This window comes from Neorhizobium sp. T25_13, assembly GCF_002968675.1.
GTDB lineage: Bacteria > Pseudomonadota > Alphaproteobacteria > Rhizobiales > Rhizobiaceae > Neorhizobium > Neorhizobium tomejilense.
Genome location: NZ_PVBI01000018.1, coordinates 1 through 56,476, shown reverse-complemented (window position 1 = coordinate 56,476; position 56,476 = coordinate 1). Strand labels below are relative to the sequence as shown.

The following is a 56,476-nucleotide window of genomic DNA, read 5'->3' as shown; positions in this document are numbered from 1 at the left end:
TTCGGAGAACTGCACGCAGACGCGCGGGTTGGCGCTATCGGCATCGACCGTGTTGCCGGTCATGCGGAAACCCTTGCGTTCGCGCAGGTCGTTATAGGCGGCCTGCACGGTGCGGGCGTTCACCAGCGCAAGACTTGCCTTGTAAGCATTGAGCGCCGCGCGATAATTCTGCTGCTTGGCAAGCGCTGCGGCCAGAACCGCCAGCGCATCCGCCCGGGTCTGCGTCGTGCGCGAAAGCTGGTAGCCGTTGACGGCGGCAAGCGTGCCTTCGCCATCGGCGCTGCTGTTGTTCTTGGCGGTGCCGGCGGCGCGCGCAAGCTCGATCCACAGCGCGCCGTCATCGGGAATGATCGAGAGCGCGCCTTTGAAATTGTAGATCGCCGTATCGACATTGCCGGCGAGCAGCTGGCCCTGGGCGATCGTCTTGAGGCTTTCGACGCCGTAACCCTGCTGGTTGTCGCCGAGCGTCAGGCCATCCTTCTGATCACGCGCCTGCTGGAGAACCTCTTCCGAGAGGAAGGACAGTTTCGCCGGGGCGCCGATATCCGGTTCGATTGCCGTTACGACGATCTTGCCGGCTGTTGCGCCCTGGAACAGGTTGAGCTGGCTGTAATCCGACTTGAGGAAGCACCACTTGGCCTTCTCGTTATAGGTGAAAGCCCTGCAGGCATTGTCGCCGATGCAGGCCGCCTCGCATTGGGGCTGGCTGACATTCTTCACGGTTCTGAGATCGAAGCCGAGATAATCGCTGTTCGGAGTGCTTTCGATCCGCCGATCTGCCGCCGTCAGCGGCGAGGCGAAAGCGAATGCGGAAACGATGAGAGCGAGAAAGCCGAATAACGCGCGCCTAGACATGGAAGTCCCCCCGTGGCTGCCGTCGGAAGCTGGCAGTTTTCTAATCTATCCCGTGACTTGTCAACGAGCGTCGATGCGTCGGCCCGCCTATTTTCATGAAGAGATTGTCATATGACGAACGTCGTGCCGGAACGGATCAGGCCATCAGCCCGGCAGCCGTAAATCCGCCGTCGACGGCGAGGATCTGGCCGGTCACATAGGAGGACTGGCGTTCGTCGACGAGAAAGGCAATCGCCGTGGCGATCTCCTCCGGCCGGCCGTAGCGGCGCATCGGCACGGTGCGTTTCCACTCCTCGCGCGTCGCGGCGGTGTGGTTTTCCTTGACCATCGGCGTCTCGATCGGACCCGGCGCAATGGCATTGACGCGGATCAGGTCGTCGGCGAGTTCGACCGCCATGATCTTGGTGAGCGTCACCAGCGCCCCCTTTGAAGCGCCATAGGCGGAACGCCCGAGATTGCCCTTGATGCCGGAGACCGAGGCGATGTGGACGATCGACCCGCCGCCGTTTTCCCGCATGATCGGCGCCAGCGCCTGCGACAGCGCAAACGCGCCGACGACATTGACCTCGTAAATGCGCCGCAACTGGTCGGTCGTGGTATCGGCGAAACGGACGTTCGAACCGATGCCCGCGCTGTTGACCAGTGCCTGCAGCGGGCTTTGAAGAGCCTGGCAGCGTTCCGCGAGACCCGCGATCGCCTTTTCGTCGGTGATATCGAGGAGGACGGTGGTGAGGAGACCAGACCGATTTCCGAGCCGTTCCGTCAGCCGTTCGAGTGCCGCGACGTCGCGGTCTGCAGCGAGCACATGCCAGCCGGCTTCGATGAGAAGCTCCGTCGTCGAAAGGCCGATACCCGATCCCGCACCCGTGACGACGACGCTGCGCATGTTCAGCTCTCCCGATTTTCGATGATGACCAGTTCGAAGGTGACGCCGACGGGATTGTCGCCCCGCGCCAGCCGGCCGTGATAGATCACGCCATCCGTGTCGACGACCGCGGCGTCGATGGAGGCCCGAAGCCCAGCCGGCGTCATTTCGAGCACGCCGTTCTCGATGGCGATCTCGGTCGCGAGGCAGACCACCCGGCGCCCATCCTCGAACACGGGCTCGTTGATGCTGCCTATGCCGTAGATGCGGGCGCTCTCGATGCCATGCTCCCGGCAGACGTCTTCGATCTCCATCCCGACATCCTCGTTCGGACGCACCCGCAGCAAGATGCCGTTGCCCTCGCCGCTTTCGCCCCTGGCGGAAAACAGGGTGAAATTCGTTTCCGGATCGGGAATCGACGAGAAGGTCGCGGTGGCGCTGCCATAACCTTTGACCGCGATCGGACGGCTGACAATGCTGTCGAAGGGCAGCACATGCCCCATGCGCAAAGCCCCTTCGCCGGTGTCCCAGATGCCGTGGCAATGCAGGAACGGCGCCCCGTCCCGCTCGCCGACCATGGCGGTCGCCGCCAAAAACCTGCCGCCCGCCTCCGGCGCGAAGGTCGCGCTATACCAGGCAGCATGGTCCTCGTCCGGCGAGAAGGCCGGCAGGACATAACGGAACGGATCGCAGGCCCCACCTTCGATATTGAGGAAGCCGCCCTTGCAGCCCGCCTCCGCGAAGATGCGCGCCACCTCGGCCATGAAGACTTCGCCGGGCCGCAGCACACCCTCGACCGGCTTCAGGACGGTCCGTACCGCCTCCCGCCTGATCGGCGCGATGGGGCCCGGATGCCTGAGCTGGCGCAGTCCCGGCAGGTCATTAGCCGGCTTACTGTCAAACTCGCCACGCGCGTGCAGCTCTTCGCGGATCATCTTCTTGGTGATCTTACCATAGGCGGATTTCGGCAGCGCATCCCAGAAGATGAAGCGCTTCGGCATCTTGTACCGGGACATCCTGCCGTCGATGAAGGCGAACAGGTCCTTCTCGGTCACCGCCGAACCCGGCTTGGCGACGCAGACGGCGATACCGACTTCGCCCCAGAGCGGATCGGGCACGCCGAGCACGGCCACCTCGCTGATTGCCGGGTGGGTGAGGAGTTTCTCCTCGATCTCGCGCGGATAGACGTTCGAGCCGCCGGAAATGTACATGTCCGAGGCACGGCCGGTGATGTAGAGGAAACCCTCCGCGTCCATATGGCCGAGATCGCCGGTGCGGAACCAGCCGTTGCGGAACGCCTTCTCGTTGGCCTCCGGATTGTCGTAATAGCCCGCGAAGACCGCCGGACCGATACAGCAGATCTCGCCGGTCTCGTAAGGCCCGACCTCGTCGCCCGCATCGTTCTGGATCGACACCTGCATGCCGGTGCGTTCCATGCCGCAGGTCCCGATCCTGGCGGCTTCGCCGTCCTCGACCGAATGTAGCGCCGGCGGCAGGACGGTGATCGCCCCCGTCACCTCGCCGAGCCCGAAATATTGCACGATCACCGGCCCAAGGCTTTTCAGCGCCCGCTTCTGGTCCTCGCGATACATCGGCGCGCCGGCATAGATGACGTAGCGCAGCGAGGAATGGTCGTATTTCTCGGCAGCCGGATGCTCGACCAGCAGCTTCAGGATGGTCGGCACGGTGAACATCGTCGACACGCGCCACTTTTCGATCAGCGCCCAGGCTGCGTCGATATCGAATTTTTCGGTTGGCAGCAGGATGGTCTTCACCCCATGCGCCACCTGGGTGAGCTGATGCACGCCCGCGCCATGCGACAAGGGAGCAACGACCAGCGCGGCATCAGCGGAGGTGACGCCGGGCATCAGGTCGCAGAGATGGTTGTTGATCACGAAGGCCATCTGGCCATGGGTCAGCACCGCCGCCTTCGGCCGTCCGGTCGTGCCCGACGTGAAGAAGAACCAGCAGGGATCATCCCGTTCGACTCCCGCTTCGGCTGGTTTTCTGCCACCGAACTCCTCAACGAGAGCGTCATAGGAGGGCCCGAAATCCGCTTCCCCTATGGCAAGGACGAAACCGATCTCCGGATTGCTTTCGCACACCACCCGAGCGTGATCCGGAAATGAGGCGTTGCAGATCAGGCCGGTCGCGCCGCTCGCCTTGGCGAGATAGGCGACCTCTTCCGGCGTCTGCCGAAAATTGGTCGGCACCCAGACGGCGCCGATCCGGAAACAGGCGAACATGCTCTCGAACATCTGGTTGCAGTTCTGCGACTGGACCAGGATGCGGTCGCCCTTGGCCACCCCGAAACGCTGCTGCAGCGCCGCCGCCATCGCGTCGATGCGCGCCTCGAACTCCTCCCAGGTCCAGGTCTTTTCGGCCCAGACCAGGGCGACGCCCTGCGGCTCTCGGCGCATCGCCTGCGTCACGAAGCGGGCGAGGTTCATCACCCGCGTCGAGCGGGGGCTGAGCCCACCCTTCGGTTCGGCGCGATCGCCGGCGGCAACCCCGGCAGTTGCCGAACTGACCGCGTTCATTTCGTCCGCTCCAGGATCGACACGTAGTTGGCGACTGCGGCGCCGCCCATGTTGAAGACACCGGCCATCGTCGCCTTCGGCAGCTGCATCTCGCCTGCCTCGCCGCAGAGCTGCATCGCCGCCATGACATGCATCGAAACGCCGGTCGCACCGATCGGATGGCCTTTGGATTTCAGGCCCCCGGACGGATTGACCGGCAGACGACCATCCTTGCGGGTAATGCCCTCACGGATGACGCGATACCCCTGGCCGGGTTCGGCAAGCCCCATCGCCTCGTATTCGATGAGCTCGGCAATAGTGAAGCAGTCATGCGTCTCGACGAAATTCAGGTCGTCCAGCGACACGCCCGCCTCGGCCAGTGATTTCTGCCAGGCCATGCGCGCGCCGTCGAAGGCGATCGGGTCGCGCCGCGACATTGCGAGGATGTCGTTGACATGGTTATGCGCCTTGAAGGCGACGGCGCGCTTCATGCCGGCCGCGACTTCTGGCGCCGCGATCACCAGGGCGGCCGCACCGTCGGACACCAGCGAGCAGTCGGTGCGGCGTAGAGGCGCTGCGACATAGGGGTTCTTGTCGGACACCGTGTTGCAGAAATCGAAGCCGAAATCCTTCTGCATATGCGCATAGGGGTTCTTCATGCCGTTCGCGTGGTTTTTGGCGGCGATCATCGCCAGTTCTTCCGATCGGTCGCCATAACGCTGGAAATAATGGCTGGCGATGCGGCCGAAGAGGCCGGCAAAGCCGCCTTCGACATCCGCTTCCTCCTCGCGGTAGGAGGCGGACAGCAGGATGTCGCCCGTCTCCTTCGTGGGCAGAGCGGTCATCTTCTCGGCGCCGACGACCAGCGCGATCTTGCCGCGGCCGGCAGCGATGAAGTCCAGCGCTGTATAGAGCGCCGCCGAACCGGTGGCGCAGGCATTCTCCATCCGCACCGCCGGCACATGGTCGAACCCGTCGGCCGCCATCGCCACCAGGGCGCCTTGAAAATCCTGCTTGGAAAAGCCGTTGTTGAACACGCCGACGAAAATGCCGTCGACATCCTTGGCCGTGATGCCGGCATGTTCGAGGGCCGGATTGATCACCTCGGCCATCAATTCCCGCGTCGAACCCGCTTCGGACTTGCCGAACTTCGAATGCGCCCAACCGACGATCTGTGCTCCTGCCATGACCTTCTCCTTCGTTTCAAACCCGTTCCGGTGTTCTCGGCCGTGCCGCTTGCGGCGCCTTTCGAAGCGCCGGTTTCTCCGAACCGAACAGCGATTTCAGCTTGCCCTGCACCCGCTCGACCTCATGAGCCAGCAGCCCGACAAGTTCCTTCTGACGCGCCTCACCCATGCGACTGTCGATCGCGGCAATCGACAAGGCTCCTGCAAGCCGTCCGTCGGGCAGCAGGATTGCCATGCCGATCCCCCAGGAATTGGCGATGACCCGTCCCGGATTGAGCGCGTAACCGAGTTCGCGTGAGCGGGCGACATCCTCGCGGATGATGTCCGGCGAATAGCCCGGATACTGCGCGGCAATGACGCCTTCAATGCGGCCGAGGACCGCCTCGACTTCCGCGTCCGGCAATGCCGCCAGCATGGCAAGTGATCCGGCCCCGACACCGAGCGGGTTCTGGTCACCGGTGAGCAGCGCGTGGGTGCGCACCGGATGCGTGCCCTCCTCGCGATGCAGGCAGACGGCGTAATCGTCACGCCGCATCGAGACGAAACTCGTATCGGCCGACTTGCCGGACAGCCGCTTCAGGCTTTCGCCCGCCATTTCCAGAAGGCCGTGCCGGCGAGAGGCCAGCATGCCGAGTACGTAAAGCTCCCCGCCGAGATAATATCGGCGGGTAAGCTCGTCCTGCTCGACAAGGCGAGACCGCATCAACGCCATCAGCAACCGCCGGGCTGTAGGTTTGTTGAGGCCGCTATCGGCGACCACATCGGCGAGCGCCACGCCCTTTTCCGCGCCGCGACCGACGATGGAGAGAAGCTGCAGCGCCCGCTCCACCGCCTGCGAGCCGGAAACGACACCTTCCCGAAGACCCGACGGGATCTCGATCACCTGTTGCATATGCCGTTTCCCATCAGATGCATGGCCGCTATCGATCAGCTCAATGACTTGCCGATAGCCTTTTCGAGGATCGCCCAGGCTTCGTCGCCGTATTTCGACTTCCAGTCCTTGTAGAAATTGGCAGCGCGCAGCTTTTCCTGGAAAAGCGCGCCGTCCGGCTTGTTGAACTTCATGCCCTTGCCTTCGAGTTCGGCCTGGACGGTCGCGTTGAGGCCCATGACGTCCTTGCGCTGCAGCTCGGCGGCGGCGTTGAAGTGCTTCGAGACGATCCCCTGCAGATCTGCCGGCAGCGCCTGCCAGGAGCGGCGGTTGAGGAGGATCCAGAAACCGTCCCACATGTGGTTCGTCATCGAGACGTATTTCTGCACCTCGAACAGCTTCGCCGTCGTCAGGATGGCGAGCGGATTTTCCTGTCCGTCGACGATGCCGGTCTGCAACGCGGTATAGGTTTCGGCAAAGTTGATGCTGGCCGGGGCCGAACCGAAGGCGGTGAACATCGAGGTCCAGAGCGGGCTCACCGGCACGCGGATCTTGAAGCCCTCGAGGTCCTTAGGCGTCGTAATCGGCCCCTTGGAGGAAGTGATCTGCCGGAAACCGTTGTCCCAGATCTTTTCGAACGTCAGCAGGCCCTTTTTCTCGATCTCGCCGCGAACATATTTGCCGAGTTCGCCGTCCATTGCCGGCCAGACCTTGTCGTAGCTCGGGAAGGCGAAGCCGACGCCGTTCAGCGAGGCGTTTGGCACCAGGGTCGACAGGATGATCGGCGACAGGCTGAACATCTCGACGCCACCCGAACGCACCTGATTCAGCATGTCGGTGTCGGCACCGAGCTGGCTCGACGGGAAGATGTTGATGGCCATGCGGCCGCCGCTCTCCTCCTGGATCTTGGCGACGGCCTCCTTGGCGCGGACGTTCATCGGGTGCGTCAGCGCCTGGTTGTTGGCGAACTTGTAGGTGAACTCGGCGGCATTGGCCGGCCGCGTGCGGATTGAAAAGGTCGTGGCGATGCCGGTCGTGGCCGCGCCCAAAAGAAGCGTTCTGCGGTTGACGTTCATGAAATCCTCCTCCGATTTCGTTCCCAGTTTTTGCCTCAGAGCCTTTAGAGAAAGGCCGTCGAGAAGTAGGGCACCGCTGCGATCACCAGAAGGCCGATCATCAGCGCGCCGATATAGGGCCAGATGGCCTTCATGGCTTCGTCCGGCGAGACATTGCCGATCTTGCAGGCGATGTAGAAGCCGATACCGATCGGCGGCGTCATCAGGCCGATATTCATCGCCGTCACCACCACCATGGAATAGTGGATGTCGTTGATGCCGAGCGAGCGGGCGACCGGAAACATGATCGGCGCCATCAGCACGATCGCCGGCAGGCCTTCCAGCACGCAGCCGAGCACCATGAAGATCAGGATGGTGACGCCCATGAAGGTCATCCAGCCACCCGGCAGGCCCTGCACGGCCTCGACGAGCTGCGCCGCGAAGCCGGTCTGGGTCAGCGCCCAGGCCATGGCGGAGGCCGCACCCAGGATCATCAGGATCGCGCCGGACAGTGCTGCCGTCTCTACCAGCATGGAATAGAGCTTCTTCAGGCTGATGCCGCCGTAGAGCGTCGCCCCGATGATCATCGCGTAGAGGACGGCGATCGTCGAAACTTCCGTCGCGGTGGCAATGCCTTCGCCGACTGCGGTGCGGATCAGGAAGGGCAAGAGCAGTGCGGGCGCGGCGACCAGCAGCGCCTTCTTGATCACCGAAAGCGGCGCGCGGCGAACACCGGCCATGGATTCATGCCGCGCCTTCCAACGCGCCAGGATCGCGAGAACCAGAAGCAGAACCATGGCGATCGCGAAACCGGACGTGAACAGCCCGGCGATCGAGACGCCGGCGGCAGATCCAAGCACGATCAGCACGATCGACGGCGGCACGGTTTCCGCCATCGCCGCCCCGGTTGCCAGAAGCGCGATCATCTCCGGCGGCTTGTGGCCGCGGCGCTTCATTTCCGGAAACAGCGCCGGCGCGACGGTCGCCATATCGGAGACCTTGGAGCCCGAAATGCCGGAAACCAAAAACATCGAGCCGAGCAGCACATAAGACATGCCAGCCCGGACATGGCCTAGCAGCGAGGCCAGCACCTCGACGATCGCCCTGCCCATACCGGTCGCATCGAGCACGCAGCCGAGCAGCACGAAGATCGGCACCGACAGCAGGATGATGCTCGACATGCCCTCGTCCATGCGCCCGATCATCACGAACACGGGCACGGAAGTGGTAAACGTCAGGAAAGCCAGCGTCCCGAGGCCGAAACAGAAGGCGATCGGCACGCCGAGAACCAGGAACAGCGCCACGAAACCGACGAGGAAAATCGGGATGTTCCAGTTGCCGATCTGCTTCAGGCCCGGCCCGACGAGCCAGAGCAGCGCCGTCACAGCGGCGATGACCACAACGGACATCGCTACCTGCCTGAAGGTCGATCCCTTCAGCGCGTTGACGACCGCGAGGATCAGCATCAACCCGATGCCGACCGGCAGGGCCGCGGCGCGGAAACTCATCGGAATGTTGAGCGCTGCCGAGGTAATGTAGGATTCTTCGATCGCATATTCGTAGGCCGGCCGCAGCATCACGCCGAGGAAGAGCGCCATCAGCAGCAGCGCGAGTGTATTCGCCAGGCCGTGCAGCTTTTCCGGCAGCATGCCGACGAAGAGCGTCAGCCGCAGGTGTTCGCTGCGATCGACGGCCATGGCCGAACCGAGCATGGCAAGCCAGAGGAAGGAGATCGATGCCACCTCGTCGATCCAGACGACCGGCAGCGAAAAGACATAACGGGAAATCACTCCGGCCAATAGAAGCGCGATGATGCCGACGAGAAGCGCCGCGGCGATCGCCTCCACTGGTCGCATCCAGACGGAACCGCTCTGCTGCGGCGCCACGCCCTCAAGCCCGGCGAGCAAAGAAGCCTCATCCATGGGCTCGATCGTATTATGGGCTGCCGTCACGCGTCATCCTCCTCAGTGCCGCGAAGGGGACAAACGAAAAGAAAACACTCCGGATCGATCGCGGCCGAGCCGCAAATCCAGGCGACTACGCCCCTCTCCGGCGCAACCGCTTTTCCTCCCGACGTCCGGCTCCTCCAGCCATCCGCAGTGGTCCATTATCTGGATCTTTTCTCTTCAAGTTGGCGGAGTTTGCTGAAAAGAGACCGATTAGACAAGTCTAAATTTGCCGTCAGAGCAGAAAACTTTAAAACCGATCCACATCATGGATCTCTCTCCAGCGTAGCTGTAATTGTCTCAGCTCAAGCTCCCGGACACCGTCACATGCAGCCCGCCGTCGATGGGAAGCTCGACTCCGGTAATGTATTTCGCCTCGTCGGAGGCAAGGAAAACCGAGGCCCAGGCAATATCCCAGCCGTCTCCCTGGCGCTTCATCGGCGAAAGGGCGTGTCTTTTGGCCTTCATCTCCTCGGCGGAACCGTAATAGCCGCTGATCTGTTTCTGGATATGCGGCGTGTCCATCACCCCCGGCAGGATCGCGTTGGCGCGGATGCCTTTGGCCGCATATTCGATCGCAATCGCCCGCGTGAAGTGATTGAGCGCGGCCTTCGATGCATAATATGAAACGTAGGGGTAGCCGGTCCACCGGATGGAGGCGAGCGACGAGATATTGATGATCGCCCCGCCGCCCTGCTTTTCCATGATCGGCAGAACCGCCTTGCAGGTGAGGAAGGCGCTGGTCAGGTTCACGTCCATCACCTTGCGCCAACTCTCCTCGGTTGCCTCCGCCGCACCGCCCGGCAGGTTGATGCCGACATTGTTGTGCAGCACGTCGATACGGCCGAAGCGTTCCATGGTCCTTTCGACGACGACCGTAATGTCGGAGGATTTGGTGACGTCGGCGGCGAGCGCCAGGCCCGTGCCGCCTTCGGATTCGATGACGTCGACCGTGTTCCTCGCTGCATCGAGATCGACGTCGACGCAGACGACGCTGCCGCCCTCGCGCGCATAGGCGACAGCCGCGGCCTTGCCGTTCCCGAAACCAGGGCCGACCGAACCGGCACCAAAGACGAGAACGACCTTATTCTTCATGCGATCCATAACTGCTCCTCCGAGCCACCCTCCCCGGCGGCGCGAAGCAACTTACGGTGCGGTTTTCATCCGGTCCATGTTCAATCGCGGACAGAACATGTTCAAAAAGTACCTGACCGCCTGGAATCGCCCGCTATTGGCGGCGACTACCGGAAATATCGGACTTATTTTTCTTCGGCAGAGCCGGCGCCGAATGCGGCCCGGGCGAGATACCGGGCATGGTCCCGGACATCCTTCGGCCAGCTCTCCGTCAGCTCCTTGAAGCGATCTTCCTGCCCCGCATAAAGCGCCCGTGCCGCGTCCTCATATCCCGGCTGATCCCCGCCGAGCGCCCGCATGAAACGATCGGCGGTCTCCTGAGCCCGGCGCCTATCATCTCCCGAACTGCTGGCTGCGCGCGCTGCATCGACGAGCTTGCGCAGAGCCACCGAGGCGCCGCCCGGCTGCTGGCCGAGCCACTCCCAATGCCGCGGCAGCAGTGTCACCTCGCGTGGCACTACACCGAGCTTCGGCCGCCCGGGCCGCCGTTCCACCGGCTCGACAGGCTGCACATTATCCGTGGGAAGGCGACCGAGACAGTCTTTGAGTGTGCCGCGGAGATCGAGATCGACCGGCTTTCCCGTCGCATCGTCGAAGACCAGAACGCTTTCATGGCCACCGGCCTTGATCGCCGTGACGACCTCGGCCGGCGATCCGCCCGCAATACGGGTTTCACCCCGAAAAGCTGTCCAATGAAAATCCGCCATCTGCTTCCTCTGTCTTGAAAGGAAGATTTATCCGGGTAAAATGAACCCGTCAATCAGGATCAGGCGGTCCGCTGTCTGAGGCGCCCCAAACCGTCGCGAAGATGGCCAGCGGCGCGGATGATCGCCCGCCGCGCCGGCGGTTCGATAGTCCTTGCGATTATCCAAGCGACGAAGAGCAGGGCAGCAACCAGCACGAGGGCTACGAGCCAGCGGTTCTGATCCGTGCCGAAACGGGCAAACACCGCGTAACCGATATTCTGGTGCAGCAGGTAGAGCGGATAGGTGAGGCCGCCGAGCCCGATCGCCAGTGCCGGAGAAATGCGCATCGACGGCGCCGTGGCGCAGACCGCGACCGCTGCCAGCGCCAGCGGCCCGATGAGCGCGAGCCCGACGGCGCTGCGGCTCAGCCCGTATGTTGCGATGAAATCCGGTTCAGTCAGGAAGGGCGTGGCGATTGCCCAGCAGACGGTGGCTGCGAGCACGCAGAGGCTCGAAGGGGAAACATACTGCCTCACCTTGTAGAGCGCCAGGCCGAAGGCGAAATAGCCGGAATATTCGGTGATCAGCAGTTTCTGGATCGCGCCGCTGCCGATGAAGGCCTCGTTGACGACCGAAATCGCCAGCCATGCCAGCACGACAACGCGCCAGCCTCGCTCAAAAAGGCCGGTGGCGATCAGCAGGAAAACCCAGCCGTAGAAGATGATCTCGTAGGCGATTGTCCAATAGGCACCGTCGAGAAATGGCTGGCCGAGGCCGCGCGAGATGATGACGACATGCGCCAGCCATTGCCTGACCGTCGGCGGATCGAGGGTCGGTACGTGCCAGACGGCAAGCACGACGGCGGTGATCGTCGCGCAGACGATGAAGGTCGGCCAGAGCCGCGCGAAGCGTCCGGCGGCAAAGTCATAGGCCGTGCGGCCTTCTGCCGACATGGTGATGACATAACCGGAAATCGCAAAGAAGATCAGCAGGCCGGTATCGAACCACATGGCAAAGGGTGCGAGCTCCGGAAAGCCGACGCCACCGCCCTCGCCGGAAATCCGCATGCGGAAACCGTAGTGGAACGTCAGCACCATCAGCGCCGAGACGAGGCGCAGGATATCCAGGTTCAGCAGCCTTGGCGTCTTCGGGGCCGTCATCCGATCCTCTGGGGTAAAATAGCTTAAGGCCGGACCCTATCGCACCTGCCTTTGGAAAAGGTGAATCCTTCCCCGAGAATACGAGCGGTCCGGCTGGCCAGTCTCAGGTAACGCCAAGGACTTCACTTTCCTTGACGAATATCGTTTCCTGCCAAATTCAAGACGGGACCCATGGACAGTCCCGAGGGAGGTTTCGATGTCGGTTTTTCTCTGCGGCGCCTGCGGCACTTCCTTTCAGGAAGCCGAGGAAGCGCCGGAAGCGTGCCCCATCTGCACAGACGAGCGCCAATATATACCGCCTTCGGGCCAAGCCTGGACGACGACGGAAAAGCTCGCACGGACGCACCGAAATTCTTGGGTGCAGCTCGAGCCGGAGCTGTTTGCGATCCAGACCGCCCCCGCCTTCGCCATCAACCAGAGGGCCCTGCTCCTTCGCACGCCGGCGGGAAACATCCTTTGGGATTGCATCGCGCTCCTCGACGATGCGACCAAGGCGATCATCCAGTCGCTGGGCGGCCTCAGCGCCATCGCGATCTCCCATCCGCACTATTACACGACCATGCAGGATTGGGCCGCCGCCTTCGATGCGCCGATCTATCTGCATGCCGCGGACAAGGAGTGGATCTGCCGTCCGTCGGATCACGTCCGGCTGTGGGACGAGGATGCGCTGGTGCTTTCCTCGTCCGTCACGCTGGTTCATGGCGGCGGACATTTTGCCGGCGGCACTGTCCTGCATTGGACGGGCGAAGACGACAAGGGCGTGCTGCTGGCCGGAGATATCGTCCAGGTCACGCCGGGCGCCGACCACGTCTCCTTCATGTGGAGCTATCCCAACATGCTGCCGCTCAGCGCCGCCGAAGTTGCCGATGTCGCGGAGCGGCTGGCGCTTTGGCCTTTCGAGCGGATCTACGGCGCCTTTTCGCACCAGAATGTCCGTCAGGATGGGCAGGCGATCGTCGCCCGCTCCGCCAGGCGGTATATCGACCGGCTCTCCAAATGAAGAACGCGCGGGCGTTGCCGCCCGCGCGTCCGATAGTCCCGAGAACCAGATCGCTTATTTCAGGCCGAGAAGCTTCTTGGCATTGCCCTCGTAGATCTTCTGGCGGGTGGCGTCGGAGATGTCCATGTTGTCGAGAACCTGGATGGTCTCGCGGATGTACATCGGGCCACCTTCCGGATCGAACGGTGCGTCGGACGCGAACAGCACGCGGTCTTCGCCGAAGAATTCGATGGCGTGCTCGATTGCCTTGGTCGAACCGAAGCTCGCGGTATCGGCATAGAATTCCTTGAAATATTCGAGATGCGGACGCTCGAGAGCCTTCAGCACGACCGAAAGGTCGCGGTCGGACGTGCGCTTGCCCATCTGATCCCAGCCGGCACCGACGCGGCCTTCGAAGAAGGGCACCATGCCGCCGGCATGGTGGGTGACGACCTTGAGACCCTTGTACTTGTCGAAGATGCGCGAGAACACGAGGCGCGCCATTGCCGCCGAGGTTTCATACGGCCAGCCGAAGGTCCAGAAGATCTCGTATTCCGAACGGTCTTCGGTCAGGTAGTCCGGGAAGTTGGCGCCGCGCGACGGATGCAGGAAGACCGGCTTGCCCGACCTTGCCATGTATTCGAAAAAGGGCTCGAACTGCGGCAGGTCAAGCGGCTTGCCGCTGTAATTGGTGAAGATCTGGACCGCACAGGCGCCGAGATCTTCGACGACCCGCTTGGTTTCCGCCATCATCCATTCCTGGTTTTCCATCGGCACGGTGGCGATGAAGGCCGGGAAGCGTTCCGGATATTTGTCGCACAATTCTTTCTGGGAATCGTTGCCGATCCGACCGAGGTCATAGGCGCGCTCAGGCCCGGCCAGCTTTTCCAGCGGCGGGGAAGCGAGCGACAGGACCTGCTGGTAGTCCTCGCCGAACATGTCCATCACCTGGAAACGGCGGTCGAGGTCCGTCATCATCGGCACCGCGCCGCTGCGCATGGTGACGTCGGTCATCGTGCCGATATAGCCGATCAGCTTGTCGAAAAAAGGCTTCGGCCAGATGTGGTTGAAAGCGTCGATCTTCTTCATGGAATGCTCCTCCTGTCTGTCCTGCTGCGGCACCGTGAACTTAAGGGAAGTCCAGTGCCCCGAGGCGTTTAAAAAAATCCGCGAGCCGAGCGATGCCGAGATCTCGGCAATGCTCCGTCGCGGCAAAATGCGAAGGCAGGCACCGAAAGTCAACACATTTTCTTGTATTATGAGATTATCGACCAGAAATCCTGTGCCGATGCGAGGCCAGCGCGGCGGTGATCTCACCGGCTGCGAGCAAGACTTCCCGGCCGATATCCTCCACAGCGGAGCCGCTGGCGTGTTCTTGAGCGATCGTTACCGAAAAGCTGGCGATGGGGCTCTGGCCCGCATCGAAGATCGGTGCCGCGAAACCGACGACACCGGGTGTCACCTCGCCATGGGCCACGGCGTAACCCTTCTTGCGCACCGACTTCAGCCCGTCGAGGACGGCTTCCACGGTATCGCCGGCGCCTGCCGCCTGCCAGTCGTCGAGCGTACGATTGATCAGCGGCACCAGGTTGCGGCGCGGCAGGAAGGCGACGATGGACCGCCCGATCGCGCCCCGGCTGAGCGGCATCGGCCTCCCGCGCGGATAGCTGCTGATCGCCTCGCGGCTGGAACTGATCGAATCGACGCAGAGGATCTTTTCGCCGTACCAGCGCACCAGAAGCGCCGTGCATTCGTATCGCCCCGTGAGTTTCTGGAGGTAGGGCGCGCCGGACAGGATGAGATTGTCGGATTTCCGCAGGAGGTAATCCATCTCCACCACCCTCGGGCCCAGCGTGAAGCCGGTATTCGGCATGGAGGTGAGGAAACCGCTGTCCTTCAGGATCTTCAGATAGCGATAGAGCGTCGGCCGGCTATAACCCAGCTCCTCCATCAGCTCTTCCGGGGTCCATTCCAGACGGTCCTCGGTGAAAACCTCAAGTACCGCCTGAAGGCGTTCGAGACTGTTGACGGCCTTTTTTCTCAAAGATGCTCCCGCTCTTTCCTGACGGCGCGCGACATCAGACCGGCCGGACCTATGCGGCAATAACGATAACTGCGAAAACTGCAATGGCAAGTGGTGCTACTCGGCCGCCTTCAGGGGAGGCAAACGGCTGCCGCCAGGAGCGCTGACGGCCTCCTCCGTCGCGACCACGCGCCGGATCGCTGCCAGATATTCCGCCTGGAGAGCGGTCGGCTGCCAGTTGCGGCGGGTGGTGATGCCGATCGACAGCGGCTTTCCCGGCACTTCATAGTTCAGAAGCGTCAGGAATCCCGCCTTCAGCTCGTGCCGGAGCTGATGCCGGGACAGCAGCGCCAGCCGATCCGTCTGCATCAGGATGCCACGCAAGGCCGTCAGCGAACCGGTCTCGACGGTCCCCTGCATCTGCGGTCCATCGGGAAACTTCGCCGCCAGGGCATCGAACGTGTTGCGGTTGGGCGTCCCCTTGCGCGCCACCACCCATGGATAGGAGGCAAGTTCGGCAAGCGAGACCTCCGTCTTGCCCGAAAGCGGATGACCGGCACCCGCGACGACCGCCAGCCGAAAATCGAAAAGCGGCTCTTGGCCGAGTGTCGGCGTCAGGCGGCTGCGCAGCGCCCCGAGCAGAAAATCGATATGTCCCATTTCCAGATCGCTGAGGAGCTGCTCGTAGCTGCCTTCGAGGATCTCGAACCGCGCCAGCGGATGGGTGAGGGCCAGCGAGGCAATGGCATCGGGCACGATGGTGGTGCGCGCCATGGGCAGCGCGCCGATCGATACCAGGCCATCGAACTTGCCGCGCAGTTCCTGCACTTCCTCGGTGGCGTTGCCGAGCTCTTTCAGCGAAAGGCCGGCCCAGCGGGCAACGGCCCGACCGGCACCGGTGAACCGCGTCGCGCGGCCATCGGCCTCGAAAAGGCTTGTGCCGAGGATTGCCTCCGCGTTGCGCGCCGTGCGCTGAACCGCGGCGCCCGATTGGTCGAGGATACGCGCGGCACCCGGAAACCCTCCGGTCTGGGCAAAGGCCTGCAGCGCGCGCAGGTGGGAGATCGTCAGCCTTGCATCGGCACCGGAGCCGCGCGAACCCAAATCCGCCTGGAGCCTCTGGCAGCCGGTCCGGATAAGATCGAGCGCCCTGAGCGACCGGGTCTGGACGACCCGGCCTGCCGGCGTCGCCATCGCATGGCCGGGCCCGCGCTCGAGAAGCCGCGTTCCAAAGCGGTCTTCGAGACGGGAAATCGCCTGGGAGGCCGCCGGCTGGGTGACGCCGACGATATCGGCCGCCCGCGTCAGCGAGCCGGTGCGCAGGCAGGCGCAGAAAAGACGGATATGGCGCAGATTGGGATAGTCCACGTGCCTGTCCTCCCCTGCCTTTTTCCTCCCGGCAGCGGGTCGAAGCGGTGCAAGTCCGGCACTTGCCCCGCTTCGGTTAATTCACGGTGCGACGTTGCGCTCGCCGGTCAGCTGTTCGTTCATCCATTCCGCGCTGGCACGGATGCCGCCGAGCGGGAAGACATGGATCTGCTGGATCAGGCTTTCCGGATGGGAAGCCTTATAATCGGCGATCTCGGTCAGCACTTCCGTCGGCTCGTAGGGAACCAGGAGCTTGCTGAGGTCCATCGCGCGCTTTTGCAGCACGCCGAGCGAGGGGCCGACGCCACAGGCGATGGCAAACTTGATGAGTGTCTGCAGCTTGGTCGGGCCGGCAATGCCGAGATGGATCGGCAGCTTGACGCCGGCGGCAGCGATGCGCTCGGCCCAGGCGATGACCGGCTTGGCATCGAAGGCGAACTGCGTCGCGATCGCCATCTCCGCATCGGTGCGCTCGGAATAGGCCTGCTTGAACTTCAACGCCTCGTCGACGATCCTGTAACCGCCATCCTTGTCGATGTCCTTGTTGCCTTCCGGGTGGCCGGCGACATGCAGCCGCTTGAAGCCGTAGCGGTCGAACAGGCCGGTCTCGATCAGCTGGATGGAACTGTCGAAATCGCCAGCCGGCGTCGATACGCCGCCCCCGAGCAGCAGCGCCTGGTCCACGCCCGCCTCGTTTCTGTAGCGCTTGATCCAATCCTCCAGGATCGCATGGCTTGCAATGATGCGGGAGGGAAAATGCGGCATGACGGGGAAACCGTCCTCGTGCAGGCGCCTTGCGGTCTGCACCATGTCCTCGATCGGCGTCCCGTCGATATGGGCGATATAGACCCGGGTGCCCTTCGGCAGCAGTGCCTTGAAATCTTCGATCTTGGCCGCCGTGCGCGGCATGACTTCGATGGAATAGCCGTCGATAAGGTCCCTGAAGCTGACCGGCTCCACGGACTTCTCTTCCTGCTTGCCCCTGAACAGATTCAAAAATGCCATTGTTGATCCTCCCCCCGTTTAGCCAGTGAAAAACGTCCGGTCAGACGGACGGAGCGGCGTGCGAGAACAGCCCGTTCTCGCACGCCCTTCGATTAGAGGGCCTTCTTTGTGCGCCAGCTTTCGGCGTAATTTTCACGCGCTTCCTGGGCGTAAGGCACGGCTGCGACGCGAACGCGAATCTCGGCTTGGCGGTGACCCTGCTCGACGGAGGTCTTGGAAGTACCGCCATCCGGCTCGCCCCAGATGAGCGTCAGGATGTCGTTTTCCTCGATGTCGGCATCGACGACGCCGAGCGACAGCATGGAACGCTCGTTGTAGCTATAGCCGTTGAACATCGACAGGCCGACGACCTTGCCGTCCTTCAATACCTTGTCGAAGCTCGACGAGGCGTAGTTGGAGAGCGGGAAGTCGATCCACTTGGCGGCCTGTTCGCCGGGCTGGAAAGCCGAAGCGATGACCTTGACGACGTCGTCGGAATTCCACTCGAAGGTGACCTTGCGGCGCTGCGGGGTTGCCTTCTGCTTCTCGACGGCGGCGCGGCCGACGAAGTCGTGGTCGAATTTGACGTAGACGCCGTAACCCAGTTCGTAGGGGTTGAGGTAATAGTCTTCGATCTTGTCGGAGACGTAGCTGCCGCCGATCGAGCCCGAAGCTTCGTAGCTCTGGGCAGAAAGCCAGTCGCGATAGGCCTGCAGTTCGTCGCCGGTGTAGATCGCCGGAAGCGGCGACGGGATCCAGCCGGATTCCAGGGTGTTGGTGGCGTAGGCGCGGCTGCCGACCGGGCGCAGATCGACGCCGGCTTCTTCAGCAGCCTTGATGATGGCGGCGCGGACTTCGTCCTTCTCCGCATACGGACCCCAGATTTCGAGACCCGGAGCGCCGGCCATGCCGTGGCGCAGAGCCTGAACCTTGCGGCCGCCGACATTGATCCAGTCGACGTGGAAGAACTTGATCTCCGGGATCGGGCCGCCGTTCATCTTTTCAAAGACCTTCGGCGCATCCGGACCCTGGATCTGGAAGCGGTAGTGGATGCGGGTGACGAGCTTGCCGTCCGGGCGCGAGGGCGAACGCGGGTCGTGGGTCAGCTTGACGTTATATTTGCCGAGCGACGCGTTGTAGAGCAGCCAGTTGGCGGTCGGCGCGCGGCCGACGAGCACGAACTTTTCTTCCGTTTCGCGGAAGATGATCATGTCGCCAATGACGTGGCCGGCAGGCGTGACCGGAACGTAGTGCTTGGCGCGGTCGACGCCGAAATTGGCAAAACTGTTGATCGACAGGCTTTCGAGGAACTTGGCGGCGTCCGGGCCTTCGACGACCAGTTCGTCCATGTGATGCGACTGGTCGAAAAGAACCGCGCCTTCACGCCATGCAGCCTGTTCCGAACGCCAGTTGGAGAATTCCGGAGCCACGACCGGGTATACATAGATGCCGGTCTTGGAGTTGCGCAGATGCTCGACGGTGTTGCCCGCATCCTTCAAAACTTGAGTGAGATTGGCCTGAGTCACGGAATTCCTCCCTATGGTTTGTCTGTGGCTTGCAATGTCGTGTATACATGACGGCATCGGAAGACAAATTCAAGGGGAAATATTCGGCAGGCTGACGATCGCCTCGGGATAGTAAACCGAAGGCTTCCGTCCATCAAAACCCGCAGCAGGCGGTCGGCTCTCAGGAGTTGAGGAGCACCAGGCCGGGAACGGTGAGCATCAGTTCCGGATCCTCGAACACGGCGTATTCGAGGTTCTTACGAGCGATGCGGGCATGCTCGCGGGCGATGAATTCCGCTCTTGCACCTTCACGACCAGCGATCGCCTGCACCAAGGTACGATGCTGTTCCTGCGCGATATGCAGCGACTGACGGAAGGCCGCCACGTGGGCTCGGCCTGACAGGAAAGCCGATGGCGACGCGAACGGCAGCCGTGTCGCGCGCTCGACCTCCCGCTGGATTACCGTGCTGCCGGAAAGCTCGACCAGCACCACATGAAATCTTGCGTTCGCCTCCGAATAAGCTTCCAGATCCACCTCGTCCGCGGCTTCGCCGAAACAATCGTCAAGCCGGGCCTGGATTTCCCGAAGCTGATCCAATCCCGCCTGGGAGACGCCGCGTTCGGCGGCAAGCCGCGCCGCCGTCCCTTCCAGCACGCCGCGCAGCTCGATCGCATCGACGGCATCCGCATAGGTGAAGCTTCGGACCACGAAACCGCCATTCGCCAACCGGTCGAGCAATCCCTCCTCTGCAAGACGCGACATCACCTCGCGCACCGGCGTCCGGGAAATCTGCAGCGTCTCGGCCAGCGAAACTTCGAAGAGCCGAGTGCCGCCCGGGTAGTCGCCGCTCAGGATCTTCTTGCGCAGCTCCATCAGCGCGCGCATCGTGTGGGTCGTTCTCGAGGTCTCTTCCAAATCCGCACCTTTGCCTGAAGACAAGCCGGCGCAACCTCCGCCTGTCGATCGGCAAATCTTAGCCACATCTGATGGATTGGCCAAGCCTCATGTATACAGGGGGCTGAGGCTGTGGATGATGATGCGGGTTTGGAGCGCAAATGCATGGCGCGTATACAAGGCAACGCGCTGAAGAGGCGGGCTTATTTGCCTCGACGCCGAGCCGAAAGGACCCGCGCGACGGTTTCCCTGAGATCGCCGGCAGGCTTCACGCCGCTCGCCGCCATCTCGTCCTGAACGGCGGCAATCTCGCGCGCAAGACCGCCGTTCAGCCCCAGCGCATCGAGGGTAACGCCGCTTTCGCGCATCTCCGCGGCCCGGCGGCGGCCGTGGCGGGTCGTGCGCTCGAACTGGTAATCCGGAAATTTCGACCAGTCGAGGCCCGGAAAGCTCTGGGAGAGCGAGGCCAGGATCTCCTCGAAACAGCCCGAGGCCTCCGCCGCAAGCAGCGCCTCGACGGTGATTGCTTCAAGACCTTTCACGAACAACGAGCGCACCATCTTGATGGCTGTCGCCGAACCGACCGCCTCGCCCGCGACATCGGCGCTGAAGCCAAGACCGCGAAAACGTTCCAGAAGCTCGGCCGCACTCTTGCCGGCAATCAGAACCGGCGTCGCATGGCCCTTCGGATGGACAGGGGCCATCACGGCCATGTCGAGATAGTCGGCACCGGTCTGGTCGACCAGCGCGGCAGTCTCGCGCTTGCGGCCGGGGGACACGGAATTGATGTCGATCAGAAGTGCGCCCTGGCCGAGATGCGACACGATCGACCGCGCGGCAATGAGGCTCTGGTCGGCGGTGACCGCGCTGAAGATCCACTCGGCATCGGCAATACCCGCAGGCGACGCTTCCGGTCGCACGCCACGGCTCGCCATCGCCGCCTGCATCTCGCCCGCTTTTTCGGCATCGTTAAGCAGCAGGTCGTAGGCACGAAATTCGCCATCATCGAGCTTCGGCGCCAGGCTGTCGTGAAAGGCGCGTGCCGCCTCGCCAAAACCCAGAAATGCGATCCTCATAGCCGTGTCCTATTCTCGGTCGCCGAAAACCACGCCGTCGAAAAGCTTGCGCGCCGTGCGCAGCACCGCCGCGCGATAGACTTCGCCGCCCTTCATGGTGGCAATGACGCTCATCTCGCCGGTCGGATGTTCGATCGACAGCAGCTTCTCGTCGCCTTCCGGAATGACGGCCAGTTCCGAAGCCGGACCTTCCGGCAGGAGGCAGGCGGTCGCGACGCTGACAGCACCGAGCACGCCGATCGCATCATGGCACGTATGCGGGATGAAGGTGCGGGTCGAGATCGCCCCGCCCGCCGTCGGCGCGGAGACCATCGTCATCTTCGGCACGGATTTCTTGGTAACGTCGCCGAGGTTCATCATCGGCCCGGCTTTCAGCCGGATCGCCTCCAGCTTGGCGCGCAGCTCCTGGTTCGCTTCGAGATCCTTCGGGCTCTCGGTGCCGGTAATCCCGAGCACGTCGCCGCGCATGACGACGCAGGGCATGCCGTTGTCGATCAGCGTGCAGGCGACGCCTTCGATCATGTCGACCGGGTTTCCGGTCGGCAGCAGCGCGCCGCAGGAGGAGCCGGCCGTATCGGCAAACACGATCGGCACCGGCGCTGAAGTCCCCGGCACGCCGTCGATCCGGGCCTCGCCCCTGTAGGTCACCTGGCCGCCGGGTGTTTCGATCGTCGCGATGGCGATCTGCCCGGTGTTTTCCATGAAGATCGAGACTTCGGTCTTGTCGCCCCGGGCGGCCACCAGCCCGCGCTCGATGGCAAAAGGCCCGATGCCGGCAAGGATATTGCCGCAGTTCTGCGCGTCGGTCACGATCGGTTGGTCGACGAAGACCTGCAGGAAGAGATAGTCGACATCGACCCCTTCCCGCTCGGATTTCCGGACCACCGCCACCTTGGAGGTCAACGGGTGGGCGCCGCCCATGCCGTCGATCTGGCGAGGGTCGGGCGATCCCATCGCCCGCAAAAGAAAATTGTCACGGTCGGCCGGCAGGTCCGAGGCGAGGAAATACCCGCCCTTGGAGGTGCCGCCACGCATCCACATGCAGCGGACGCCGGTTTCAGTTTCACTCATCTCGATCTCCCTTCTTCTCCCCGGTGAGGAAAAGAGAAAGCGGCCTCCACCGCTTAGATATACTTCAGGCCCTTTTCGGCGAGTTTGCCGCGCATGTCATAGATATCGAGGCCGAGTTCGCCGGCCGCGAGCCGCTTGCGCTTGTCTTCTTCAGCCGCGACACGGGCTTCCGCCTTCTTGGCAACCGCTTCGGCTTCTTCACGGGCAACCACGCAGACGCCGTCGTCATCGGCGACGATCACGTCGCCCGGCCGGACATAGGCGCCAGCGCAGACGACCGGAATGTTGACCGAGCCGAGCGTTTCCTTGACCGTGCCCTGGGCATAGACCGCCTTCGACCAGACCGGGAATTTCATCTGGGTGAGATCGACCACGTCACGCACGCCGGCATCGATGATCAGGCCCCTGCAGCCGCGCGCCTGGGCAGAGGTGGCAAGCAGGTCGCCAAAGTAGCCGTCTTCGCAGGGGCTGGTCGGAGCCAGCAGCAGGATGTCGCCGGCCTTCAGCTGCTCGATCGCCACGTGCAGCATCCAGTTGTCGCCCGGAGGTGCGGAGATGGTGACGGCGCTCGCCGCGAGGCGCGCGCCCGGATAGATCGGCCGCATGTAGCTGGCGAGCAGGCCCTTGCGGCCCTGCGCCTCATGCACCGTGGCGACACCGCAGGTTGCCAGCCGGTCGATGACCGACTGATCCGCGCGTTCGATATTCTGGACGACGACCGGCATCAGAGTTCGTCCCCTATCAAAGTTCGTCGACGGTGCGCGGGAAGACCGACTGGAAGCCCTCCGCATGGGTCGACTTGCGTCCGCTGGCCTGGCCGCCGGAATTGCGCATGAAGTGGTTGCCGCGGTTCTCGGCGACGTTCTTGTAGAAGTCCCAGAGATGTTCCTGGCCTTCCATGCACTGGATGGCCGCCCATTTCTTTTCCCAGACGGGCGAGATGTCGAGGAACGTGTCCGGCTTCCATTCCATCTGTTCGGTCTGGTGCGGCTCGAACAGGTAGAGCTGCGGCGCGCCAAGGATCTTTTCGCCCGGATTGTGGCCCCAGGCCTGGGCGATCATGCGCGCTTCGATCGCAACCTGCGTCGCGTACATGTGGTCGGTATTGTAGGGGTCCCACTTGGAATGGGAGAGCATGAATTCCGGCTGAACCTTGCGGATCACGTCGACCAGCTTGAACTTGGCGTCCTGGTCGACGACCAGCGGATAGTCGCCGAGATCGAAGAACTGGATGTCGGTGACATCTAGCGCTTTGGCCGCGTTCTCCGCTTCCCGGCGGCGCTCGGTCTTCACCTTTTCAAGCGTCATGCCCGGGTTTTTCCAGAGCTTGGCGCTTTCGCCGCGCTCGCCATAGGACAGGCAGACGACGGTGACGTCGTAACCCTTTTCCTCGTGAAGCGCGATCGCCCCGCCGCAACGCCAGACGAAATCCGCCGAATGGGCGCTGATGACCAATGCTGTCTTTGCCATGGGATGCCTCTTGACTTACTTGTGTGCCACCGGCGGCGTGCCGTGCGTGTGGAAGGTTTCGATCGTCTTCATGCCCCAGGCCTGGCCCTTCTTGCGATCGGCTTCGGTCCAGACGACCGGCTTCCAGTCGGGACGAAGGATCAGGCGGGCGCCTGCATTGGCAAGCTCGACGCGGTTGCCGGCAGGCTCCCAGACATAGAGGAAGAACGTGCCCTGGATCGCATGCTTGTGCGGGCCGGATTCGATGTGCACGCCGTTTTCCAGGAAGATGTCGGCGGCGCGCAAAATGTCCTCGCGCTGGTCGCAGGCATAGGTGACATGGTGGAAGCGGCCGTGCGAACCGGTATGGTCCTCGGAGCAGGCAAGGTCATAGGTCTTGTTGTTAATGGTGAACCAGCAGCCGCCGATCCGGCCGTTGTCGAGCTGGATCATTTCGGTGACCCGGCTGCCGAGCGCCGTGGTCATGAATTCGCGGATCAGGCTGACATCGGCAGCGAGCAGGTTGACGTGGTCGAGGCGGCGCGGGCTTGCGCCGCGGCCGTGGTAACGCTGGGCGATGTTCTTGAGCGCCGGCTTTTCTTCCGGCGGCGCCACATATTCCCTGGTGTCCCAGTAGAGCTCGAACAGATGGCCGTCGGGGCTCTTGAACTGATAGGCGCGACCGTGACCGAGATCGCCTTCGGTCCAGCCGACGCCCCAGCCCTTTTCCTCGATTACCCTGACGCGGCGCTCCAGCGCTTCAGCGGACGAGGTGCGATAAGCGATGTGGCCGACACCGGTCGTGTGATGCCTGGTGAGCTTCAGCGTGTGGAATTCGTAGTCGTCATAGGCGCGCAGATAGACGCTGTCGCCCTCGCGGCCGCTTTCGGTCAACCCATAGACACGGGTGAAAAAGTCGAGCGACTCGTCGAAACGGTCTGAATAAAGCTCGACGTGGCCGAGATGGGCGACATCATAACAGGGTTCGGTCATGGCTTTTCCTAGATGGTCGATCTATCGCGCCCGGCGGACAGGCGCATCTCCTCCAAAAATCGAGCCCGCGTCCTCCACTCCAACACGGCCGGCGCATGGGCGCCGCAGCTTGGCATGAAGACATAAAAGCAGATCGGCAGCCTGACGAATAGGTTCTGCTGACGCGGCATAAGTTTTGGTTGAGATCAGGAAAAACCGCCCGGCAAACGGCGGGCAAAGACGGGTGTTAGAGACCCGAAGGAAAGGGCACGGCGGCAGAACCGCCGCGCCAGGCGATATTACGCGCCGAGATAAGGTGCGACTTCGTGAAAGCCGCGCCAGATCATCTCGAGCGCCACGTAAAGGATGACAGCAAGACCGACATAGGCAATCCAGCGATGCCTGTTGAGCAGGCGGGCGATGAAGCTTGCCGCAATACCCATCAGCGCGATCGAGAGGATCAGGCCGAAGATCAGGACTTCTGGATGTTCATGGGCAGCACCCGCAACGGCGAGCACGTTGTCGAGCGACATGGAGACGTCGGCAATGACGATCTGCCAGGCAGCCTGGGAGAAAGTCTTGCGCGGCGCACCGCCCGCGACCGTACCGTCGGCATTGAGGTCTGCATTCTGCAGCGCTTCGTTGGCTTCGTCCTCATGCTGATGGGGCGTGCGCAACTCGCGCCACATCTTCCAGCAGACCCAGAGAAGCAGGACACCACCGGCCAGCAGCAGGCCGACGATCTGCAGAAGCTGGGTCGTGGCAAGCGCGAAACCGATACGCAGCACCGTCGCTGCGATGATACCGACCAGAATGGCTTTGGACCGCTGTTCCTTCGGCAGGCCGGCAGCAGCAAGGCCGATGACGATCGCATTGTCGCCGGCCAGCACGAGGTCGATCATGATAACCTGCAGGAGGGCGGACAATGCCTCCGGCGTAAAGAATTCCATCATTTGGCACCCAATCTCTCAAAAGGCGGGAGTGCCCGCGAGTGGACCGAGACGAACTTGAGACGCTCACGACCTGCATTTCCGCCTGTCGTAGGTCACCGCCGTTGTCGTCACATGATTTCCACGAACACCAGGCACCCAAGTTGGACTAAATCCAGTCCGACATCACAGCTCAAGCATGAACTGTCAGAGGGGCCCGGTCCTGGTGGCGTGAGATTTAGCGGCATGATCGCAGAAACTCAAGTGGCGAGTTTATGAAACAGCCGGTTTTGGGCTGTTTTCGCCCGGGATCGTTGAGGATCCGTTGTAATCCGTCCACAGCGCCAATAGCGGCATCGATGGAAGCGGCCACCGGGCTTGCAGCGAACCACACCAAGATTATGAAAGGGTGGGGTCGAGCTTGTCGCGCAGCCAGTCCCCGACAATGCTGATCGACAGCGTCGTCAGCATGATCACGACCGACGGAGCGAGCATGATCCACGGCGCGCGGGTCAGGTATTCGCGCCCGAAACCCACCATGTTGCCAAGGCTCGTCTCCGGCGGCTGCACACCGAGCCCCAGGAAGGAAAGACCGCTTTCCATCAGGATGATTTCCGGGAAGGTCAGCGTCATCGAGACGATCAGCGTCGAGGCGACGTTCGGCAGGATGTGGTGGAAATAGACCCGCGCCGGTGTTGCGCCGAGCTGCACGACGGAGGCCGCATAGCCTTGCGAGCTCGCCGAGATCGCCAGACCGCGGGCGATGCGGGCGTAACGCTCCCAGCCGTAGAATCCCATGAGGCAGACAAGCAGCACCATGGACGAGCCAAAGAAGGCGAGCACCGCAAGCGACATGATCAGGAACGGCAGCGCCGCCTGGAAATCGGCAAGCACCAGCACGAGATGTTCGACCGCACCCCGGAACTGCGCGGCCGCGAAGCCGAGCGCCGTGCCGAACACAGCAGACAGGATCGTGGCGCCGAAGGCGATGATCAGCGACACCCGGACCGACTGGAGGAGGCGCGAAAGCACGTCGCGGCCGAGTTCATCGGTGCCGAGCAGGTGTTTCAGGGCGCCGGGATGGGAAAGTCGGCTCGACAGGTCCATGGCGGTAATGTTGTAGGGGCGGATCTGGTCGGCGAAGATCGCCACCGCGACCATGGCCGCCAGCCAGAGAATGCCGAGCCCGACGGTGAATGGCACGTTGCGGCGCAGGCGCGAGATGAACGTCGCGTACCAGCCGGGCGTCCGCGGGGTTTCTGACAGATTGATCGTAGCCATATCTCTTTGTCCTCAATGCGCCGCGTTGGAGCGAAGGCGGGGGTCGAGCCAGCCATAGAGCAGGTCGACGACGAGGTTCGAAACCACCATGGTGGCTGCGATGATCAGCAGGATGCATTGGACGACGGCGAGGTCGCGGTTGCCGACCGAGACGATCAGCAGGCGTCCGATGCCCGGCCACGAGAAGATCGATTCGACCACGACGGCGCCGGCGATCAGCGAACCGACCATGAAGCCGACGATCGTCACGATCGGCACGGCCGCATTCGGCAACGCATGGTTCCAGACGACATCAGGCCATTTCAGGCCCTTGGCGGAGGCGGTGCGGATATAAGGCTGGCCCATCACCTCGATCATGGCGCTGCGCGAGAAACGGGCGAGGATGCCGATGCCGCCGATGCTCATGGTGATCGTCGGCAGTATGCCGTGCACCCATGTATCCTGGCCGCCGGAGGGCAATACCCCGAGAATGACCGCAAAGATCAGCACCAGCAACAGGCCCATCACGAAGGACGGGATCGTGAAGCCGAGGACCGCCAGCAGGATGACGCCGCGATCGGCGAAACTCTGGCGATGCAACGCCGCATAGACGCCGGCCGGAATACCCAGGACGAGTTTCAGGAGCAGCGCCGGCAGGGTGAGCTGCAGCGTCGCAGGCACGCGCTGCAGAACCAGATCCAGCGCCGACGCCTTGTCGCGCATCGACACCCCGAAATCGCCGCTGAAGATCGATTTGATATAGGCGAGGTATTGGACCCAGAGCGGCTGGTCGAGCCCCCACGCGCGACGGAACGCATCGACGGCCTCCTGCGGCACGTCCGGGCCGAGCATGACCTGCGCGGGGTCGCCCGACATGCGCAGTACGACGAAGGCGAAGGTGACGACGGCAAAGATGGTGATCAAGGCGCGAAGGAGCCGAACGGCTATGAAGCGGATCATCGAAGGCTCCTTTCAGGCTGCGATCGAGGCGGCTTCGCCGGCAACGACATGGCAAGCAGCCGTACGGCCATTGCCGATCGGGCGAAGCTGCGGCACGACGGAACGACAAACATCCCGCGCCAGTGCACAGCGCGGATGGAAGGCGCAGCCGGACGGACGGTTGGCCGGGTTCGGCGGTTCGCCCTGGAGGATGACGCGTCCTTCGAGGATCTTGCCCGGCACCGGCACGCTCGAGACCAGCGCCTTGGTATAGGGATGTTGCGGCGAGTGGAAAATCACGTCGGAAGAGGCTTCCTCGACGATCCGGCCAAGATACATCACCGCCACCCGGTCGGCGATGTTGCGCACCACCTTGAGGTCGTGACTGATGAACACCATGGCGATGCCGTTCTTTTCCTGCAGGTCGCGCAGCATGTTGACCACCTGCGCCTGGATGGAGACGTCGAGCGCGGAAACCGGCTCGTCGCAGACCAGAAGTTTGGGGCGCGCGGCAAGCGCGCGGGCAATGACGGCGCGCTGCCGCTGGCCGCCCGACAGTTCGTGCGGATAACGCCCGGCCTGATCCGGACGCAGCGCGACGGCCGTCATCAGCTCGGCAACGCGGGCTTCCTGATGCTGCTTCGGAATGAGCTTGTGGATATCCAGCGGTTCGCCGATCTGTTTTGCGATCGTCACGCGCCGGTCGAGCGCCGCCAGCGGGTCCTGGTAGACGAACTGCATCTTGGCCCGCAGCGCCCGCCATTGCGGCGTCTTCAGATGTGGCATCGGCTTGCCTTCGAACCTGACTTCGCCGCCCTGTGCGGCGTCGATGCCGAGCAGCATCCGGCCGAGCGTCGATTTGCCCGAGCCGGACTCGCCGACCACACCCAGCGTCTCGCCGGGCTTCAGCGCCAGCGAAATGCCGTCCACGGCGCGCACCGGATGCGGCTGTGCAAACAGGCCGCGGCGGATCTGGTAGATGCGAACGAGATTGTCCGCTTCGATGAGGGCGGTCATTGCAGCATGTCCTCGATCACTCTGGTTCTTGTCTCGACAGGCTCATTGGCCGGAACCGGCCGGAAGCAGGCGAGCTGCCGGCCGTCGGCCGACGTCTCGAGCGCAGGTCGCTCGCACCGACAGGCCTCGACCGCGCGAAAACAGCGTGGCGAGAAGGAACAGCCTTCGGGCAGATGTTTGGGGTTCGGGACCGTGCCGGGGATGGGAACCAGCCGGTGGCGGGGACCGTCGATCCGCGGGATCGCGTCGAAAAGACCGCGCGTATAGGGATGCCGCGGCTCGGAGAAGAGCTGGGCGACGCTGCCCTGTTCGACGATCCGGCCGGCATACATGACGCAGACCCGTTCGCAGACCTGGGAAATAGCGCCGAGATCGTGGCTGATGAACACCGTCGCCATGCCGGTCTCGGCCCGGAGCTGGATCAGCAGGTCGAGGATTTGCGCCTGGATCGTCGCATCGAGTGCCGTCGTCGGCTCATCGGCGATCAACAGGTCCGGCTCGCCGGCAAGCGCCATGGCGATCATCAGCCGCTGACATTGGCCGCCCGAGAATTCGTGGGGGTAGAGGTCGAAACGGCGGCGAGCGTCGGGAATGCCGACCATGTCCAACAGCCGTAGCGCCTCTCGTCTGGCCGGGTCGCCCCTGAGCCCACGATGCAGCGCCAGCGCCTCGACGATCTGGCGGCCGATCCGGAGGACCGGATTGAGCGAGCTCGACGGGTCCTGGAAGATCATCGCGATCCGGCCGCCGCGCACTTGTTCGAAGACCTCGCGGGGACCGCCGGCGAGTTCCTGTCCATCGAGCTGCACGGAACCGGTGACACTCGCCTTGCCGGGAAGCAGTCCCAGAGCCGCAAGCCATGTCACCGACTTTCCGCAACCCGATTCTCCGACGAGACCGAGCGCCTCGCCCCGGCCCACATTGAGATCGATGCCGTGCAGAACCTGGACGCCGTCAAAAGCGACCTTCAGGTCACGCAATTCCACCAGATTGGACGATGCCCTATCCATATCCTGCCATACTCCTGCCTTCCGCCGTTTCCGGCCGACGGCATTGCCGCTTTTCAAAACAGATGCTCCGGCGGCCCTTCGGTCGCCGGAGCGGTGGAGACAATCCGATCAGATCGCCCAGTTGGAGGAGCGGAAGTCCATCGCGAAGGCCGGAGCGGCCTTCCACTTGAGCGACGACTTCATGCCCGTGAACACGGCGTTCTGGTGCAGGACCTGATAGACCGGGTCTTCGCGCTCGCAGATTTCCAGCATGCGGGCGAAAGCCTTCTTGCGCAGCGCACGGTCGGTGGAGGTTTCCATGACCTGCGCAAGCTTGTTCATTTCGCCGTTCGTCCAGTCCTTCTTCTGCTGGACTTCACCATTGGGGCCGAACTGCACGACGAGGGGAGTGATTGGATCGTTGATCGTGTTGGAAGCCGACCAGTCGCGGACGCCCTTGACGCCTGCCGGATCGTGGATCTGGCCCCAGTTTTCCTTCATTTCGATCTGCACGTTGATGCCGACCTGCTTCCACATCTCGACCATGATCTGGCCGTTGGCCGTCTGGTTCGTGTAGTAGTTGTTGAGCAGGCGGTACGGGATCGGGTCACCCTTGTAGCCGGCCTGCTTGATGAGGTCCTTGGCCAGCTGCGGATTGAATTCCGGAGTAGCCCAGCCTTCGATGAACATGTCCGAGGTCCGGAAGGATTCGAACTGCAGACCGGCCGGGACGACGGTCTGGCCGGCCCAAAGGGCCTCGACGATCGCCTTGCGATCGATCGAGTGCGTCATCGCGCGGCGCATCAGCGGGTTGGCAAGGATCGGGTTCTGGGTGTTGAAGGTCGAAACGCGGTGGTTCCAGATGGTGGAGCTCTGAACTTCAAAGCCCTTGGCAGCCCTGATCGTGGCGATCTGGTCCGGCGGCAGGTCGCAGGCGAAGTCGTATTGGCCGGAAAGCAGGCCGTTGACGCGCGAGGCGACTTCCGGAACTTCGACGAAGCGGATCTGGGCGAGCGGCGGGCGGCCACCCCAGTACTGGTCGAAGGCGACGAGCGTCAGCGAGACGTCCGGCTTGTATTCGGCAACCATGTAGGGACCGGTGGTAACCGGCTTACGGGCCCATTCCGTAAAGGACTTGGCTTCGTCCCAGGCGCGGCGGTTGGTGATCTGGCTGCCGCCGGAATAAAGGCGACCTTCCAGCGTGACATCCGGCGTCGCGTTGTGGAAACGGACGGTGTACTTGTCGACGGCCTCGACGCCGGCAAGGGCCGGCCAAAGACGGCGACCGACGCCGGGAACGGTAGCCGGCAGTTCCTTGACGGTGGTCGGTTTGTGCTCGGATTCGAAGATCGTCTTGCCGCCGGCCGGCTCCGTATTGCCGAACACCCGCTCCCTGGAGAACGAGAACACGACGTCGTCGGCCGTCAGCTCATCGCCGTTGTGGAACTTGACGCCTTGGCGCAGCTTCAGTTCCAGCGTCTTGTCGTCGATGCGCTTCCATTCGGTCGCGAGACCCGGGATCGGACCCTGGTTGCCCATCCAGTTGCGCAGGATGAGGCCCTCCCAGAGATTCGGGAAGAAAACGCGCTCGCCGACATTCGACTGTTCGTGCCAGACGTCGAGCGTGTTGTTGTTGGTGATCTTCTGGACGGCGATGGTGATCGAGGGGCGCTTGTCGCCCTGTGCGATCGAGAAGCGCGGCAGGATCAGCGAACCGGCAGCGGCGCCGGCAAGACCAAGCGTGCTGCGGCGGGTGAAGTTGACCATGGAATTTGTCCTTTGGCTTCGGTTGATGGACGAGCTCGATCAGCCCCTCTGCGGGCTCGAGCGGTGACGGCTTAAGGGGTTCGCAGAGCCTGGCCCGCCAACGACACGCCATTTGCTCGGGCCGCGGACATGAAAGCCGCTCGCCCGATGAACAACGATAAGAAGCGTCTTGCTGCCGCTCACGACGACCCCCTGATTTACGGGGGTTATTTGGCCAGCCTGTGTTTCAGTTCCGTGACGCTATCTTGGCGATTCGATGAAATTGAACACGGATGCAAATTTCATCGTCTCGCGTTACAAATGTAATATTGCCGACACAAAATTCTGGCATCGAACCCTCTGCGTGGAGTTTCTTCCGGCGCATTCCCCCTCCCCACATTTTCTTTGTTCGATGGAGTTTTCCATGTCCTCCCTTCCCGTGATCGGCGCCGCCATGACGCTTGGCGAGCTCGAAATTCACCGCAACTGGCTTTTCGAAAAACAGCGCGATCTCGAACTTCAGGATTTCACCACCGCCGACGTATTGAACGGCGACTGGTCGCCGCTTGCCGAGCGCGCCAGGAAGCTGCTGGACGGTTTTGACGGCCGCCTCGGCATCCACGGCCCGTTCTGGGGCTTCACAATCGCGTCGAATGACCCGGATATCCGCGCCGTCGTCGCTAAGCGCCTCAAGCAAGGCCTCGACGTCTGCGCGGCAATCGGCGCGACGCAGATGGTTGCCCACAGCCCCTATACGACCTGGTCCTACAACAACCTCGACAACAACAAGGGCGAGCCGGAGCGCGTCGTGGAGCATGTGCATCTGACGATGCGTGACGCCGTCAAGCAGGCCGAGGATATCGGCGCCGTGATCGTTCTGGAAAACATCGAGGATATCGACCAGCACGTCCGCGTGGCACTCGCCAACAGCTTCAATTCGCCGGCCGTCGCGGTCTCGATCGATACCGGCCATGCCCATTACGCGCATGGCTCCACCGGCGCGCCGCCGGTCGATTATTATGTGAAGGCAGCCGGCAACCGCCTGCAGCACGTCCACCTGCAGGATGCCGACGGTTACGCAGACCGCCACTGGGCGCTTGGCGAAGGCAATATCCTCTGGCCGTCAGTCTTCCAGGCACTTGCCGATCTCACCAGCAATCCGCGCCTGATCGTCGAAATCAAAGACAAGTCGAAGATCCCGGCTTCCGTCGAGTATCTCGCTTCGCTCGGCCTCGGCCAGTAAGCCTGACTTTCAAAGCTCAACCCCCGGCGCAGGGCGCTGGGGTTACCGCAGTTCCGGAGACATGTCCCGCAGGTGCGACTGGGTGGCGAGGATATCCCCCACCATCATCTCCCGCGCCAGCGCGCCGTTGCGCTCGCGAAGCGCCGCGACGATCCGGAAGTGATAGGACGAGAACGGGTGTACGACGCCCTTGTCGAATTCCTTTTCCACGTAATTGGTCAGCATCCGCATATAGGGGCCGAACCGCAGCCAGAGCATCTCGATATGCTGGGGCAGCACCTCGGAACGCGAAGCCTCGTAGATGCCGAAATGGAATTCCTGGTTCTTGCGCAGCATGCCGTAGACGTCGCCGGCCTTGCCGGTTTCCTCATGCTCGCGCGCAAGCACTTCAGATCGGTCGATATCCTCGTCGCTCATATGCTTGGCGGCAAGTTCCGTCGCCAGCCCCTCGAGCGCGATACGCGCCTGGCAGAGATCGTCGAGCCGCTCGCGGGAAACCGCCGGCACCCGGGCCGAACCGTTATGGCCGATTTCCAGTCCGTTTTCCGCCGCAAGCCTTCGGAGCGCCTCGCGCACCGGCATGTGGCTGGTCCCGAACTCGGTTGCCAGCGACGAGATGGTGATCGCCTGCGACGGGGCGAAGGAGCCCCACATCAGCGCCCGGCGCAGCTGTTCGTAGACCGTATCCTGAACGGTCACGCGCGACGTGACCTTCAAAAGCCCGCTATCCGCCATCCTTGCCCTCTGATCCCATTCAAATCACAACCAGGCCTCGCATAACGGGCCACGCTCTTCAAGTCTCTTGGGCGTCGGACCCTCTACTGTTCCCGACGCGATTCCCCTTGATCAAATGCCAATGGCACAATAGAACATTTGAAAGTTTGATCAAATGCTCATTCGGCAACAGGCCTAACATAGACACGGGGAAGTTCGTTGTCACCTGCATCCCCTCTTCATCGATGAATACGACACCTGGGAGAAATCCATGAACACGCATGTCACGGCAGGCGACAACCTCGCCAAGGCTTTTCCGGTCGATGAGCTGAGGCTGAAATTTCCGGCCCTCCAGAAATACAAGGACTTCATCTTCTTCGAAAATGCCGGCGGTGCCCAGGTTCCCCAGGCCGTCGTCGATGCGGTCGCCGCCCATCTCGTAGACTGCAACGTGCAGCGCATGGCCCCCTATCTCCACAGCCAGGGCGTCGATCGCACCATTGCCGAAGCCCGCGTCTCGGTCGGCTTGCTGGTGAACGCCTACCGTCCAGAGGAAATCTCCTTCGGCCTCAACGCCACCTCATTCATCCGCCTCGTCAGCCTCGGCATCGCAAAAATGCTGCAGGAGCGCAACGAGATCATCGTCACCGACATGGACCATGACGCCGACATCGCTACCTGGATGGCGCTGGAGGCCGACGGCGCCAAGATCGTCTGGTGGAAGATGCGCGAAGACGGCATGCTGCATACCGACGACCTGAAGCCGCTCCTGAACGACAAGACCCGCCTGGTCGCCTGCACCGTCACCGCCCATTCGATTGGCACGATCGTCGACGTGGCAACCGTCGGCAAGCTGGCGCATGCCGCCGGCGCCGAGGTCTTCCTCGACTGCGTGCATTACGGCCCGCACGCGTTGATCGACGTTCAGGCCTGGGACTGCGACTATCTCGTCTGCTCCGGCTACAAGAATTTTTCGCCGCATATGGGCTTCCTCTGGGGCCGTTATGACGCGCTGGTCAAGCTGCCCACTTTCAAGGAAGACTTCATTCCGGACGTGCCGCCTTACAAGATCGAGGTCGGCACTTTCACTTACGAGAACGTCGCCGGCATGAATGCTGCCGTGCTCTATCTCGAAGACCTCGGCCGCAGGTTCCTTCCCGACGGCGAACATTCGCGCCGCGATGCGCTTGCCGCCGCCATGGGCGCCATCCGCGCCTATGAGCAGACGCTGTCGAAAAAGATGCTGTCGGTCTTGAAAAAGCACGGCGCCACGATCTACGGCGTCTCCGACGAAGCCCAGGTGGAAAAGCGCGTTCCGACGATCTGCTTCAACATTCCCGGCCTGACGCCGCAATATCTCTCGACCGAGCTCGGCAAGAACGGCATCGGCAGCCGCGACGGCCACATGTTCGCGCCGCGGCTGATGAAGCGCCTCGGGCTGACCATGGAAACGGGCTGCATGCGGGTCTCGATGGTCCACTATAACAAGGCAGAAGAGATCGACCGTTTCGACACGGTGCTCGGCGAGATCATCGCCAAGACCAGATAAGGCGAGAGCCTCCGCGGGCACACGCTCGCGGAGGCTTCAGCTCACTTGAGATGATGATAGCGGCGCCGGAAATAGACGAGCGCCTCTTCGTCCTCCGGGCCGTGGGCGATCCCGACCACCCGGCAGAACAGCACGTGATGCGTGCCGCTCTCGACTACATTTTCCACTTCGCAATCAAACGACACGACCGCATCGGTCAGCCGCGGCGATCCCGTCGCGGCGAGCACCCAATCACCCACCGCAAACCGGTCATCCTGCGGCGTCGAGCCGCCGAACAGCCTCGACATCGGCTCGTGGCCGGCGCCCAGCGTATTGACGCAGAGCACGCGATTTTTCTCGAACATGCCGGCGACCGAACTCGACCGGTTGAGGCAGACGAGCAGCGTCGGCGGCCGGTCCGTCACGCTGCAGACAGCCGACGCCGTGAAGCCCGCAAGCCCACCCGGCCCGTCTGTCGTGACGATGTTCACGGCCGCTGCCAGCTGCGCCATGCCTTCCCGAAAGGCGAGCCGCGTCGCGTCCACCTCGTCGCTTTGAATATTTATCGTCATTCGACCCTCAGCCCCGCTTTTCTCAACAAAGGCATGACGCGATCGCAGAAGAAAGGCAGCTCATAGGTGTAGTTTACGAAAGACATGGCAATGCCGGAATACCCCTGTTCGGCGATCGCGATCATGTCTTCGACGATCTTTTCCGGTGTGCCGATCAGCGGATAACCGCCAGCGCCGCCTGCAAACCGCTTTCGATAAAGATCGTAAGCATTTTTATCGTGCGACTGGGTGAATTCCTTCTTGCCGGCCATATGCGCATCGACCGCGGCGTGATCGGCCATCGTCACCGCATACCGTTCGTAATAATCCTCGGCCTCCTGCTGGGTTTCACGGCAGACGACGTGGCAGACCGTATAGGCGCCGACATCGCGCCCGAGCTTGTCCGCGCGGGCTTTGATGTCTTCCACGTGTTTGCCGGCCTCGGAGATCTCCGTGAATGTCGTGAACAGGTATTCGCAGTTCTTGGCCGCGAAATCCCGGCCGGGGCCTCCGAAGGCAGCGTTCATGGTGACCGGCCGCGGCGATTGCAGGCTGGCTGGCCGGCTGACAACGTCCTTGAGCTTGTAATAGGTGCCGTCGTAATCGAACGGGGTGTCCGACGTATAGGCCCGCTCCATGATCTCCAGCCATTCGTCGGCCTGGTCATAACCCTTCTCAACCAGCGGCACGCCGAACATGCCGAATTCCTTGGGGTTCCAGCCGCAGACGATATTGAGGCCCGCCCGGCCGCCGCTGATATGATCGACGGTGGCCAGCGCCTTTGCAGCATAAAGAGGATGTAGAAGCGGCACATGCACGGTCATGAACAGCCCGATCCGCTCCGTGACGGAAGCAAGCCCGGCCGCCCAGGTGAATGTCTCGAACGACCATTCGCGCACCCGGTTCTTGCCGCCGAAACCTTTCCACCGGGCGATCGGCAGGAAAAAATCGAGCCCGCCGCGGTCGGCGATCTGCACGGCATTGAGATTGTCTTCCCATCGGGCCTGCCAACGTTCCGGCACGTCGGTGATCGCAAGCCCACCGTCCGCATTCGGCGAAAAGACGCCGAGTTTCAGTCTGCTTGGGCCTTTCAGCGGATGCGGCTTGATCATGCTGTTCCTCTCTTTTGTATTCTTCTGCGGGCGGGACGCGCGGTCTCCGCCTCCTGCAACTGGCGCCGCCGGACGGAGAGGTAGGCCTCCTCCGCCGCGAACATGAAAAGCGTCATGCGGTCCTGGACCATCAGCGGATCATGCGCGAGAAAAGCCGCATGAATGCGGGAAAGGCCATCGATATAAAGGCCGGCCGTAGCCGGATCGGCGAACGTGCCGAGCCGCACCGACTGGAAATAATCGATGAAGCGGGAAATCGTCGCCGCCATATGCGGATTGTTGACCGCCCTCAGCCACGCATTGCGGAAATCGACATTGGCCGCCAGCAGGGCTGGAATATCGCTTTGGCTCAGCGCCAATTCCACCCGGTTCATCGCCGCCGTGATCTCCGTCTCGATCTCGGGCGTCATGTCGCGGGCGGCACAGGCGGCGGCCCGCGGCTCGAGCTGGCGGCGCACCTCGAAAAGCCCGGAAATGTCGTCCAGCGACAATTCCCGCACGGCAAAGCCGCGCGTCGTGCCGACCAGATAACCTTCGGAAACCAGCCGAAGCAGCGCCTCGCGCGCCGGCATGCGGGAAATGCCGTGGGCATTGGCGATTTCGGTATCCACCAGGCGATCGGTCGGCGAAACGGCACTCCGCTGCAGCTTCAGCCGCAGATCGGCATAGATCGCATCCACCAGATTGTCGCTCGGTTTCAACATCGTATTCTCCTACGAAAACCGTATACTGATTCTGTCGCACATCAAGGGAATTTTCTTCCATTTCCCATCAAAGCCTCAATTAATGTCATTTTCAGTATACGGTTTAATTCGCTTGCAGCTCCAGGAATTTTAGGCTTAAATTTTAATTTGACGTAGTTCAAAAGCCGTTGTTGCAGCAGACTTCACAAGGCATCCCGATGAGCGACTTCCGCAGGAAATGTATTGGTCATGAGCGCGTCATCGGCACATTCGCGGCGATCCCGCATCCGGTCGCAATCGAGGTGACTGCTGCGAGCGGCCTCGACTTCATCTGCATCGACGCCGAGCACGCCCAGATCGGCCGTGAGCTGATCGAAAACCTCGTCCGTGCCTCGGATGTCCATCGCGTGCCCGCCATGGTGCGCGTTCCGGGCCACGCCCCGGAATCGATAGCCAGCGTGCTCGACGCCGGAGCTGCCGGCGTGCTGGTGCCGCGGGTCTCGACCGCCGCCCAGGCCAAGGCCGCTGTTCTGGCGACCCGCTATCCGCCGATCGGCGAACGCGGCGTCGGCCCGGGACGTGCCGCGGGCTACGGCTACCGCATTCCCGACTATCTGAAATCGGCGAATGAAAGCCTCGTCCTCGCAATCCAGGTCGAGACCGCCGAAGGGCTGGCCAATGTCGAGGACATCGTCGCCGTCGAGGGCGTCGACGTGGTCTTCATCGGCCCCGGTGACCTCTCCGTCTCGATCGGCGCGATAGGGCCGGATGGAGCCGAGAAGCTAGATGCGGCCATTCTCAAGATCACCAAGGCCGCCCGCAAGGCGGGCAAGGCCGTCGGCATTTTCCGCCCCTCCGCCGATGATATCGGAAAATGGTCGGAAGCCGGCATCAGCTTCTATCTGCTCTCAAGCGATACGAGGTTTCTCGGGGCCGGCATCGCTGCCGACGTCGCCGCCGCGCGCTCCGCATAAGCCGTATCGATTTTCCAGGAGTGACGACGTGAAAGCCATCCAGTACAGCGAACATGGCCCGGCCGATGTGATGCACTATGTCGACCTGCCCGATCCGGTCGCCGGACCGGGCCAGATCCTGGTGAAGCTCGAGGCCGCCAGCGTCACGCCTTTCGACTGGAAGCTCCGCGCCGGGCATCTGCAAAACCATTTCACCCTGCCGATGCCGAGCGTGCCCGGACGCGACGGCGGCGGCACGGTGATTTCCGTCGGCGACAGCGTCACGGAATTCAAGGTAGGAGACCGGGCCGCGGTCATGGCCGGAGTTTTCGCCCAGGGCGGGTATGCGGAAATGATCGCCGTCGATGAAGAGCATGCTGTCAAAATCCCCGACAGTCTCTCGACCGTCGATGCGGTGGCGCTCGCCAATGCCGGCCTGAGCACCTGGATCGCGGTGCGGACTGCCGAAGTCAAATCCGGCGACAAGGTTCTCGTGCATTCCGGTTCCGGTGCGGTCGGCGGATTGCTGGTCCAACTCTGCCACCATCTCGGCGCCCATGTCACCGCCACCTGCCGCTCGACCAACCGCGATTATGTCCTCGGCCTCGGCGCTGACCGCGTCGTCGCCTATGACGAGCAGGACTTTTCCGAGCTCCTCACCGACCAGGACATCGTCTTCGAGCTGATGGGCGGCGAAGTCCACGACAAGTCCTACAAGGTACTGAAAAAGGGCGGTCACATGGTCTGGTTGGTCGCCGACCCGATCAGGGACCGGGGTGAGGAATTCGGCGTCAAGGTAACCCGCGCAATGATCACCGATGACAAGTTGGCGCTTGAAGCGATGATGGGCCTCGCCGGCGCAGGCCTACTCAAGCCCCAGGTGGCCCGCACCATGCCCTTGTCGGAGGCAGCCGAAGCCCATCGTCTGATGGAAAAGGGCGCCATCTCGCGCGGGCGCCTGATGCTGACGATGTGACGTTTCTTAAGTGCCGCTCGGAAACAGCGGCGCCTGACGGCCGTTGGCGACGAAAGTCCGGAAATCCTCGATAGCATGCGCGTTGGCGAGCGAGCAGAACGACCCGCGGCTCACCTCGATGCCGCTGATCTTCTGCAGCCGCACGTCCATCTCGGCGCTCTTCAGCGCCACCGCCGCGGTATTGACGACCGGCGCATGCAGCACCTTGAACCCGTATTCGCCGCCAACCAGCAGGCCCGGCAATACACCCGCTGGCACCACGACATCAGCGCCATCGCGCACCAGCGGCTCGGCGCAGGCGGTGAAGTTTTCAAGCATCCGCCGCCGTGCTTCGTCGTCGCCCGCAAAGGCAGCGCTGAAATCCGAAGGTTCACAGTTCATGCCCGCGACATGCTTCACCCGACCGCCGAGGCCGTAGAGATCGGCCTGCTCGTAATGCCAGGTCTGGAACACGTCATCGAGGGTCACCAGCGCCATGCGCCGCCCGAGCCGTGCCGCATAATGCATGCAGACCTCGCCGGCACCGATCACCGGAATGGTGAGTGCCGACTTGAGTTCGTAGAGGCCGGGATCCTGAAAATGGCCGATGACGACGGCGTCATATCCGCGGCTTGCCGCCTCCAGCCCGTTGTCGATGGCGATCGCCGCGCAGCGGAACTCCGCCAGCCGCCCGAAATGCCGGTCCGGCGGGCTGATCCCGAAGACGTCGACTGTCGTGCCCGGTTCGGCAATGCTGTTCAGATAGTCCGAGAGCCGCGTCATGTAGGCGGCGCTTGCGGTGGCATCGATGAAGCTCTGCCAGAAGATGCGCATGTTCCCCTCGTTCCGTTCATTTTCCGGGTGCGATTCGCACTCGTCAAAACCCCAATTTAAGGCTTTACTCCGGGCACAGAAACCGCCCGGAGAGCCGCATGACTGTGTCGACCACGCCTGAAAACCCGCTGAGCGATACGACCGTCGAGATGTCGGAAGCAGCGCTGACCGAGTTCGAATGGTCGCTCTGGCGAATTTCCGCTGCCTTCCTGCGGTGGCAGTCGGAAAGTTCAAGCGAGCTTGCCGGCGCGGGCCTGAGCGGCCTCGACACCGCCATCCTGCACACGATCCGTTATCGCAACAAGCCGAAAGGGCTCGGCGAGATTTCCCGCCTGCTTGGCCGCGACGACACCGCCAACATTCAATATGCCATCAAGAAGCTGCAGACGCTGCAGCTCATCGAGCGGGTCAAAGGCCGGTCGCGCAAGGACACGCTCTACACGCCGACCCGCAAGGGCACCAAGCTCACCCAGGATTATCGGGCTCTGCGCCGGCAGCTTCTCGTCTCGCTGATCCAGAAGATGGATCACGCGGAACAGGGGCTCGGCGAGGCGACCGAAATGCTGGAATTGCTGACGAGCTTCTACGACACCGCCGCCCGGCGGGTGGCGAGCGGATCTCATCTGGTGGAGCGCTCCTGAACGAGCGCCAGAACGCGCAAGGGGCTACCCGAACCGTTCTGAATTTTGAGCGGCGCCGCAACGACCATTGCACCCGTCGGCGGCAGCTGGTCGAGATTGGTGAGGCATTGCAGCCCGTAGCGGCCGGCGCCGTGAAGGTAGTGGTGCGCCGGATAGGGCGGCGAGAAATGCCCCGCCTGGCCGGCGTCCGTGCCGATCGTCTCGGTGCCGAAGCCGATGATGCCACGCTCCTCGACCAGAAAGCGCATCACCTCCGCATTCGGTCCAGGCGTATGGGCGCCATCTGCCTGCAGATTGGCATAGGCAGCACCTGACTTCTTCGACCAGTCCGTGCGCAGGAAGGCCCAGGATCGTGCCGGAATGCGGCAGTGCTGTTCTTCCCACTTCACGACATCGGCAACCGTCAGCAGGAAATCCGCATCCTCGGCCGCCGCAGCCGAGCAATCGATCACGCAGGCCGGCGCGATCATGTCGGCCGGCGGCAGCGTATCGACGGAATTGAGCGGCAAGTCGCGGCCCGTATACCAATGGATCGGCGCATCGAAATGCGTGCCGGTATGTTCGCCGAAGGAGAGATTGTTCCAATACCAGGCCGGCCCGCCGCCGTCGTAGCGCGAAATCCGCTCCATCCGAAACGGCGCGGATTGCCCGAGTTCCGGCGGCATGACGATGACCGGAAAATCCGGAGACAGGGTATGGGTGAGGTCGACGACGCGCACCGCACCGCTCGCCAATGCTCCGGCGAATTTGCCCAGAATATCGCCGCTCATTGACCAGCCTCCCGCTCGACGGCTTTCGGATTGTCGAAGAGCCGCGCTTCGATATCCTTGGCGACGTCACCGACGTAAATGTCTTCCAATCCACGCCTCAATCCGTCGAGAACAGCGTCGGCCAGAGCCTTTGTCGCCACCTTCGGCGGCGGCACCGTCTGGAACCATTCCGTATCGAGCGGCCCGGTGAACGCGTTGACGACCCGGATACCGCCCGGCCTGAGCTCGGTGCGCAGCCATTGCGACAGCGACACACAGGCTGCATGCGCGGCGGAGTGGACGCCGAACTGCGGCGCATTGCTGAGCCCGTGAACCGAGAGCACGTTGACCCAGGCAACGGCCCCAGCCGCACCGTCGACGCCGCGGGAGCGCATCACCGGCCCAAAGGCCTGGGCAAGGCGCATCAGTCCCATCACGGTATGATCCATCGCCTCGCGCGCTATATTGGCTGCGCCCGTATGGAAGAGATGCGCCGGCCGGACGTGATCGGCGGTGTTGATCAGGATCTCCACCTTGGCGCCGATGTCCATCGCCAGCTCCTGCACGGAACGTTCGCTGGTCAGATCCAGATCGACGATTTCGACGCCTTCGATCGCCTCCAGCGACGCCTGCTGGTCGAAAGGTTTCCAGCGATCTGTCACGCCCACAAAAATCCTGGCCGCTCCGGCTTTCCCGAGCGCCTGCGCCAACGGCAATGCAAGCGGGCTGCGCCCGTCGGTGATCAAGACGCGACGGTGCTTTGGGTCGGCGGTCATCTCGCGCCATTGAGGATCGTCTTCCATGTGGGGCGTCTCCGAAACGGGCTTGGCAAAGAACACGGCCTGTCCGGCCCGGTCCAGCTGCAGGGACAACTTGAGCCGGCTACCGGGCCCGCCGCAATCGCCATGCAGATGCACGACGACAATCGGCCCGCAATCGAGCTGAACCAGTCCGGTGCGCCACGGCAGGTGCTCGCGGAAATAGGGATCGCTAGTGACCTCGATCCGCGTTTCCGACAGCAGCGAACCACCGGTCGGCGCATCCTTGAATGTCAGGTCGGACGAAAGGCAGTTCGGGCAGGCGTCGCGTGGCGGATAGGTGTAGCGGCCGCATTCGCCGCAGCATTGCAGCATGAACCGTCCAACCGATGCGGCAAGCGTCAGCCCGTGCGCCTTGCGGCTGCGGGCCGAGGGAGGCAGCAGCGGCTGAGTGGTGCGGGCGAGCGGGTTCTTTCGCCTCGGCTTGAGGAAAGGTTCCGTCATCACGCCCTCGCCAGAATGGCGGCCGCAGAAGCGAGCCCGCGGTCGTAGTTGATCATGCCGAAACCTGAAACCAGCCCGAGTTTCGCATCCTCGACCTGCCTTCCCTCCGCTGTCCCCAAAAGCTGGCGCATTGCTTCGGTAAGCCCGAGATGCCCGCCCGCGGCCCCCGCCTGGCCGACCGAAAGCTGGCCGCCGGACGTGTTGTGCGGAAAGGATCCATCGATGGTGAACGTATTCTGCCGCACGAAGTCCGGTCCCTCGCCCTTTGTGCAGAAACCCAGATCCTCGAACTGCATCATCGAGATCACCGCATAATCGTCGTAGGTCTGGACAAAATCCATGTCGTCCGGCTTCGAACCTGCCATGCCGTAAAGTTCATCGCGATCGACCACCCAGCCGCCGCGCACCTGCACCGGATCCTCGGCAAACGCGTTGTGCCGCTCGATAGCCGACAGCAGCCGGACGAACGGAAGCCCGAGCGACATGGCCGTCTCCTCGCGCATAACCAGAAAGGCTTCCGCACCGGCGCAGGGCATGACGCAATCGAACAGATGGAACGGCTCGGCGATCGGCCGGGCCGACATATATTGCTCCAGCGTCAGCGGCTTTTTCATCAGCGCATCCGGGTTTCTGAGCGCGTTGTCGCGCTGGGCGACGCAAAGCTTGCCGAAGTCTTCCCGCGTTGCACCGTAGCGATCCATATAGTGGCGTGCGATCAGCGCGAAACTAGCATTGGGGCCACCGGCGCCATAAGGATAGGAAGCATCCTGCGCAAAGCGGGAGAAGTTGGCGAGTGTCTTGCGGAACGTATCGACCTGATTGGTGTCGGCCGCCACACAGGCGACGATATCCGCGTCGCCTGCCTGCACCGCCCGCGCCGCCCGGCGCAGCGAGACGATGCCCGCAGCACCACCCATCGGCACGTGGTCGATGTGGCGCGGCGACAGCCCGAAATGCTGGGTGAGACCGACTGCGACATCCGGCCCCATCGTGAAGCTCGCGACCGAAAAGCCATCGAAATCCCGGTGGCTGATGCCGGCTCCCTCCGCCAGTGCCCTGAGCGCCTTGCCCATCCACCAATGCGCGGTCTCGATGGAATAGCGCTGGTAGGACACCGTCACCGGTACCGCCAGAACCACGCCGTCGTAGGATTGCCGCGCCCGGGACAAGACCATCAGGCTACCGTCAGTTTGACGTCGACATTGCCACGCGTCGCATTGGAATAGGGGCAGCGCTGATGCGCACCGGCGACGATCTCTTCCGCGACCGCGCGCTCGATGCCGGGCAAGGACGCCACCAACTCGACCGCCAGCGCGTAGCCGACCGGTACCGGGCCGATGCCGACCTTGGCGGTGATCGAGACGTCGTCCGGCAGCGCGATCTTGCTGGTTCGGGCCACGAGTTTCACCGCACCGAGGAAGCATGCCGCGTAACCGGCGGCGAAAAGCTGCTCCGGATTGGTCCCCTCACCCCCTGGGCCGCCGAGCCCTTTCGGCACCGACAGATTGACCGCGAAACTGCCGTCGGCGCTCTGCGCCTTTCCTTCCCGGCCGCCGTGAGCGGTAACCGAGGTCTCATAGAGGATCTTTTCCGGGGTCATGCATGCCTCCATAGCGTGATTTAAGCTGTGATTTATGATATAACACGAAAGATGAAACCCGTGGGGGAAATTCATCCGGCCTTGCGGATCGATGCCTTCAGCGTCCTGAGGTCGATCGCCGAACCGTCCTCGACCGCCTTTGCCGCCATCGTCTTGATCTCGCCGCGCTGCAGCTTCTGGGTCGAGCTCACCGGCAGCCTGTCGACGAAGACCACGTAGCCAGGAAGTTTGTGATAGGCGATATGAGCACCGGCGGCCTCGATGATCCGCTTCGCCTTTTCGGCCGGCTCGCCCGCTCCGGCGGTCTCGCTTTCAACGATGAAGGCAAAAACTTCCTCGCCGCGCAGGTCGTCTGGCACCGGCGTCACCGCGGATGCCTTGACTGCCGGATCCTTGGCAAGGGCCGCTTCCACTTCCAGCACGGCGATGTTCTCGCCGCTGCGCCGCACGATGCTCTTCTTGCGGTCGAAGAAATAAAGAAGCCCCTCCTCGTCGGCATAAACGACGTCGCCGGTATGAAACCAGCCACCCTCCCAGGCCTCCTCGGTCGCCCTTTCATCCTTCAGGTAGCCGCTGAAGAAACCGTCGCGCGGGTTTTCGCCCTCGGCGCGCACCAGCAGTTCGCCGGGCTTGCCGAGCAGCGCATCATTCCCCGCATCGTCGACGATCCGAAAATCCATGCCGGCACGCGGCCGCCCGATGCAGCGCAGGCCTGGCGTATAATCGTCCGCCGCCGTGGTGGTCACGGCCCGGCCGCCGGTTTCGGTCATCGCCCAGGCTTCGACGATCGGGATGCCGTAGCGCGCCTCGAACTCGATCTTGTGACGGGCATCGACGCCCGGCCCCAGGGCAAACTTCACCTTGTGCGCCCGCTCCGCTTCGATGGCCGGGAGCTGCAGCAGGATCGCCGGGATGACACCGAGGCAATGAATGATCGTCGCGCCGGAATCGGCGATCGACGCCCACCAGCTGCTCGAATGGAACCGGTCGAGCGGCACGATCGCGCCGCCCTTCATGATCATGCCGACCGCCGTGCAGCCGAGCGCGTTCATGTGGAACATCGGCAACGGCGTCAGCGCCACTTCGGCTCCCTCGCCCATTTCGGCGATGCCGCCCTGCGTGGTGTACCATTCGGCGATGCCGATGAAATAGATGTTCGAAAGGATGCAGCCCTTGGGCTTGCCGGTGCTGCCGGAGGTGAACAGCAGCGCGCATTCGGCATCCGGGCCGCCGGGCCGTGCCTCGCGCGTTTCCGGCGAAGGCGGAATATCGTCGCCGGCAGCGATCACCGTCACCTTGCCTGGCGAGATGTCCCGCAGATCGTCCAGCCGCTCGCGGATGACGACCAGCAATGGAGCCTCGGCCATGTCGAGCTGGAAGAGCAGCTCGTCGCGGCGCAGGTCGGGATTGATCGGCACGATCGAGGCGCCGATCGCGTTCAGCGCCAGCCAGTAGTCGAAGAATTCCGGGCGGTTTTCGAGAAGGAGGGCGACGCGGCCCCCGATCCCATATCCCGCCGCCGCGAACTTCTGCTTCAGAAGGCCGACACGGGCGAAAACGTCCCCGTAGCTGTAGCGAAAGCCCTCGGGCGCATAAGGCAGCTTGGCACTGGCCGGCGCGATCAGCATCGGCGCATCCGGGTTCTTCAGCGCCTGGTTCTCGAATAGGAGATAGGGAGAATGCATGGCTCTGTCCTTATGACCGTTCCAGGATACCCTTGATCAGGAACATCTCGGCCTCGTGGATCGTGCCGAACTGGACCCATTCCGCATCCGTCTGCGTCTCCAGCCGCCATGTCAGCAGCGTCACCACGCACCTGTCCGGCCCCATCCGCAGGAGTTCGCCGGGGATGACGCGAGACATATTGCGGAACTGCATGACGTCCTTGGCCGCGCCGACTTCGTAATCCACCTGGAAGCGGTCGCGGTCGACATGGAGCCGCACGAATGTCTGCTTTCCCGTAAAGGTCGAGGTGCCGACGAAGAGACCAGGCTCGACCTCTGTTCGGTTGAGGCTGCCCCACGCCCACTGGCCCTGTTTCAACCCGTCCGACATCAGCTCGAACGCGACCGCCGCCGGGCGCTCCACCATGATGCTGCTGGAATGACAATGCGGATCGATCATGAGCGTCCCTCTTTCAGTCGCATCGAGGCGTCATTTTCCTAAAAGACATTTTAAGCATAAAATAATTGGAAAGAACGTCAACGGATTTTTATGTCCTCTGCCTCCGGCTGCCGCTTTGGCGATCGCCGCTCATCACGTTCTCAACCTGCAGGCTGAGAAAAACCCGGCATTTCCGGCCTTCTACACGCAGAAGTCGACAGGTTTCTCAATTTCTGTCGATCGGAAATTTTAGGCTTGAAGTAATTTATACCTCGTTCTACGATCCCCTCAATTGTTAAGGGGACAACCGCAAAAAGCGGGTCAGAAGAAAAAACCGGAGCCCCTGGCAGGATTGCAGGCTTGCGTTTCACCAACCGCCGCAGGTCCGTCGGTCGCGATCGACGGGCAAACCAGAGGGATCGTCATGACTTTTGAAATCGACCGCAGAAATCTCCTGCAGATGCTCGGCCTTGCCGCGGTCAGCGGCTCCGTGCTCTCGCAGGCCAGCTTCGCCTTCGCTGCAGATACCGACAGCGTCACCATCGGCTGGCCGTCCGACGTGCCGTCCTGGGACCCGAACCTGCGCTTCGTCCCGGATGCGCAGCCGCTCTTCAAGATGGTCTTCGACCAGCCGCTCGATCAGTCGCCAGACCTGAAGCTCATCGGCAACCTCATCACCAAATGGGACCTGAAGCCGGACGGTCTTTCGATGCCGTTCGAGATCCGCAGCGACGTGAAGTTCCACAACGGCGATCCGATGACGATGGAGGACTTCAAATATACCTTCGTCGATCGCATCAAGTCCGGCCTGAAACTCGACATCGCCAATTCCTGGCGCACGCTGACCGACATCGAAATCCTGTCGCCGACATCCGGCGTCATGAAGTTCTCCGCCCCGACGCCGACCGCGCCGCAGTGGCTGGCTTTTCTCGGCAGCTATCTGGTGCCGAAGAAGTATATCGAATCCGTCGGCCCGGAGGAATTCGCCAAGAAGCCGGTCGGCACCGGACCCTACAAGCTCGTCGACTACCAGATGAATTCCCGCATCGTGCTGGAGCGCAACGACGCCTATTTCGGCACCAAGCCGAAGATCAAGCGCGTCACCATCGACATCATCAAGGACCCGTCGGCGCGCACTGCGGCCATCCAGTCCGGCCAGGTGGACTTGACCGTCAATATTCCGGTGCGTGAAGCCGAGCGCCTCGGCAAGACCGAAGGCCTGACCGCCGAAATCAACCCGTTCACCCGCCTGATCCTTTTGCAGATGCGCAATGACAAGGGATTTACGGACATGGCCGTCCGCCTTGCAGCCCATCACGCGATCGACAAGGCAGCGCTCTCCAAGGCCTTTTACGGCGGTGCGGCAGTACCGCTCTCCGTACCGGCCACGCCCGGCACGCCGGGCTACCTGCCGGACTACAAGTTCGCCTACGATCCGGAACTGTCGAAGAAGCTTTTGGCCGATGCGGGTTACACGGCCGACAAGCCGGCGACTTTCACACTTGCCGCCACCAACGGCCAGTTCCCGAGCGATTTCGATATCGCCCGGGCGCTGGTGCAGATGTGGCAGAAGGTCGGCCTGAAGGTCGAACTGCAGCAGATCGAATATTCCAAATATTTCGAACTGAACCGCGGCGGCCAGCTGCCGGAAGCGACGCTCTACAGCTTCGACAACGCCACCGGCGACCCGGAGATCTTCTCCGGTTATCTGATGAACCCGAAAATGCCGTTCGGCGCCTGGAAGGGTCCGGAGATCGGCGACAAGATCCTGAAACTGTTTGTCGAGCCGGTCTACGAGAAGCGCATCGCCGGCTACAAGGCCGTCGCACAGGAAGCTGTCGAGACCGGCGCCAACATCCCGATCCTTCAGAGCGTCCAGACGCTGGTGCGCAAGAAGAGCCTGAACTACGTCAAGTACGGCAATGCCTGGGTCCTGGGCAGTACCATGTCCTGGTCCTGATACCGGCTGACCTCGCCATCCAGGGGTCCGGGTACGCCCGGACCCATTCCTTCACGTCGTCATACGGGGCATGCGCATGTTTGCGACCATTGCCAAGCTCTTGGTAAAGCGTGTTCTCACTGCGATACCGATCCTGCTGCTTGTTTCCGCGCTTCTCTTCTGCATCCTGCGCATCCTGCCGGTCGATCCGGCCGCCATGTCCCTGCCGCCCAATGCGACGGTCCAGGAAGTCGAGGCCATGCGCGCGGAAATGGGGCTCAACCTGCCGCTCTATCAGCAATATGGCATCTGGCTGAACAAGCTCTTCCACGGCGATATCGGCCGCTCCATCCATTTCCGCCAGGATGTGACGAGCCTGATCGGTTCGACATTGCCTGCCACCATCGAGCTTGCCGTCATCGCCATGATGGTCGCCACCGTCTTCGGCCTCGCGGGCGGCCTCTTCCTGTTCTACGTGCGCGGCACCCGCGCCGAAGCGGTGATGGATTTTGTTTCCATCCTGCTGCTCTCGCTTCCGGAATTCCTCTGGAGCCTGTTCCTGCTCCTGATATTCGGCGTCTTTTTCGAAGTCTTGCCCTTCACCGGCCGTCTCAGCCCCGGCTTCGAGCGCCCGCTGGTCACCGGCTTCCTGCTGCTCGACAGCCTGATCACCGGCAATATCCCGACCTTCCTCAATGCGCTCCAACACATGATCCTGCCGTGCCTCGCACTCGGCATCGCCCTGTCTCCGTCTCTCATGCGCGTGCTGCGCTCGAGCCTGCTCGATGCCTACCAGGACGACTACATCCAGCAGGCCAGGCTTCGCGGCCTTTCCGAAAAGCGCATCCTGATCCGCCACGGCCTGAAAAACGCCATCCTGCCGACGCTGAGCCTGATGGGCGTGCAGTTCGGCTTCCTGTTCGGCGGCACCCTGCTGGTCGAGATCATCTATTCCTATCCGGGCATGGGCAACCTGATGGTCGATGCGATCCGCAACGCCGACCTGCCGATCATCCAGGGCGCGGGGCTCACCTATTGCGTCGCCGTTCTGGTGATCAGCATCGTGGTCGACAGCCTCTACCTGATCCTCAACCCGAAACTGAGGGTGCGTTGACATGCTACGATATGCGAAGGGGCGACCGCTTCCGCTCTGGCTGAAATCCGGCCGCGTCCAGACGGGCCTCGTCATCATATTCATTCTGGCCGTCTGCGCGATCTTTGCGCCCTACCTGGCACCCAACGATCCGAACGAGCAGAACCTGCTGTCGATCCTGACCCCGCCGGTCTGGGCCGATGGCGGCGATGCGATGTTTCCGCTCGGCACCGACAGCCTCGGCCGCTGCGTCCTGTCGCGCCTGATTTTTGGCGCCCGCGTGGCGCTCACCGTGGCGTTTACAGCCTCGATCGGCGCGATGATCATCGGCGCCTTCTTCGCCCATGTCGCCGGTTATTTCGGTGGCTGGGTCGATTGGGTGATCGGCCGCATCGTCGAGATCTGGCTCTCCTTTCCGCCGGTCATTCTGTCGCTCATCCTGATGGTCGGCCTCGGCACCGGGCTGCGCAACGTCGTACTCGCCATCATCCTGGTCGACTGGACCCGCTTCTGTCGCGTGCTGCGAAGCGAAGTCATCGTCCTGCGCCGGCGGGACTACGTCTCGGCCGCGCAGCTCATAGGCTTCTCGCACTGGCGCACCATCACCCGCGAAATCCTGCCCGGTACTCTACCCCTGCTCATCACACTGATGAGCCTCGAAATGGGCGTCGCCATCATTGTCGAGGCGATCCTCTCCTTCGTCGGCATGAGCGTCGGCTCGGAGACGGCGGCCTGGGGGCAGATGATCGCCGATGCGCGCCAGAACATCTACGAGGCGCCGTTCAACCTGATCGCGCCGATCTTCGCGATCTTCTTCGCGGTCTTCGGCTTCAATATCCTGGGCGACGGCCTGCGCCGCACCCTCGACACGCGCCTGACCCAGACGGAGCGCACCTGACATGGCCATTCCCTCGCCCAAAAATCCCATTCTTTCCGCGCAAAATCTCTGCGTCGAATCGGTAGGCGCCAAGGAAAACTTCCCCGTCCTCACCGACCTCAACTTCTCGCTGGAGCCCGGCAAGATCCTCGGCCTGGTCGGCGAATCCGGTGCCGGCAAGTCGATGATCGGCCGCACCATCTCGCAATATCTGCCGAAGGGTTTTGCGGTCACCAAGGGCACGCTCGCCTTCGATGGCGAGGACCTGGTAAGCATGTTGCCGGAACGCCGCCGCAGCCTGCTCGGCCGCGACATCGCTTTCATCCCGCAGGAGCCGCTTTCCGGGCTCAACCCGGTCCTGACGGTCGGCCAGCAGATCAAGGAACACCTTCTGCGGATAGGCCTTGCCCCCGGTGAGAACTGGCGCGAGCGGGCGCTGAAGGAGTTCGAATCCGTACATCTGCCGCATGGCGCGGCGCTGCTCGAAAAATATCCGCACCAGCTTTCCGGCGGCATGTGCCAGCGCATTCTGATCGCCATGGCCTTTGCCAGCCGCCCGCGTCTCTTGATCGCCGACGAACCGACCACGGCGCTCGACGTGACGATCCAGGCCCGCATCGTCAAGCTGATCGCCGAAATGCAGAAGCGCGACGGCACGGCGGTGATCTTCATCACCCACGACCTGCGCCTCGCCTCGCAGATCAGCGACGAGATCATGGTGCTCTATGCCGGCCGGCCGGCCGAGCGCGGCCCGGCAAAGCAGCTTTTCTCGTCCCCGGCGCATCCCTATACGCGCTGCCTGCAGCTTGCCAATCCGACGATCACAGGCCCGCGCCGCGGCCTCTTCATCCTCCCCGAACGGATGCCGGGCCTGCGGGTGCTGAAGGAGCTGAAGGGTTGCCGTTTCGCCTCGCGCTGTCCGAACGCGATCGAGGCCTGCACCCGGGCCGAACCGCCGCTGGCCGATATCGGCCCGAACCATATCGCCGCCTGCATCCGCACCGAAAAGACGCCGGACATCGTGCCGCCGCCGCTGGCGCCCGGCCGCGAGATCGCCTCGGCCAATATCCATCTCAACGGCGAGAAGCTCACCAAGGCCTACACCACCGCCTGGAGCCCGTTCGCCAAGCGCAGCAGCTTCAAGGCGGTCAACAGCGTCGATTTTTCGCTCGGCGAGGGTGAGTTCGTCGGTATCGTCGGCGAAAGCGGCAGCGGCAAGAGTTCGCTCGCCCGCCTCGTTGTCGGCCTCGATACGCCGACCGATGGCAAGATCACGCTCGCCGGCCGAGACATCACTGCAAACGGCAATGCCGACAGGGTCTATCGCCGCGACTATATCCAGATGGTCTTCCAGGACCCGCAATCGGCACTCAACCCGCGCCGGCGGATCGGCAGCATCGTCACCCAGGCGAACGAGGCGAGCGGATTGCACAACAGCACCCGCGAGCGCATGGACCGCGCCGCCGAACTGCTGAAAGAAATCGGCCTGCCGCCGGATGCGGCGATGCGTTTCCCCTCACAGCTTTCGGGCGGTCAGAAGCAGCGCGTCAACATCGCCCGTGCGCTCTGCACCCTGCCGAAAATCCTCGTCGCCGACGAGATCGTCTCCGGCCTCGACGTCTCGGTTCAGGCACAGCTTCTCGACCTTCTGCTGAAACTGCGCGACGAACACGGCTTCTCGATGCTGTTCATCAGCCACGACCTTTCGGTCGTTCGTTATCTCTGCGACCGGGTGATGGTCATGTATCGCGGCGAGGTGGTGGAAAGCGGCCGAACGGAAACGGTGTTTGCCGATCCGCAGCACGCCTATACCCGCAGCCTGCTCGCCGCCGTGCCCCCGGACGACGTCAATGCCGAATGGTCGCCGGTGCTGGCGGAAGCCGGCTATCAGGTCGAGTGACTTCGCCTTCAGCCGGCGAGCCTTTCTACGGGACGACGATCTGAGTCTCCATCGGGAAGTGGGAATTGCCACCTTCGAAGGGCGGGAAGGTCTTGAAGTCCTCGCGCATGGCGATGCGCGCCGGCGATTGCAGCGCCGCCTGCAGTGCTGCCGGGCTGTCGAACATCACCCGGTTGCGCTGCATGTGGTTGACCCGCTCCCAGGGAAGGAAACCGCACCAGTCGACCCGCGACAGGACCTCGATCTTGCGGATCCCGGGGAAGGTGCGCATCACCTGCGGGTGATGGCTGACATAGTGGTGCATCCAGACGTTCAGGTCCTCGGCCGGACCGGTATAATGCACCACGTAGGAACAGGGATTGCCGTTCTTTTCGATATCGAGCTTGGCGTCGTCGACCGGAAAATGCCGCGCATACATGGCCTGCTGCGTGCCCCTGGCGCCGCGAATACTCGACAGCACGCCGGATGCCGCAAGCTGGTGCAGGTGACCGGCCGGCGCCATCGCATCCTCGAGCTCGCTCAGCTCGTTGAAATAGAGCTGCATGCCGAAGATCGGCGACTGCTCGTCCTTGTTGTACATGTCCTTGGTGACTTCAGGCGTGTAGAGATTGGCGGTAGTCAGCCCGGGCGTCAGCTTGATGATTTCAGCGACGGTCTCGACGTCCGCCTTGCTCACGGCGAGCTGACTTCCATCGACATTCTCGAAAAAGGCAAAATAGGCAAAACGCATGGCGTGGCTTCCTGGCTTTCTATGGGACCGCAACGATTGCGGGCGGCCTCTGTTCCCCGGTGGTGGTCCACTATCGAACCGCCGGCGGCGAAAAACAAGTTTAGACCTAAACTATTTTTCAAGCAGGTTTGCCTGACCAAAATGAGCCTCCCCGACATGATTTAAGCTTCAATCTTTCCGCTTGAATCTTGCTGGATTTTCGATCACGATCCGCTCTCACGCGCGTTGAAGAGGATAGAGACGCCGCCGGACAGCTCTTGGGAGAGAGCTCGCGTCTCGTCGCTCCACCTGCCGGCCATCAAGAACAATTTCGCATCCGATCCGGCAGAAAAAACGCCCGCCGGTCACCAAAACAGAGGGAACGCAATCATGACCATGAGCCTTTTCCGCCGCGCCGTTTTAGGCCTCGCGGGTGCTGCTGCCCTGTCCGTCGCAAGTGCCGGTCTGGCCTCCGCCGCAGCGCTTGCCGTTGGCTCCTATCCGAGCAACCCGCCCTTCGAATACAAGACGGCGACGGGTAGTTTCGAGGGTTTCGAAGTCGATATCGTCAACGAAGTTGCCAAGCGCCTCGGCATGACGGTCGAGATTTCCGACCTCGGCTTCCAGGCTCTGTTCGCCGCCACCTCCTCGAAGCGCATCGATGTGGCGATCTCCTCGATCACCATCACCAAGGAGCGTCTCGGCAGCCAGTCCTTCACGCAGGCCTATTATGACGCCGACATGGGCATCGCCACCCGCAAGGAAGCGACCGTATCCAAGGTCGAAGACCTGAAGGGCAAGGTGGTCGGCGTCCTGGCCGGCTCCACGGGCGACAAGTGGGCCAAGGACAACAAGGAAAAATACGGTATCACCGACATCAAGAGCTACAATGCCCAGCAGGATCTGCTGATGGATCTCTCCTCCGGCCGTGCCGACGTGGCCGTCAGCGACGTCCCGGGCATGGAATACGCCTTCCTCAAGATGAAGGATCTTGCCGTGAAGGTGCGCATCAAGACCGGCGAACAATACGGCCTGATGATGACCAAGGATCACCCGCTGCTTGCCAAGGCGAACGACGCGATCACCGCGATGAAGAAGGATGGCACGCTGGCCGCAATCCACAAGAAGTGGTTCGGCTCGGATCCGGCCGCCGGTTCCGCCTCCGCCGTCGAACAGCCGCTGCCGAAGCCCTGAGCCGGCTACCGATATCGCACCCAATCATGCCGGCCGGCGACGGCCGGCTTTTTCGTGAGCTTAGAGGCACCAGGAAATGACCCTCCTCGACACATTCTTCAACCTCGAGGTTCTCGGCGACGCGTTTCCGGCGCTGCTGCGCGGACTGATCAACACCTTCCTGCTCGGCGTGGCGGGCATCGGCATCGGCATTCCGATCGGCCTAGTGATCGCGCTCCTGCGCCTCTACGGACCGAAGCCGGTGCGATATCTGACGGTTTTTTACATCGACATCTTCCGCGCGGCGCCGATGCTGGTGGTGCTGATCCTGATCTACTACGCGCTGCCATTCGTCGGCATCCGCCTGTCCTCCTGGACATCCGCAGGCCTTGCCTTCTCGATCGTCATGGCAGCCTATTCGGCGGAGATTTTCCGCTCCGGCATCGAGGGCATTCCGCGCGGCCAGTTCGAGGCAGCGGCGGCCCTTGGCCTGCCCTTCTTCGTCACGCTGCGCAAGGTCGTGCTGCCGCAGGCGATCCGCATCGTCATACCGCCGATGACCAACAACTGCGTCTCGATGTTCAAGGATACGTCGCTCGCCTCCACAGTCGCGCTTCCGGAGCTCCTCAAGGAGGCGACGGACGCGCAGGCGCTCTATGCCAACCCGACGCCGCTGATCGGGGCTGCGCTGATCTACATCGCCTTCCTCTGGCCGATGGTGCGGCTGGTTAATCTTCTCGAACAGAGGTTCAACAAGGAAAAGAAGCGCTGACGCTGGCGGCGAGGCCTATTCGAAGGCGGCGCCGGAGAGGTGGTTGCTGGCGGAGGTCTTGACCGTGCCGATCTCCGACCAGAGCGCAGCTACAGCATGCGGGTCGATATCCGCCATCATGTCCTGCAGCCAGCCTTCATGCGCCGCGGCCATCGCCGCAAACAGTGTCGCACCCGCGTCGGTGAGTTTTGCGACCGTCACGCGCCGGTCGCCCTGCGGCGTCACCCGCTGGACGTAGCCGTCCGCTTCCAGCCTTTCGACGAGCCCGGTGACATTGCCATTGGTGACCATGGTGCGCTTGGAGAGCTCGCCGAGGCGAAGCCCGTCCTTCTCGCGATAAAGCTGCGCCATCAGGTCGAACTGCGGCAGGGTCGCGCCGAACTCGGCACGCAGCCGGCGGCGGATTTCCTGGCTGATCAGCTTGGTCGTCGACAGCATCCGCAGCCACAGGCGCAGCTCGGGCTTCGACCGCCCGTGGGCGCCCTGGACGATGATCTCCAGATCGACGTCGATCGCTTCCGCTTCTGCCATTCCGAATGTTGCCTCTGTCACCGACCCACCGTCTAGAAGCAGATATTTGAAATGTCAAAGGTTTGCAGGCTGCGATCGCCCCGCTGACGGATGCCGCTCGCAAGCCTTTTATCACCGCCCCCGATCATCGCCGCATCAAAAGGCGTCCTCACTCGCTCCCATTATTCATCCATATGCATATATTTTCGAAGAGAGCCGCAAGGACGGGCAATTTACCGACAGACGAGCCGCCGCTAGAACTTGCCCTCAATGAAGTCAGAAACAAGCTGCTTCCTATGGAAACTTGCGGTTTTTGATCGAGAATGCGCCACGGAAATTTGCTCGACGCAGCCCCACCCGATTGCTTGCATCCTCATATTTTCTGCAATAGGCTCCCTCATCGGTTAGCGGCATCCGGAGAGGAAAACCGGCTGCTGCCCGGCTTAACGAAACCGGTCATTCAAGGGGAACCCGGCACCATGTCTTCCAGCACGCTCACCAGTCTCGCTTCCGCTCTTCTCTCCGGCTCGGTCAAGGTCGTGGACCTGACGGCGCCGCTCGGGCCGGATACCCCCGTTCTCTACCTGCCACCGCAGTTCGGCAAGAACACGCCCAAGGTCGCCGTCCATACGATCTCCGAATACAACGAGGACGGGCCGTTCTGGGCCTGGAACTGGCTGGAGCTCGGCGAACACACCGGCACCCATTTCGACGCGCCCTGTCATTGGATCACCGGCAAGGACAAACCGAACAACACGACCGACACCATCCCGCCGCAGAATTTCGTGGCGCCGGTCAATGTCATCGACCGTTCCAGGGAAGCCGCCGAAAACCCGGATTATCTGCTCACCGTCGACAGCATCAAGGAATGGGAAGCCGAGCATGGCGCGATCGAGGCCGGCAGCTGGGTGCTGATGCGCTCCGACTGGTACAAGCGCAACGGCTCGACCGACACCTTCCTGAATGCCGACGAGAACGGCCCGCACTCTCCCGGCCCGACCGCCGAAGCGATCCAATACCTGATTTCGAAGGACATTATCGGCTGGGGCCAGGAAACCATCGGCACCGATGCCGGTTCGGCCGGCGGCATGAACC

At 62.6% G+C, this 56,476-nt stretch carries 54 protein-coding genes and 1 pseudogene (1 of these 55 cut by a window edge); 14 read left to right on the top strand and 41 right to left on the bottom strand.

Features of this window, described 5'->3' with window-relative positions; all coding sequences use genetic code 11:
- The 11 genes and pseudogenes from C5J22_RS27965 to C5J22_RS27920 all read right to left on the bottom strand — a co-directional run.
- Nucleotides 1-855 carry the 5' portion of an alpha-2-macroglobulin family protein gene (locus tag C5J22_RS27965; protein ID WP_105440917.1) on the bottom strand. Its footprint begins 4,593 nt before the window's first position, so the window shows 855 of its 5,448 coding nt (coding positions 1-855); its start codon is at nt 853-855; the stop codon falls past the left edge of the window.
- Between the two features lie 136 nt (nt 856-991).
- Nucleotides 992-1,741 carry an SDR family NAD(P)-dependent oxidoreductase gene (locus tag C5J22_RS27960; RefSeq protein WP_105440916.1) on the bottom strand — a complete coding sequence of 250 codons (750 nt, stop codon included), beginning with the start codon at nt 1,739-1,741 and terminating at the stop codon, nt 992-994.
- 2 nt (nt 1,742-1,743) lie between these two features.
- Nucleotides 1,744-2,223 (bottom strand): PCC domain-containing protein, encoded by a 480-nt coding sequence (locus C5J22_RS31960; RefSeq protein WP_256386182.1) that lies wholly within the window; start codon nt 2,221-2,223, stop codon nt 1,744-1,746.
- A gap of 387 nt (nt 2,224-2,610) precedes the next feature.
- Nucleotides 2,611-4,260: pseudogene (locus tag C5J22_RS31785) on the bottom strand (acyl-CoA synthetase); the annotation flags it as partial.
- Nucleotides 4,257-5,426 carry an acetyl-CoA acetyltransferase gene (locus C5J22_RS27950; protein WP_105440914.1) on the bottom strand — a complete coding sequence of 390 codons (1,170 nt, stop codon included), beginning with the start codon at nt 5,424-5,426 and terminating at the stop codon, nt 4,257-4,259. The gene C5J22_RS27950 and the pseudogene C5J22_RS31785, both read right to left, overlap by 4 nt.
- Before the next feature lie 16 nt (nt 5,427-5,442).
- Complete coding sequence (locus C5J22_RS27945) at nt 5,443-6,318, bottom strand: IclR family transcriptional regulator (RefSeq protein WP_105440913.1); 876 nt, start codon at nt 6,316-6,318, stop codon at nt 5,443-5,445.
- 35 nt (nt 6,319-6,353) lie between these two features.
- Nucleotides 6,354-7,373 (bottom strand): TRAP transporter substrate-binding protein, encoded by a 1,020-nt coding sequence (locus C5J22_RS27940; protein ID WP_105440912.1) that lies wholly within the window; start codon nt 7,371-7,373, stop codon nt 6,354-6,356.
- Between the two features lie 44 nt (nt 7,374-7,417).
- Complete coding sequence (locus tag C5J22_RS27935; RefSeq protein ID WP_105440924.1) at nt 7,418-9,274, bottom strand: TRAP transporter large permease subunit; 1,857 nt, start codon at nt 9,272-9,274, stop codon at nt 7,418-7,420.
- Between the two features lie 324 nt (nt 9,275-9,598).
- Nucleotides 9,599-10,402, bottom strand: a complete 804-nt coding sequence (locus C5J22_RS27930) for an SDR family NAD(P)-dependent oxidoreductase (protein WP_105440911.1) — start codon at nt 10,400-10,402, stop codon at nt 9,599-9,601.
- A 155-nt stretch (nt 10,403-10,557) separates the two neighbouring features.
- Nucleotides 10,558-11,139, bottom strand: a complete 582-nt coding sequence (locus C5J22_RS27925; protein WP_105440910.1) for a DUF2239 family protein — start codon at nt 11,137-11,139, stop codon at nt 10,558-10,560.
- A 59-nt stretch (nt 11,140-11,198) separates the two neighbouring features.
- The gene (locus tag C5J22_RS27920; protein ID WP_105440909.1) at nt 11,199-12,278 is read right to left on the bottom strand and encodes an acyltransferase; all 1,080 of its coding nucleotides are present in this window, start codon (nt 12,276-12,278) and stop codon (nt 11,199-11,201) included.
- Nucleotides 12,279-12,474: 196 nt separating this feature from the next.
- Between C5J22_RS27920 and C5J22_RS27915 the strand changes: the two genes are divergently transcribed.
- A complete protein-coding gene (locus C5J22_RS27915) occupies nt 12,475-13,278 on the top strand; it encodes an MBL fold metallo-hydrolase (protein ID WP_105440908.1) in 804 nt (267 codons plus the stop codon).
- Nucleotides 13,279-13,332: 54 nt separating this feature from the next.
- Here the strand turns inward: C5J22_RS27915 and C5J22_RS27910 are convergent, their stop codons facing one another.
- The 17 genes from C5J22_RS27910 to C5J22_RS27830 all read right to left on the bottom strand — a co-directional run bounded on the left by C5J22_RS27910 (nt 13,333) and on the right by C5J22_RS27830 (nt 31,501).
- Nucleotides 13,333-14,346, bottom strand: coding sequence for an amidohydrolase family protein (locus tag C5J22_RS27910; protein WP_105440907.1), 1,014 nt, complete (start codon nt 14,344-14,346; stop codon nt 13,333-13,335).
- Nucleotides 14,347-14,521: 175 nt separating this feature from the next.
- Nucleotides 14,522-15,301, bottom strand: a complete 780-nt coding sequence (locus C5J22_RS27905) for an IclR family transcriptional regulator (RefSeq protein ID WP_105440906.1) — start codon at nt 15,299-15,301, stop codon at nt 14,522-14,524.
- Nucleotides 15,302-15,397: 96 nt separating this feature from the next.
- Nucleotides 15,398-16,648 carry a LysR substrate-binding domain-containing protein gene (locus tag C5J22_RS27900; protein ID WP_105440905.1) on the bottom strand — a complete coding sequence of 417 codons (1,251 nt, stop codon included), beginning with the start codon at nt 16,646-16,648 and terminating at the stop codon, nt 15,398-15,400.
- 81 nt (nt 16,649-16,729) lie between these two features.
- On the bottom strand, nt 16,730-17,653 hold the full coding sequence (locus tag C5J22_RS27895; protein ID WP_105440904.1) for a 5,10-methylenetetrahydrofolate reductase: 924 nt from the start codon (nt 17,651-17,653) through the stop codon (nt 16,730-16,732).
- 92 nt (nt 17,654-17,745) lie between these two features.
- Nucleotides 17,746-19,158 carry an aminomethyltransferase family protein gene (locus tag C5J22_RS27890; protein ID WP_105440903.1) on the bottom strand — a complete coding sequence of 471 codons (1,413 nt, stop codon included), beginning with the start codon at nt 19,156-19,158 and terminating at the stop codon, nt 17,746-17,748.
- A 160-nt stretch (nt 19,159-19,318) separates the two neighbouring features.
- Nucleotides 19,319-20,023: a GntR family transcriptional regulator gene (locus C5J22_RS27885; protein ID WP_105440902.1), complete on the bottom strand. Its 705-nt coding sequence runs from the start codon at nt 20,021-20,023 to the stop codon at nt 19,319-19,321.
- Between the two features lie 212 nt (nt 20,024-20,235).
- The gene (locus C5J22_RS27880) at nt 20,236-21,108 is read right to left on the bottom strand and encodes an NAD(P)-dependent oxidoreductase (protein WP_105440901.1); all 873 of its coding nucleotides are present in this window, start codon (nt 21,106-21,108) and stop codon (nt 20,236-20,238) included.
- Between the two features lie 9 nt (nt 21,109-21,117).
- On the bottom strand, nt 21,118-22,179 hold the full coding sequence (locus C5J22_RS27875; protein WP_105440900.1) for a 4-oxalomesaconate tautomerase: 1,062 nt from the start codon (nt 22,177-22,179) through the stop codon (nt 21,118-21,120).
- A gap of 53 nt (nt 22,180-22,232) precedes the next feature.
- Nucleotides 22,233-22,904 carry a 4-carboxy-4-hydroxy-2-oxoadipate aldolase/oxaloacetate decarboxylase gene (gene ligK / locus C5J22_RS27870; RefSeq protein ID WP_205837234.1) on the bottom strand — a complete coding sequence of 224 codons (672 nt, stop codon included), beginning with the start codon at nt 22,902-22,904 and terminating at the stop codon, nt 22,233-22,235.
- 16 nt (nt 22,905-22,920) lie between these two features.
- The gene (locus C5J22_RS27865; protein WP_105440899.1) at nt 22,921-23,649 is read right to left on the bottom strand and encodes a PIG-L deacetylase family protein; all 729 of its coding nucleotides are present in this window, start codon (nt 23,647-23,649) and stop codon (nt 22,921-22,923) included.
- A gap of 15 nt (nt 23,650-23,664) precedes the next feature.
- Complete coding sequence (locus C5J22_RS27860) at nt 23,665-24,621, bottom strand: VOC family protein (RefSeq protein WP_046665259.1); 957 nt, start codon at nt 24,619-24,621, stop codon at nt 23,665-23,667.
- A 278-nt stretch (nt 24,622-24,899) separates the two neighbouring features.
- Nucleotides 24,900-25,553 (bottom strand): TerC family protein, encoded by a 654-nt coding sequence (locus C5J22_RS27855; RefSeq protein WP_105440898.1) that lies wholly within the window; start codon nt 25,551-25,553, stop codon nt 24,900-24,902.
- A gap of 375 nt (nt 25,554-25,928) precedes the next feature.
- On the bottom strand, nt 25,929-26,810 hold the full coding sequence (locus tag C5J22_RS27850; RefSeq protein ID WP_105440897.1) for an ABC transporter permease: 882 nt from the start codon (nt 26,808-26,810) through the stop codon (nt 25,929-25,931).
- Between the two features lie 12 nt (nt 26,811-26,822).
- Entirely contained in the window at nt 26,823-27,749 is a 927-nt protein-coding gene (locus C5J22_RS27845) for an ABC transporter permease (RefSeq protein ID WP_105440896.1), read from the bottom strand.
- A gap of 12 nt (nt 27,750-27,761) precedes the next feature.
- Nucleotides 27,762-28,745, bottom strand: a complete 984-nt coding sequence (locus C5J22_RS27840; protein ID WP_105440895.1) for an ABC transporter ATP-binding protein — start codon at nt 28,743-28,745, stop codon at nt 27,762-27,764.
- On the bottom strand, nt 28,742-29,755 hold the full coding sequence (locus C5J22_RS27835; protein ID WP_105440922.1) for an ABC transporter ATP-binding protein: 1,014 nt from the start codon (nt 29,753-29,755) through the stop codon (nt 28,742-28,744). Before C5J22_RS27835 ends, C5J22_RS27840 begins: the two co-directional genes overlap by 4 nt.
- A 108-nt stretch (nt 29,756-29,863) precedes the next feature.
- Complete coding sequence (locus tag C5J22_RS27830; protein ID WP_105440894.1) at nt 29,864-31,501, bottom strand: ABC transporter substrate-binding protein; 1,638 nt, start codon at nt 31,499-31,501, stop codon at nt 29,864-29,866.
- Nucleotides 31,502-31,904: 403 nt separating this feature from the next.
- On the opposite strand from C5J22_RS27830, the gene C5J22_RS27825 reads away from it, so the two are divergent.
- Nucleotides 31,905-32,723: a sugar phosphate isomerase/epimerase gene (locus tag C5J22_RS27825; protein WP_105440921.1), complete on the top strand. Its 819-nt coding sequence runs from the start codon at nt 31,905-31,907 to the stop codon at nt 32,721-32,723.
- A 42-nt stretch (nt 32,724-32,765) separates the two neighbouring features.
- Here C5J22_RS27825 and C5J22_RS27820 read toward each other — a convergent pair whose 3' ends face one another.
- On the bottom strand, nt 32,766-33,458 hold the full coding sequence (locus C5J22_RS27820) for a GntR family transcriptional regulator (protein ID WP_046638008.1): 693 nt from the start codon (nt 33,456-33,458) through the stop codon (nt 32,766-32,768).
- 250 nt (nt 33,459-33,708) lie between these two features.
- Here C5J22_RS27820 and C5J22_RS27815 point away from each other — a divergent pair, with 250 nt between their 5' ends.
- Entirely contained in the window at nt 33,709-34,986 is a 1,278-nt protein-coding gene (locus C5J22_RS27815) for a cysteine desulfurase-like protein (RefSeq protein ID WP_105440893.1), read from the top strand.
- 41 nt (nt 34,987-35,027) lie between these two features.
- Here C5J22_RS27815 and C5J22_RS27810 read toward each other — a convergent pair whose 3' ends face one another.
- Genes C5J22_RS27810 through C5J22_RS27800 form a run of 3 tightly spaced genes read right to left on the bottom strand, consistent with a single transcriptional unit; the run spans nt 35,028 to nt 37,332 of the window.
- Nucleotides 35,028-35,537 (bottom strand): flavin reductase, encoded by a 510-nt coding sequence (locus C5J22_RS27810; protein ID WP_105440892.1) that lies wholly within the window; start codon nt 35,535-35,537, stop codon nt 35,028-35,030.
- Nucleotides 35,534-36,628 carry an LLM class flavin-dependent oxidoreductase gene (locus tag C5J22_RS27805; RefSeq protein WP_105440891.1) on the bottom strand — a complete coding sequence of 365 codons (1,095 nt, stop codon included), beginning with the start codon at nt 36,626-36,628 and terminating at the stop codon, nt 35,534-35,536. The genes C5J22_RS27810 and C5J22_RS27805 overlap by 4 nt, the downstream gene beginning before the upstream one ends.
- A complete protein-coding gene (locus C5J22_RS27800; RefSeq protein WP_105440890.1) occupies nt 36,625-37,332 on the bottom strand; it encodes a GntR family transcriptional regulator in 708 nt (235 codons plus the stop codon). Before C5J22_RS27800 ends, C5J22_RS27805 begins: the two co-directional genes overlap by 4 nt.
- 197 nt (nt 37,333-37,529) lie before the next feature.
- On the opposite strand from C5J22_RS27800, the gene C5J22_RS27795 reads away from it, so the two are divergent.
- Both C5J22_RS27795 and C5J22_RS27790 read left to right on the top strand, forming a co-directional pair.
- The gene (locus tag C5J22_RS27795; RefSeq protein WP_105440889.1) at nt 37,530-38,285 is read left to right on the top strand and encodes an HpcH/HpaI aldolase/citrate lyase family protein; all 756 of its coding nucleotides are present in this window, start codon (nt 37,530-37,532) and stop codon (nt 38,283-38,285) included.
- Nucleotides 38,286-38,313: 28 nt separating this feature from the next.
- Entirely contained in the window at nt 38,314-39,240 is a 927-nt protein-coding gene (locus tag C5J22_RS27790) for an NADP-dependent oxidoreductase (protein WP_105440888.1), read from the top strand.
- 6 nt (nt 39,241-39,246) lie between these two features.
- Here C5J22_RS27790 and C5J22_RS27785 read toward each other — a convergent pair whose 3' ends face one another.
- On the bottom strand, nt 39,247-40,053 hold the full coding sequence (locus tag C5J22_RS27785) for an aspartate/glutamate racemase family protein (RefSeq protein WP_105440887.1): 807 nt from the start codon (nt 40,051-40,053) through the stop codon (nt 39,247-39,249).
- Nucleotides 40,054-40,151: 98 nt separating this feature from the next.
- Between C5J22_RS27785 and C5J22_RS27780 the strand changes: the two genes are divergently transcribed.
- Entirely contained in the window at nt 40,152-40,694 is a 543-nt protein-coding gene (locus tag C5J22_RS27780) for a winged helix DNA-binding protein (protein WP_051903914.1), read from the top strand.
- Here the strand turns inward: C5J22_RS27780 and C5J22_RS27775 are convergent.
- From C5J22_RS27775 to C5J22_RS27750, 6 genes are all read right to left on the bottom strand, one after another.
- Nucleotides 40,673-41,464 (bottom strand): cyclase family protein, encoded by a 792-nt coding sequence (locus C5J22_RS27775; protein ID WP_105440886.1) that lies wholly within the window; start codon nt 41,462-41,464, stop codon nt 40,673-40,675. The two genes, C5J22_RS27780 and C5J22_RS27775, sit on opposite strands and share 22 nt — an antisense overlap.
- Nucleotides 41,461-42,705, bottom strand: a complete 1,245-nt coding sequence (locus tag C5J22_RS27770; RefSeq protein ID WP_105440885.1) for an SDR family NAD(P)-dependent oxidoreductase — start codon at nt 42,703-42,705, stop codon at nt 41,461-41,463. Before C5J22_RS27770 ends, C5J22_RS27775 begins: the two co-directional genes overlap by 4 nt.
- Complete coding sequence (locus C5J22_RS27765; RefSeq protein WP_105440884.1) at nt 42,705-43,880, bottom strand: thiolase family protein; 1,176 nt, start codon at nt 43,878-43,880, stop codon at nt 42,705-42,707. Before C5J22_RS27765 ends, C5J22_RS27770 begins: the two co-directional genes overlap by 1 nt.
- Entirely contained in the window at nt 43,880-44,305 is a 426-nt protein-coding gene (locus C5J22_RS27760) for an organic hydroperoxide resistance protein (RefSeq protein WP_105440883.1), read from the bottom strand. The genes C5J22_RS27765 and C5J22_RS27760 overlap by 1 nt, the downstream gene beginning before the upstream one ends.
- Nucleotides 44,306-44,376: 71 nt before the next feature.
- Nucleotides 44,377-45,990, bottom strand: a complete 1,614-nt coding sequence (locus C5J22_RS27755) for an AMP-binding protein (protein WP_105440882.1) — start codon at nt 45,988-45,990, stop codon at nt 44,377-44,379.
- 10 nt (nt 45,991-46,000) lie between these two features.
- Nucleotides 46,001-46,429 carry a hypothetical protein gene (locus C5J22_RS27750; RefSeq protein ID WP_105440881.1) on the bottom strand — a complete coding sequence of 143 codons (429 nt, stop codon included), beginning with the start codon at nt 46,427-46,429 and terminating at the stop codon, nt 46,001-46,003.
- On the opposite strand from C5J22_RS27750, the gene C5J22_RS31400 reads away from it, so the two are divergent.
- From C5J22_RS31400 to C5J22_RS27730, 5 genes are all read left to right on the top strand, one after another.
- Nucleotides 46,428-46,661, top strand: a complete 234-nt coding sequence (locus C5J22_RS31400; RefSeq protein WP_172746800.1) for a hypothetical protein — start codon at nt 46,428-46,430, stop codon at nt 46,659-46,661. The genes C5J22_RS27750 and C5J22_RS31400 overlap by 2 nt on opposite strands.
- Nucleotides 46,662-46,832: 171 nt before the next feature.
- A complete protein-coding gene (locus C5J22_RS27745; protein ID WP_105440880.1) occupies nt 46,833-48,368 on the top strand; it encodes an ABC transporter substrate-binding protein in 1,536 nt (511 codons plus the stop codon).
- A gap of 76 nt (nt 48,369-48,444) precedes the next feature.
- Nucleotides 48,445-49,461: an ABC transporter permease gene (locus tag C5J22_RS27740; RefSeq protein ID WP_105440920.1), complete on the top strand. Its 1,017-nt coding sequence runs from the start codon at nt 48,445-48,447 to the stop codon at nt 49,459-49,461.
- A gap of 1 nt (nt 49,462) precedes the next feature.
- Nucleotides 49,463-50,338, top strand: coding sequence for an ABC transporter permease (locus C5J22_RS27735; RefSeq protein ID WP_105403771.1), 876 nt, complete (start codon nt 49,463-49,465; stop codon nt 50,336-50,338).
- A 1-nt stretch (nt 50,339) separates the two neighbouring features.
- Nucleotides 50,340-52,217, top strand: coding sequence for an ABC transporter ATP-binding protein (locus C5J22_RS27730; RefSeq protein WP_105440879.1), 1,878 nt, complete (start codon nt 50,340-50,342; stop codon nt 52,215-52,217).
- Nucleotides 52,218-52,242: 25 nt separating this feature from the next.
- On the opposite strand, the gene C5J22_RS27725 is transcribed toward C5J22_RS27730, so the two are convergent.
- Nucleotides 52,243-52,947: a hypothetical protein gene (locus tag C5J22_RS27725; RefSeq protein WP_105440878.1), complete on the bottom strand. Its 705-nt coding sequence runs from the start codon at nt 52,945-52,947 to the stop codon at nt 52,243-52,245.
- 375 nt (nt 52,948-53,322) lie between these two features.
- On the opposite strand from C5J22_RS27725, the gene C5J22_RS27720 reads away from it, so the two are divergent.
- Together C5J22_RS27720 and C5J22_RS27715 are read left to right on the top strand one after the other, a co-directional pair.
- Nucleotides 53,323-54,120, top strand: coding sequence for an ABC transporter substrate-binding protein (locus C5J22_RS27720; protein WP_105440919.1), 798 nt, complete (start codon nt 53,323-53,325; stop codon nt 54,118-54,120).
- A gap of 76 nt (nt 54,121-54,196) precedes the next feature.
- Nucleotides 54,197-54,871 carry an amino acid ABC transporter permease gene (locus tag C5J22_RS27715; protein WP_105425739.1) on the top strand — a complete coding sequence of 225 codons (675 nt, stop codon included), beginning with the start codon at nt 54,197-54,199 and terminating at the stop codon, nt 54,869-54,871.
- Between the two features lie 15 nt (nt 54,872-54,886).
- Here C5J22_RS27715 and C5J22_RS27710 read toward each other — a convergent pair whose 3' ends face one another.
- A complete protein-coding gene (locus C5J22_RS27710) occupies nt 54,887-55,402 on the bottom strand; it encodes a MarR family winged helix-turn-helix transcriptional regulator (RefSeq protein WP_105440877.1) in 516 nt (171 codons plus the stop codon).
- 458 nt (nt 55,403-55,860) lie between these two features.
- On the opposite strand from C5J22_RS27710, the gene C5J22_RS27705 reads away from it, so the two are divergent.
- Nucleotides 55,861-56,476, top strand: a 616-nt coding sequence (locus C5J22_RS27705) for a cyclase family protein (RefSeq protein WP_105440876.1), incomplete at its 3' end; no start/stop codon positions are given.

Excerpts from the sequence above, each read along its gene's own strand:
- C5J22_RS31400 (WP_172746800.1), top strand. The coding sequence starts at position 46,428 with ATGAGCGTCCCTCTTTCAGTCGCATCGAGGCGTCATTTTCCTAAAAGA.
- C5J22_RS27760 (WP_105440883.1), bottom strand. The coding sequence starts at position 44,305 with ATGACCCCGGAAAAGATCCTCTATGAGACCTCGGTTACCGCTCACGGC.
- C5J22_RS27840 (WP_105440895.1), bottom strand. The coding sequence starts at position 28,745 with ATGACCGCCCTCATCGAAGCGGACAATCTCGTTCGCATCTACCAGATC.
- C5J22_RS27720 (WP_105440919.1), top strand. The coding sequence starts at position 53,323 with ATGAGCCTTTTCCGCCGCGCCGTTTTAGGCCTCGCGGGTGCTGCTGCC.
- C5J22_RS27920 (WP_105440909.1), bottom strand. The coding sequence starts at position 12,278 with ATGACGGCCCCGAAGACGCCAAGGCTGCTGAACCTGGATATCCTGCGC.
- C5J22_RS27750 (WP_105440881.1), bottom strand. The coding sequence starts at position 46,429 with ATGATCGATCCGCATTGTCATTCCAGCAGCATCATGGTGGAGCGCCCG.
- C5J22_RS27855 (WP_105440898.1), bottom strand. The coding sequence starts at position 25,553 with ATGATGGAATTCTTTACGCCGGAGGCATTGTCCGCCCTCCTGCAGGTT.
- C5J22_RS27880 (WP_105440901.1), bottom strand. The coding sequence starts at position 21,108 with ATGAGGATCGCATTTCTGGGTTTTGGCGAGGCGGCACGCGCCTTTCAC.
- C5J22_RS27940 (WP_105440912.1), bottom strand. The coding sequence starts at position 7,373 with ATGAACGTCAACCGCAGAACGCTTCTTTTGGGCGCGGCCACGACCGGC.
- C5J22_RS27725 (WP_105440878.1), bottom strand. The coding sequence starts at position 52,947 with ATGCGTTTTGCCTATTTTGCCTTTTTCGAGAATGTCGATGGAAGTCAG.
- C5J22_RS27945 (WP_105440913.1), bottom strand. The coding sequence starts at position 6,318 with ATGCAACAGGTGATCGAGATCCCGTCGGGTCTTCGGGAAGGTGTCGTT.
- C5J22_RS27925 (WP_105440910.1), bottom strand. The coding sequence starts at position 11,139 with ATGGCGGATTTTCATTGGACAGCTTTTCGGGGTGAAACCCGTATTGCG.
- C5J22_RS27780 (WP_051903914.1), top strand. The coding sequence starts at position 40,152 with ATGACTGTGTCGACCACGCCTGAAAACCCGCTGAGCGATACGACCGTC.
- C5J22_RS27730 (WP_105440879.1), top strand. The coding sequence starts at position 50,340 with ATGGCCATTCCCTCGCCCAAAAATCCCATTCTTTCCGCGCAAAATCTC.
- C5J22_RS27805 (WP_105440891.1), bottom strand. The coding sequence starts at position 36,628 with ATGATCAAGCCGCATCCGCTGAAAGGCCCAAGCAGACTGAAACTCGGC.
- C5J22_RS27935 (WP_105440924.1), bottom strand. The coding sequence starts at position 9,274 with ATGGATGAGGCTTCTTTGCTCGCCGGGCTTGAGGGCGTGGCGCCGCAG.
- C5J22_RS27850 (WP_105440897.1), bottom strand. The coding sequence starts at position 26,810 with ATGGCTACGATCAATCTGTCAGAAACCCCGCGGACGCCCGGCTGGTAC.
- C5J22_RS27755 (WP_105440882.1), bottom strand. The coding sequence starts at position 45,990 with ATGCATTCTCCCTATCTCCTATTCGAGAACCAGGCGCTGAAGAACCCG.
- C5J22_RS27815 (WP_105440893.1), top strand. The coding sequence starts at position 33,709 with ATGAACACGCATGTCACGGCAGGCGACAACCTCGCCAAGGCTTTTCCG.
- C5J22_RS27820 (WP_046638008.1), bottom strand. The coding sequence starts at position 33,458 with ATGGCGGATAGCGGGCTTTTGAAGGTCACGTCGCGCGTGACCGTTCAG.
- C5J22_RS27810 (WP_105440892.1), bottom strand. The coding sequence starts at position 35,537 with ATGACGATAAATATTCAAAGCGACGAGGTGGACGCGACGCGGCTCGCC.
- C5J22_RS31960 (WP_256386182.1), bottom strand. The coding sequence starts at position 2,223 with ATGGGGCATGTGCTGCCCTTCGACAGCATTGTCAGCCGTCCGATCGCG.
- C5J22_RS27775 (WP_105440886.1), bottom strand. The coding sequence starts at position 41,464 with ATGAGCGGCGATATTCTGGGCAAATTCGCCGGAGCATTGGCGAGCGGT.
- C5J22_RS27895 (WP_105440904.1), bottom strand. The coding sequence starts at position 17,653 with ATGGCATTTTTGAATCTGTTCAGGGGCAAGCAGGAAGAGAAGTCCGTG.
- C5J22_RS27860 (WP_046665259.1), bottom strand. The coding sequence starts at position 24,621 with ATGACCGAACCCTGTTATGATGTCGCCCATCTCGGCCACGTCGAGCTT.
- C5J22_RS27800 (WP_105440890.1), bottom strand. The coding sequence starts at position 37,332 with ATGTTGAAACCGAGCGACAATCTGGTGGATGCGATCTATGCCGATCTG.
- C5J22_RS27885 (WP_105440902.1), bottom strand. The coding sequence starts at position 20,023 with ATGCGCGCGCTGATGGAGCTGCGCAAGAAGATCCTGAGCGGCGACTAC.
- C5J22_RS27825 (WP_105440921.1), top strand. The coding sequence starts at position 31,905 with ATGTCCTCCCTTCCCGTGATCGGCGCCGCCATGACGCTTGGCGAGCTC.
- C5J22_RS27710 (WP_105440877.1), bottom strand. The coding sequence starts at position 55,402 with ATGGCAGAAGCGGAAGCGATCGACGTCGATCTGGAGATCATCGTCCAG.
- C5J22_RS27960 (WP_105440916.1), bottom strand. The coding sequence starts at position 1,741 with ATGCGCAGCGTCGTCGTCACGGGTGCGGGATCGGGTATCGGCCTTTCG.
- C5J22_RS27765 (WP_105440884.1), bottom strand. The coding sequence starts at position 43,880 with ATGGTCTTGTCCCGGGCGCGGCAATCCTACGACGGCGTGGTTCTGGCG.
- C5J22_RS27910 (WP_105440907.1), bottom strand. The coding sequence starts at position 14,346 with ATGAAGAAGATCGACGCTTTCAACCACATCTGGCCGAAGCCTTTTTTC.
- C5J22_RS27745 (WP_105440880.1), top strand. The coding sequence starts at position 46,833 with ATGACTTTTGAAATCGACCGCAGAAATCTCCTGCAGATGCTCGGCCTT.
- C5J22_RS27915 (WP_105440908.1), top strand. The coding sequence starts at position 12,475 with ATGTCGGTTTTTCTCTGCGGCGCCTGCGGCACTTCCTTTCAGGAAGCC.
- ligK (WP_205837234.1), bottom strand. The coding sequence starts at position 22,904 with ATGCCGGTCGTCGTCCAGAATATCGAACGCGCGGATCAGTCGGTCATC.
- C5J22_RS27830 (WP_105440894.1), bottom strand. The coding sequence starts at position 31,501 with ATGGTCAACTTCACCCGCCGCAGCACGCTTGGTCTTGCCGGCGCCGCT.
- C5J22_RS27875 (WP_105440900.1), bottom strand. The coding sequence starts at position 22,179 with ATGAGTGAAACTGAAACCGGCGTCCGCTGCATGTGGATGCGTGGCGGC.
- C5J22_RS27865 (WP_105440899.1), bottom strand. The coding sequence starts at position 23,649 with ATGGCAAAGACAGCATTGGTCATCAGCGCCCATTCGGCGGATTTCGTC.
- C5J22_RS27770 (WP_105440885.1), bottom strand. The coding sequence starts at position 42,705 with ATGACGGAACCTTTCCTCAAGCCGAGGCGAAAGAACCCGCTCGCCCGC.
- C5J22_RS27740 (WP_105440920.1), top strand. The coding sequence starts at position 48,445 with ATGTTTGCGACCATTGCCAAGCTCTTGGTAAAGCGTGTTCTCACTGCG.
- C5J22_RS27715 (WP_105425739.1), top strand. The coding sequence starts at position 54,197 with ATGACCCTCCTCGACACATTCTTCAACCTCGAGGTTCTCGGCGACGCG.
- C5J22_RS27930 (WP_105440911.1), bottom strand. The coding sequence starts at position 10,402 with ATGGATCGCATGAAGAATAAGGTCGTTCTCGTCTTTGGTGCCGGTTCG.
- C5J22_RS27795 (WP_105440889.1), top strand. The coding sequence starts at position 37,530 with ATGAGCGACTTCCGCAGGAAATGTATTGGTCATGAGCGCGTCATCGGC.
- C5J22_RS27785 (WP_105440887.1), bottom strand. The coding sequence starts at position 40,053 with ATGCGCATCTTCTGGCAGAGCTTCATCGATGCCACCGCAAGCGCCGCC.
- C5J22_RS27835 (WP_105440922.1), bottom strand. The coding sequence starts at position 29,755 with ATGGATAGGGCATCGTCCAATCTGGTGGAATTGCGTGACCTGAAGGTC.
- C5J22_RS27735 (WP_105403771.1), top strand. The coding sequence starts at position 49,463 with ATGCTACGATATGCGAAGGGGCGACCGCTTCCGCTCTGGCTGAAATCC.
- C5J22_RS27950 (WP_105440914.1), bottom strand. The coding sequence starts at position 5,426 with ATGGCAGGAGCACAGATCGTCGGTTGGGCGCATTCGAAGTTCGGCAAG.
- C5J22_RS27845 (WP_105440896.1), bottom strand. The coding sequence starts at position 27,749 with ATGATCCGCTTCATAGCCGTTCGGCTCCTTCGCGCCTTGATCACCATC.